Origin of the sequence: Methylobacterium sp. GC_Met_2, assembly GCF_026540795.1 — a bacterium.
GTDB lineage: Bacteria > Pseudomonadota > Alphaproteobacteria > Rhizobiales > Beijerinckiaceae > Methylobacterium.
The window spans coordinates 54438-110136 of record NZ_JALNUM010000001.1; the positions used below are offsets into that span (position 1 = coordinate 54438).

Below are 55699 nucleotides of genomic sequence, written 5' to 3' on the forward strand. Positions count from 1 at the left end.
CCCGCGCCCGCTCGGCCACCGTGGCCCGTGGTGCGTAATCGCTCGCGGTGGCGACGGCCGTGCATTCGGTGTGGAGCGCCGCCATCAGATCCGAGCCGCCCGGCGCCGCCACGATGTCGCCGACCGCGGCGCGCATCAGGGTTGTGGCCCCCGCAAGTGTCGCCAGGAAGACCCACTTCTCCCACATCTCCAGCAGGATCGAATCGCTGAGGCGCGGCTGGAACTTCAGCCCGCGCAAGAGGGCGTCGACCAACTCGATCCGGGCCGAGCGCGACCCGTCCCGCTCGCCATAGGTGATGCTGCACAACTCGCTCATATGGCGGATCGTGCCGTCGGGCGTCAGCGTCGCCGCGATGGCACAGGATCCGCCAAGCACACGCTCGGCCCCGAACCGGGCATCGAGCGCGTCCAGATGGGCGAGGCCATTCAGCAGGGGCAGGATCGCCGTCTCCGCGCCGACCGCGGGCGCAAGGTCAGCGATGGCGCTGTCGAGGTCGTAGGCCTTGCACGACAGAAGGATCAGGTCGAACCCACCGGCCTCGGCCAGCCGGTCGGCCGTGACGGTCGGCGGGCTCGGGATGTGCAGGTCGCCGAGCGGTGAGCGAAGGTTCAGCCCGTCCGCGGCGAGCTTTTCCGCCCGGCCGGGCCTCACGAGGAACGTCACTTCGGCACCGGATTCGGCGAGCCGCGCGCCGTAATAGCCGCCGGTCGCGCCGGCTCCGACGATCAGCGTACGCATCAAAGCCTCAAGTCCGCGACGGATAGTTCGGGCTCTCCCGCGTGATCGTCACGTCGTGGACGTGGCTCTCGCGCAGGCCGGCATTGGTGATGCGGATGAAGCGCGCCCGCTCCTGGAAGTCCGGAATGGTCGCGCCGCCGACATAGCCCATGGCGGCGCGCAGGCCGCCGGCCAGCTGGTGCAGGACGTTCCCCACCGGCCCCTTGTAGGGCACCTGACCCTCGATGCCCTCCGGCACGAGCTTGTGGGTGTCGTTGACCTCGGCCTGGAAGTAGCGGTCGGCCGAGCCACGCGCCATGGCGCCGACCGAGCCCATACCCCGGTACGACTTGTACGAGCGGCCTTGATACAAAAAGACCTCGCCGGGGGCCTCGTCGGTGCCGGCGAGCAGCGACCCGAGCATCGCCACGGAGGCGCCCGCCGCGATCGCCTTGGCGAGGTCGCCGGAATACTTGATGCCGCCATCGGCGATCACCGGGATGTCGGCCTCGCCCGCGGCTTCGACGGCCTCGATCAGGGCCGTAAGCTGGGGAACGCCGACGCCCGCCACGATCCGGGTCGTGCAGATCGAGCCCGGGCCGATGCCGACCTTGATGGCGTCCGCCCCGGCATCGATCAGCGCCTGCGCGCCCTCGCGGGTGGCGACGTTGCCGGCCACGACCTGCACAGCGTTGGAGAGTTGCTTCACCCGGGCGACGGCGTCGAGCACCTTGATCGAATGGCCGTGGGCCGTATCGACCACGATCACGTCGCAGCCGGCATCGATCAGGCGTTCGGCCCGCTCGAAACCGCTGTCACCCGTGGTCGTGGCGGCGGCGACCCGGAGGCGGCCCTGCTCGTCCTTGACGGCGAACGGGTAGGTGACGCGCTTCTCGATGTCCTTGACGGTGATCAGGCCGATGCAGCGGTAGTGATCGTCGACGACCAGGAGCTTCTCGATCCGGAATTGGTGCAGCAGGCGCTTCGCCTCGTCCTGGGTCACGCCCTCGCGGACGGTGATCAGGCGGTCCCGGGTCATCAGCTCGGCGACCGGCTGGGCGGAGTTGGTGGCGAAGCGCACGTCCCGGTTGGTCAGGATGCCGACGAGCTTGCCCCGAGAGCCGTTCGGCCCCCGCTCGACCACCGGGATGCCGGAGATGCGGTTGCGCTTCATCACCTCGAAGGCGTCGGCCAGGGTCTCGTCCGGGTGGATGGTGATCGGGTTCATCACCATGCCGGATTCGTACTTCTTGACGAGCCGGACCTGCTCGGCCTGCTCCGCCGGCTCGAGGTTGCGGTGGATGACGCCCATGCCGCCATTGGCCGCCATGGCGATGGCCATGGGCGCCTCGGTCACCGTGTCCATCGCGGAGGCGAGGATCGGCAGGTTGAGCGGGATCGTGCGGGTGAGCCGGGAGGCGACGTTGACCTCGGTTGGCATCACCGAGGAGGCGGCAGGCCGCAGGAGCACGTCGTCGAAGGTCAGACCCTCGATGATCGATGCGGTATCAATACGGGCCATGCCAACTTTCCTCGGACGGCGGCGCTACGGGTCGCGCTGCGGGATCGGGTTGGCAAGTGCCAGTATCACGGGCTCCCCGATGGCGCCAATGCGCGCATGCCGCGGCGCAACGCGAAAACACGCATGGCTCACGGGTATTTTCGGGCCACCGGGAGGATGCGCCGCCGGCTCAGCGTAGCGCGGGGGCGCGGGGTCCCTTGTCGGTGTATTCGGGCGGCAGGCCGATGTAATCGCCGAGGATGCCGTCGATCCCGGGCGCCCGGCCGAAGGCCTCGCAGTCCGGATCGAGGGGAGCCTCGCCGAGCGTCGTGATGCGGATGCGGTCCCAGGTCGGCAAGGTGTTGGGCGCCGTGAACGGATCATCGCCGGTCGCCAGCATGTAGCCGAAATCCTGCCCGAACTCGCCCGCCAGATCGTAGGCGTCGCTCGCACGGGAGAAGCGCGGCTGGCTGGTGAAGGAATTCGCGGCCCCGCCCCAAACCATGGCGGCTCGCTGCTCGCGGCGCCGGTCGAGCGCCTCGGCCTCCACGGTGAGGCTGCCGAGCCCGATCGGGATCCGCGGGATCGGGATGCGCCCGATACCCTCGGCGACGCTTAAGCCGAACTGCGAAGCGACCGTGACGCCGGCCGAGCCCGCAATGGTCGCGCCGGCCCCGAGGAGGTCCGTCGGATCGACCCGCGTCACCTGCGCCCGGACGGTGAGGTCCGCGTCGCGGCCCGACACGATGTCGTACTTCAAGGACAGGTCGTAGCAGAGCGCACGATCGGCCGCGTTGGCGATCAGGCGCCGCTCGGCTGGCGTGAGCGGGCCTGCACCGGCCACGTCGGCGTGGAACGCTGTCGGGATGATGCGCACCGTGCGCACCCGGGTGAGCGCTGGCTGGTCCACGTAGATTCGCGACGCGGAGGCGACCTGATCGCTTGCCTTCAGACGGTCGTAGCGCGTCAGCGAGCCGCGATCGTTCAGCAGAACGGTGCCGCAGGCCGCCACCATCGAGAACAGGGCGACGGCAACGGTGATCCGCGGCAGGAAGCGGGCCTTGCTGGGGCTGGACGACATCGAACTCCTCGCGGCCCGTCCCGGGGACGAAACCTCTTCACAGACCGATCTCACGGCCGCGTGAAACAAACGTAGCCATTGGGCCTCGCTTGCAAAAGGTGCCGTTGCTCACCGACACAACTTCTGTGGCAAGATAGATACATTCGCGAAACACGCGGATGCGAGTTCGGCGGCGCCGTCGTGCAACCGGCACGGCGCGATGCGCGTCTGCCCTCCAATGTCCTCCCCCGCTCAAAGACCGTTCTGGATCGTCCCCCTGACGGTCGCCACCGCCCTGTTCATGGAGAACACCGATTCGACGGTGATCGCCACAGCGCTGCCCAGTATCGCGGCGAGCCTGAACGAGGATCCGATCGCCCTCAAGCTCGCCCTGACGTCCTATCTGGTCAGTCTCGCGATCTTCATCCCGGTGAGCGGCTGGATGGCCGACCGCTACGGCGCACGCACCGTCTTTCGCGCGGCTCTGGTCGTGTTCATGGCCGGCTCCCTCGCCTGTGCAGCCGCCAACGGGCTGGCGTGGTTCGTCGCCGCGCGGTTTCTTCAGGGCATGGGCGGCGCCATGATGGTGCCTGTCGGGCGCCTCGTCGTGTTACGCAGCGTGCCGAAATCGCAGCTCGTCACGGCGCTGGCCTACCTGACCTTCCCCGCCCTCGTGGGCCCCGTGCTCGGGCCGCCGGTCGGGGGCCTGATCACCACGTGGTTCGACTGGCGCTGGATCTTCTTCATCAACCTGCCGATCGGCTGCGCCGGCATCGTGCTGGCGACCCTTTACTTCGAGGATGTCCGCGAGGCTGAGCGGCCGCCCCTCGACATCCTGGGCTTCCTGCTGCTCGGCTCGGGGCTCGCCGCGCTGATGCTCGGCCTCGCCGCGATGGGTCGCCACCTGCTGCCCGCCACGGTCTCGTGGGGCTGCCTCGCGGGCGGCGCGATCCTGCTGCCGCTCTACTGGGCCCATGCAAGGCGGGTCGCCCACCCGATCGTGCGGCTCGACCTGATGGAGCGGCCGACCTTTCGGGTCGCCATACTCGGCGGCAGCCTGTTCCGGATCGGGACCGGGGCGATCCCGTTTCTGCTCCCGCTGATGTTGCAGGTCGGGTTCGGGCTCGACGCCCTGCATTCGGGGCTGATCACCTTCGCGGCGGCGGCCGGCGCGATGTTCGTGAAGACGCTGGCGCCGAAGATCCTGCGCCGCACGGGTTTTCGGACTTTGATGACATGGAACGCGCTGGTGGCGTCGACCTTCCTGGCGGTGAACGGATTCTACACGGCGCAGACGTCGCACTGGATCATGGTGGCCCTGCTGTTCGTCGGCGGCTGCTCGCGCTCGATCCAGTTCACCTGCGTCAACGCCATCGCGTATGCCGATCTCGAATCGCGAGAGATGAGCGCGGCGACGAGTTTTGCGAGCGTCTGCCAGCAGCTCTCCCTGAGCCTCGGCGTGACGCTGGGCGCCCTGGCCCTTGAGGGGACTGCCGGCCTGCATGGCCGGACCCAGATCGAGGCGGGCGATTTCGGGCCCGCCTTCTTCGCGGTGGCGGTGATCTCGGCGGCCTCCGTCTTGGCCTTCCGCAACCTGTCGCCCGATGCGGGAGCCGAAATCTCCGGACGCCGGATGGTCGCCCAGACGCCGCCGGCCGCGACCGAGATGCAGCCGCGGCACGGTTGAGGCGCGTTCCGGCGATCAGGCCGCCGCGCGGGCGGGTGTCCTGCCGGCGGGGCGCTTCCCGCCGCTCCGCGCCGCCGACGCCTTGGGGGCGGCCTTTCCGGCGGCGGGCTTGGCTTTCGGCGCTTCCGCCCCCACCCCGGCACGCCAACCCTGCCAGCTCCAGCCACCGGGGCCCGCAAGGGCATACATGAGGAACCCGCCCGCGAGGCCGAGATCGGCCAGCAGCAACGTGCGTTCGGCGACCGCCGCCGGGCCGACATAGTGCCAGAAGGCATGGAGCACGAAGGCGGTCAGCGTCGCGAAGATGGCCAGCGCCAGCCCGGTGAGCCGGGGCAGCACGCCGAGGATCAGGGCCAGCGGCCCGAAGACCTGAACCACCACCGCGCCCGTCGCGACGGCGTTGGGGAACGGCACCCCGCCGCCCGCGAGCGTCAGCGCGAAGCCCGAGACGTTGAGCGCCCGCGCGATCCCCGTGGGCAGGAGCGCGGCGGCGAGCAGCAGCCGCGCGGCGAGAAGCGTTCCGTTCTGGGCGCGGTCGAGCATCGGGGATCCGGTCGGTTGGGAGACCCCGGAAGCTTGGCCCGAGCCGCTGAAGACCCGGTTAAGCCAGACGCTCAGCCGGACACGCCGCCCCGGAACAATCGACCGCGCTCGGTCCAGACGACGACGAGGAGCGCCAGCCCGCCAAGCGCGGCATAGCCGATTCCCACCGGCAGCACAGTTCCGTCGAACGCCTGGCCGATCAGGAAGCCGCACAGGGCGCCGAGGATGGTCGTGTAGAACCCGAGAAACGAGGAGGCCGTACCGGCGATCGCGCCGAGAGGCTCCAGCGCCAGCGCGTTGAAGTTCGGCATCGCGAAGCTGATCAGGAACTGGTTGAGCGCCAGGATCGCCAGGAACAGACCCAGCGGCGGATGCCCGTCATAGGCGAGCCCGACGCCGACCTGCATCAGACCGACCAGCGTGAAGGCGATCACGCCGGCATGCGACAGGGTCCGCATGCCGAGCCGCCGCACGGCCCGGGCGTTGATCAGCGTCGCCGTGCCCATCGCGCCGGCCACCAGCCCGAAGGCCAGGGGGAAGAGCGGGCCGAGATGGTACAGGCCGGTATCGAAGACCTGCTGGGCCGAGCCGACATAGCCCATGATGCAGCCGGTCAGCAGTCCGAGCGCGGTGGTGTAGCCGATCGCGACCCGGGTCCTCAGCGTCAGGCGGATCGCCGCCCAGGTCGCGGCCGGCGAGAGCGGGCGCCGGTATTCCGGATGCAGGGTCTCGGGCATCCGCCAGGAGAACCAGACGGTCAGCCAGAAGGCCAGGACCAGCATCGAGACGAAGACGTAGATCCAGGATCCCAGCGCCAGCATCATGCCGCCGATCGCCGGGGCGATCATTGGCACGATGAGGAATACCATCATGGTGAACGACATCACGCTCGCCATCTCGCGGCCGGCGAAACGGTCGCGCACGATCGCCACCGACAGCACCCGGCCGCCGGCCGCGCCGATGCCCTGGATGATCCGCGCGGCGAGCAGCCAGCCGTAGCTCGGCGCGACCATGGCGAGCCCGCAGCCGATTACGTAGATGGCGAGGCTCACCAGCAGCACCGGCCGGCGCCCCACCGCATCGGAGACCGGCCCGTACACGATCTGCGCGACGCCGAATCCGATCATGTAGACGTAGACGAGCAACTGCAGCCGGTTCGGATCTGCGACCGCGAAGCGCGCCTCGATCGCCGGGAAGGCCGGCAGCAGGTTATCGATCGAGATCGCCGTGACCGCCATCATCAAGGCGATGATGGCGACGAACTCGGCGAAGCCCGGACCCGACCAGGGGCGCGACGGGCGCACCTCCGGGTCTGGTGACGGCACGGGCCGGACTGCGATGGTCAAGGCGGGCCTCGGGCTGCGCGGGAACGGCTCGTTCAGGGCGCCCCCATCGCGGCACGCTCATGGCAACCAAGCCCGCCCGGCGCAGTTCAGGCCGGCAGCGGGCGCAGGGCCGGCTCCTGCGGCCTGCGTCCCACGAAGGTCGCCATCAGCGCCGCCACGAGGCACAGCAGGCCGGCCGAGACGAAGGCACCGAAGTACGTGCCAGTGTCGGTCCGGACCATGCCGGCGAGCCAGGCCGCCGAGGCGGCGCCGATCTGGTGCGCGGCCGCGATCCAGCCGAACATCAGCGCGGCGTTCTCCTCACCGAACGACTTCCCGGCGAGTTGCACAGTCGGCGGTACGGTGGCGATCCAGTCGAGCCCGTAGAACACCGCGAACAGCGACAGGCCATAGAAGCTGAGATCGAATGAATACGGCAGGAAGATCAGCGAAAGCCCGCGCAGTCCGTAATACCACGCCAGCAGTTTGCGGGAATCGAACCTGTCGGTGAGCCAGCCCGAAGCCGTCGTGCCGATCAGGTCGCAGATGCCCATCAGAGCCAACAGGCCTGCGGCCGTGACCTCGGCGATACCGTGGTCGATGCAGGCGGGGATCAGGTGGGTGCCGACGAGTCCGTTCGTGGAGGCGCCGCAGATGAAGAAGGTGCCGGCGAGCAGCCAGAAATCCTTCGAGCGCAGACCGATCCGCAGGCCGCGGAGCGCCCGCACAGCCGGATTCTCAGTCAGCACCGGTGTCGGCGTCACGACGGTCTCGCCGTAGCGGGGCAGGCCGAGATCGGCCGGCCGATCGCGCAGGAAGAACGCCGCCAGCGGGATCAGCGCCAGCGTCACGGCCGCGACCACCAGGGAGACCGAGCGCCAGCCCTGCCCCACCGCGAGGGAGGCGAGCACCGGCAGGAAGACCAGCTGCCCCGTGGCGCTGCTCGCCGTGAGCATTCCGATGACCAGCCCGCGCCGCTTGGCGAACCAGCGTCCGGCGACCGTCGCGCCGAGCACGTTGGCGACCATGCCTGAGCCTGAGCCGACCACGATGCCCCAGAGCAGAACCATCTGCCAGGGCGCGGTCATCAGGCTGGTGGCCGCCGTGCCGATCGCCAGGATCAGAAGCGCCGTACAGACGGCGCGCCGCAGGCCGAACCGCTCGATGATGGCCACCGCGAACGGGCCGATCATGCCGTACAAAAAGATGTTGAGCGCGATCCCGACCCCGATCGTCGCCGCGGTCCAGCCGAACTCACGCTCCCAGGGCACGATCAGCACGCTCGGCGTGGCGCGCACACCGGCACCGATGAGCAGGACCAGGAATGTCACCGCGGCGACGACCCAGGCATAGTGCAGACGTGGCGCAGGATTCTTCGCGGCAAGGGCTGACATGGTCGGGCTCCGGGGGCGAAAACGGGTCGATCAGGAAGCAGAGGCCAGGGCCTCGGCCAGGGCGGCGACGGCCCCGGGCTCGACCCGGGCGTTGATACGGGCCTGCGCGGCGCGCCAATGGGGGATCGCATCCGCGATGGCACCTTCGCCCGCCTCGGTGAGCGCGACCACGCGCTCGCGGCCATCCGCTTCGCCGGCCGTGATTCGCACGAGGCCGCGCCGTTCCAGCGGATCGAGGTTGCGGCCCATCGTAGTCCGTTCGAGCGCGGCTTCTGCGGCGAGACGTGTCACCGAAGTCGGCCCCAGGCGCTGTAGGAGGCGCAGGATCGCGAACTGCGTCACCCGCAGCCCGACCGGTTTCAGCGCGCTGTCGTACGCCGTCGTGACGGCGCGGGTCGCACGCCGCAGGGCGGAGCAGGTGCAGGGCTCGAGCGGAGCGGCCTCGGTCATAATGCGTGCATATACACGTATTTGCCCGGGTGCAAGCCAACCCTGACGGTTCGGGCCGATCGACACCCGGTGCCCCCAAACCTGCGCGGCCTGTCATCGACACGGCGGGTCACCCTGCTATCGCTAGGGCGCGCCGCTCGGGACATCGGTCCCGCTGTTGTGCGAATCAGATCCACGGCCGTGCGCCGCTCCCGCGTCCAACGCGATCGGGGGGCCTGGGGCCGGCAGACCCGGTTCTGGAGAAGCGCGATGACACTCGAAACCGCGACGGCACTGTCCTCCTCGGAGCAGAAATCCGCCCGCACGGGGTTGATCGAGGCGGCCGCCGAGATCGTCGGGCAGCAGGGCGGGCCCGGTGGCTTCGTGCGCGACCTGCTCGGCCGCGTGACGCCGGAGGATCTGGCGCCTTATCCGGCCGGTACGCTTGCCGACCTCGCCGCCAGGGCCCGGGCATTCCTCGCCGATCCCCGTCGGTCGGGCGACCCCGCCCGGATACGCCTGAGCGATGTCGAGCTCGTGAGGGACGGCAGACGGCGCGAGGCGACCATCCTCGAAGTCATCAACGACAACCGCCCGTTCCTGCTCGATTCGACCCTGGCCGAACTCGCCGAGCGCGGCCTGTCGCCCGACCTCGTCGCGCACCCGATCCTGGGTGTCGAGCGCGATGCCGGGGGCGCCCTCGTCCGCGTCGTCGGCGAGACCACCGCGGATGACCAGGGCAGCCTCGCGCGCGAGAGCTTCATCCATATCCACCTCGACCGGATCGAGGCCGAGGCCGGCGCGCGGCTTCAGGAGGCCCTGGTGGCCGTCTACCGCGACGTGGCGCTGGCGAGCGACGACCACGACGCCATGCTGGCCCGTCTCACCGACCTCGCCGGGCAGCTCGGCCGTTCGCCCTCACCGATGCCCGAGCGCGAGACCGAGGAGGCGCGCGCATTCCTGGAATGGCTGATCGACGGCCAGTTCCTGCTGCTCGGGATGCAGCAGCACGGGATCGACGGCGAGGCCCATCCCCTGGTTCCGGGATCCAGCCTCGGCGTGCTGCGCGATCCCGGCGCCACCCCGCTGCGCCGGGGCCGGACGCCGGTCGACTACACCCCGGAGATCCTCGCCTTCCTGGACGAGCCGCAACCGCTCATCATCACCAAGGCGAGCGTGAAGTCCCGCGTCCACCGCTCGGCCTATCTCGACTATCTCGGCATCAAGCTGTTCTCCGGTGCGGGCAAGCTCTCGGGCGAGGTGCGGATCGTCGGCCTGTTCACCGCCACCGCCTACACGAGCCCCACCCGCGAGGTGCCGGTGCTGCGCCGGAAGGTCGAAGCCGTCGTCGCCCGCGCCGGGCTCGACCCGACCAGCCATGCCGGCCGCAGCCTGCTGGCGGTGCTGGAGAGCTATCCACGCGACGAGCTGTTTCAGATCGATATCGAGCGGCTGTATCGATTCACCCTGGCCATCGCCAACCTCGCCGACCGGCCGCGGATCCGCGTGCTGTCGCGACCGGATCGCTTCGGCCGCTTCGTGTCGCTCCTCGTCTACGTCCCGAAGGACCGTTACGATTCCACGGTGCGCGCGCGGATCGGCGCTTACCTCGCCGAGGCCTATGGCGGACGGCTCAGCGCCGCCTACCCGGATTTCCCCGAAGGTCCCCTCGCCCGCACCCATTACATTATCGGCCTGCCCGATCAGGGTGCGCCCGAAATCGATCCGGCGAGCCTCGAAGCCGGTATCGGCGCCCTGGTCCGGACCTGGGGCGACGCCCTGCGGGCCGCCCTCGCAGAACGCCAGGGCGGCGACCGGGCACGCCTGCTCGCCGCGCGGTACGCGGATGCGTTCTCGGCGGCCTATCGGGACAATTTCCAGCCGGATGTCGCCGTCGACGACGTCGCGATCCTGGAGAACCTGGGCGAGGCCCAGCCGCGGGCGGTGCATCTGGGCCGTCGTAGCTCGGACGCGGACGCACAGGTGCGCCTGAAGGTTTTTTCGCGCGGGACCGCGATCGCGCTGTCTGACCGCGTGCCAGTTCTGGAGAATCTCGGCTTTCGCGTCATCAACGAGCGTACCTATCGGGTCGTGCCGACGGGCGCTGGCGAAACGGATCGGGTCTGGCTGCACGACATGCTGCTCGAGCGCGCCAGCGGCGCGCCGATCGCGCTGGCCGATCTGGAACACCCCCTCGAAGCCGCGCTGCTCGCCATCGCGGACGGAGCGGCCGAATCCGACGGCTACAACCGGCTGATCCTGGAGGCCGGCCTGGACTGGCGGGAAGCGGCACTCCTGCGCGCGTTCGGCCGCTACCTCCGTCAGCTGCGCATCCGCTACGGTCAGGACTACCTCGCCGGCACCCTGAGCCGGCATCCCGGCATCGCCCGGTCCGTCGCTAACCTGTTCCGTGTCCGGTTCGACCCCGCCACCGACGGCGACCGGACGGCGCGGACCGCGGAGGTCCGCGCCAGCATCGAGGATGCCCTCGCCGACGTCACCAGCCTCGACGACGACCGGATCCTGCGCCGCTTCGTCAACGTCGTCGACGCGGCGTTGCGGACCAACTTCTTCCAGAAAGGCGCGGACGGGAAGCCGCGGGAGACGATCAGCTTCAAGTTCGCCTGCGCGAAGGTGGCGGCGATGCCGCTGCCGCGACCGCTGTTCGAGATCTTCGTGTATTCACCGCGGGTCGAGGGCGTGCATCTGCGCTTCGGTTACGTGGCGCGGGGCGGCCTGCGCTGGTCCGACCGGCCGGAGGATTTCCGCACCGAGATCCTGGGCCTCGTGAAGGCCCAGCAGGTGAAGAACGCCGTGATCGTGCCGGTCGGCGCCAAGGGCGGCTTCTTCCCGAAGCGCCTGCCGCCGCCCACGGACCGCGCCGCCTGGATGCAGGAGGGCACCGAGAGCTACCGGATCTTCATCCGCACGCTGCTCGAACTCACCGACAACATCGTCGACAACGCGATCGTGCCCCCGCCCGACACGGTGCGGCACGACCCGGACGACGCCTATCTCGTGGTCGCCGCCGACAAGGGCACCGCGACCTTCTCGGATATCGCCAACGCGCTCTCCCTGGAGAAGGGCCATTGGCTGGGCGACGCCTTCGCGTCCGGCGGCAGCCAGGGATACGACCACAAGGGCATGGGCATCACGGCCCGGGGCGCCTGGGAGGCGGTGCGCCGCCATTTCCGCGAGATCGACGTGGACGTGCAGACCGACCCGATCAAAGTGGTCGGCGTCGGCGACATGTCGGGCGACGTGTTCGGCAACGGCATGCTGCTGTCGCAGAGCCTCCGGCTGATCGCGGCCTTCGACCACCGGGACATCTTCCTCGATCCAAACCCGGACGCCGCGGCGAGTTTTGCCGAGCGGCGGCGTCTGTTCGATCTCGGCCGCTCCTCCTGGGCGGATTACGACCGGGCACTGATCTCGCAGGGCGGCGGCGTGTTCCCGCGCAGCCTGAAGACCATCCCGCTCTCGGGGGAAATCCGGACGGCCCTGGGCTTCGACCGTCCCGAGGCGACGCCCGCCGAGTTGATGCAGGCGATCCTGAAGGCGCCGGCCGACCTGCTGTGGTTCGGCGGCATCGGCACCTATGTCCGCGCGACCACCGAGACCGACGAGGATGCCGGCGACCGGGCCAACGACGCCGTGCGCATCACCGGGCCGGAGCTGCGCGCCAAGGTCGTCGGCGAGGGTGCCAATCTCGGCCTGACCCAGCGCGGGCGCATCGAGGCGGGCCGCGCGGGCGTCCGGCTCAACACCGATGCGATCGACAACTCCGCCGGCGTGAACACCTCGGATGTCGAGGTGAACATCAAGATCGCCCTGATGACGCCCGAGCGTGACGGGCGCCTCAGCTACGAGGCCCGCAACACCCTGCTGGCCACGATGACCGAGGAGGTCGGCCACCTGGTTCTGCGCAACAACGAGTTGCAGACGCTGGCGCTCTCGCTCGCCCAACGCGGCGGCCTCGGCGAGACGGGCTTCGCCATGCGGACCATGCAGGCGCTGGAGGCGGAGGGGCGCCTCGACCGGGGCGTGGAGTTCCTGCCGGACGACGCGGCGCTGACCGAGCGCCTGCGCCGGAACGAGGGGCTGACCCGGCCGGAATACGCGGTGCTGCTCGCCTACGCCAAGCTGTCGCTGCACGACGCGATCCTCGACAGCGCCGTGCCGAACGACCCGTATTTCGAGCGGGAATTGCAGCGCTATTTCCCGAAGGCTCTGCGCGAGCAGTTTCCGGACGCCGTGAAGGGGCATCGGCTGCGCCGCGAGATCATCGCCACGGCGCTCGCCAACATCATCGTCAACCGGGGCGGCCCATCCCTCGTGACCCGGCTCGTCGACGGCACCGGCGCCGACGCCGCCACCATCGCCAAGGCGTATGCGGTGACGCGGGACGCGTTCGGCCTGATGGAGCTGAACCTCGCGATCGACGGCGTGGCGGGCCGGATCTCCGGCCAGGGCCAGCTCGGCCTCTACGCAGAGGTGCAGGAACTGCTGATGAACCGGATCGTCTGGTTCATCCGCAACCTCGATCTCGCCGGCGGCCTCGCCCCGGTGGTGGCGCGCTACCGGGACGGCATCGCGGCGGTCGAGGCGGCGTTACCGAAGGCCCTCGACGCGACCGCGCGGGCGGCGATCGACGCGCGGGCCACGGAACTCGGCGGTCTCGGCATGGCGCCAGCCCAAGCCCGGCGGCTCGCCTCCCTCACGGCGCTCATCGCGGCGCCGGACATCGTACGGGTCGCCGAGACGAGCGGCCGGCCGGTCGACGAGGTGGCGGCCACGCATTTTGCCCTGGAACATGCCTTCCGCCTCGACGACCTCGCCGCGGCGGCGCGCACGGTCCCGGTGGCCGACACGTTCGACCGCGTCGCCCTGGAGCGCGCCGTGGCCGGCATCGCCACCGCCCATCGCAAGCTGACCGCCGAAGTCGTGGCCGATCTGGGCGCGGGACCCAACGCGGTCGAGGCCTGGGCGAAGGCCCGGGGCGCGTCGCTCGCGCGGATCCGCGACGCGGTGGACGCCATCCGCACCTCCGGCCTGACGGTCTCCAAGGCGACGGTGGCGGCAAGTCTGCTCGGCGATCTCGTCCGGGCGGAGTGAGCGGCGAAGAGGCCGGATGGTCGGCAGGTTGAAAGTAAGGCCACCCGGTTGGGCGATGCGCGGGGAGAGGAAACCGTTCGCCGTTCGCGGGCCGTTCCCCCGCAGGCTCAAGCCCCCTTCGTGGAGGATGAGAGGATCCGCCGGCCGGAGCGGCTCACGGCCGACACCGTGAGCCCGAGGCCGATCAGCGAGACTGCGGCCGCGATCAGCGGCAGCTCGCCGTAACCGATCCCGAGCGTCAACGCCGTGCCGCCGATCCAGGCGCCGGTGGCGTTGCCCAGGTTGAAGGCCCCCTGATTCAACGTCGAAGCGAGATTGGGCGCATCACTGGCGGCCTCGACCACCCAGATCTGCAGCGGCGAAACCAGAGCGAAGACCAGCCCGGACCACAGCACCAGCACCGCGATGGTCGCGATGGGATGGTGTGCGACGACCGTGAGGATCAGTAGCACCGTGACGATGCCGAGGAAGCTGCCGATGATCGTGGCCATCTGGCCCCGGTCGGCGAAATGGCCGCCCGCGAGGTTGCCGATGGTCAAGCCGATCCCGGCGGCGAACAGCACGAGGGTGACCCCGTGCGGCGTGAATCCGCTGACATTGGTGAGGAATGGCGTGATGTAGGTGAATACCGTGAAGAAGCTGACCGACGACAGGGTCGAGATCAGCATCGGCCGCAGCACCGGCCAGCGGCCGAGGGCCCGGAACTCGCTGACCAGGCGCCCGCGCGTGCCGGGCAGCCCGGCGGGCATGCAGAGCTGGATCGCGAGGGCTGCCGCGAGTCCGATCCCGACCACCGCCCAGAAGGTCGAACGCCATCCCGCTGCCTGCCCGAGGGCCGTGCCGAGGGGAACGCCGAGGACGTTGGCGAGCGTGAGCCCGGTGAACATCAGCGCGACCGCCTGCGTGCGCTTTTCGCGCGGCACGAGATCCCGTGCCACCACGGCGCCGATGCCGAAGAACGCCCCGTGGGCGAACGCCGTGAGGATCCGCGCCGCCATGAGCAGACCGTAAGTCGGCGCCACCGCGCAGCCGAGGTTGCCGACCAGGAAGACGCCGATCAGGGCAAGCAGCGCGGTCTTGCGCGGGAGGCGGGCGGTTGCGATCGCCACGACCGGAGCGCCCACGACCACCCCCATCGCATAACCGGACACAAGGTAGCCCGCCTGCGGAATGGTGACGCCGAAGCTTTGCGCCACCTCCGGCAGCAGGCCCATGATCACGAATTCCGTGGTGCCGATCCCGAAGGACGCGACGGCGAGGGCGAGGATCGGCAACGGCGGCACGGCAACTCTCTCCGGCGCAGGGTGATCGCGATTGTGCGAAGCAACATGCGCAGGATGGCAGCATCGCGCCGCCTGCCTAGCCGCGATGACGCGGCGCACGGTTGCGCGCTGCGCAACCGGACTTGGACATAGAAGCGCGTCCGCGGAGGCCGCGTGCTTTCGGGTACGGAGCTCCGGGAGCGCGAAGCGCCTGAGCGGCTCTCGAACGCGCACCCGCCGGTCGAACCCGCTCACGCCGGAGTCTTCTTGCGACCCCGCGCCTTCGCTGTGTGCACAGCCGGCGCTTCCTTCGCCGCCACTTGCGCCAACTCCTTCACCGCGGCTCCACCCGCACCGTTGTACTTGCGGCGCTGCTGTCCCAGCCCGAGTGCACGCGCCAGTTCGGACCGTTGCTCGGAATAGCTTGCCGCCGTCATCGGATAGTCCCGCGGCAATCCCCACTTCGCGCGGTAGGCCTCGGGCGACAGCCCGCGAAGCGTGAGATGCCGGCGGAGCGTCTTGTAGGGCTTCCCGTCTTCGAAGCTGACGATGTGATCTCGGGTAATCGATTTGCGGATCTGCGCCGGCGTCAGCTTCTCGGCCGGTCCATTCGAGCCCTGCCCAGTGGTGACAAGATGGCTCAGGGCCGTGTGGACGACGTCGATCAACCCGGGAAGTTCGGTGGAAGGCACCGAATTGTTCGACACATAAGCCGCGACGATATCGACCGCGAGCTCGATGTGCCCCGAATGTTCGCTTTCTACATTGCCAATCATGATCGACCCCTGTTCTGCCGAATATCCAGATCGTCCGAACCGAACTAGACACGATCGAAGTCTGTCAGATCCTAGCGGATTGAAATGCAAATCTCAATCGGACTGTCGTTACGCGTGTCACAGACCACGGCGGCGTTCGAATGCTGGCCGGGGCCGCCGTTGACGGCACATTAACCACGCTCCGCTAGCCTGAATTAACCATGTCGATGGCCCATTCGGCTGCCATCTGGACGATGAATTTCGGCGCTGAATAGCCGAGATATTTGTGGAGACCGGGATCAAGTGCGGACGGCGCGGCCTGATCGACGGGAACGGCACGAGAAACGGCTCGCTTACGCGGCCCTGACGCTGGCGCTTGCCGCGTCGCCGACGGCGGCCCAACGCTTCGATGCGGCGAGCCCCGTGACCGGGCAGCCCGACAATCCAGGTGTTGGTCTCGAAGCGGGACCGAACGGGCTGCCGGCCTTGCAACAACGCTTGTCGAACGGGCTGTCGCGGGACGATGGCCGCGGCTCGCCGACTGGAGACGCACTGGGCGGCGATCAGACCGGCGGCGACAGCCTGCGCTCTCCCCTCTCGCCCCCGGTTCCGGCGCAGGGGCAGACCCAGCCGGGCGCATCGCAGCTCGATACCCGCGTCACGAGTGGCGGCCGGCGTACGGGGGGCTCCTCGACGGCACCGAGCAACCTGGCACCCTCGGCCCTGCTCCGATCGCGGGCCGCACCGCCGCGCCGGCTCGGTTCCGCGACCCGGAGGATCACCCAGGACATTACCCAGGTGCCGAGCCCGGCGATCAAGCTCACACCGATCATCCAGCAGCCGGTGGTCGGCGTGCCGCTGCCGCCGGCGCCGACCCAGCTTCGACCGATCCTCCCACTGCTCGCCAACACGTCCGCCCTGGGCCTGCTGACGCCGGGCTTCATCCTGGGAACCGACCTCGCGCGGCCGATCCCCACGGATCCCGCCTACGCACCGATTGGCTACCAAGTCGGCACCTTCACGGTGCTGCCGAGCTTCGCCCAGAGCCTCGGCTACGATTCGAATCCCGACCAGACCTCCCGGCAATTCGCGCGGGGATCGGTGGCGCTGCGCACCGACGCCGCCGTCGATTTCCAGAGCAACTGGGCCTCCAGTTCGTTGCAGGGCTCCCTGCGCGGCGCCTATCTCGAAACGCCCCAGAACGAGGCCGCCAGCCGGCCAGCCGCGGACGGCGTCGTGCGCTGGCGCCTCGACGCGAATCGCGATCTGCACATCGACGCGGAGGGCCGCTTCCTGGTCGACACGCAACGGACCGGAAACCCGAACCTGCAGCTGGGTACCGCCAATCTTCAAGCCGCGTCGGCCACCACGCGTCCGCTGCTGGCGGTCTACGGCGCGTCCCTCGGTGCCACCGAGACGTTCAACCGTCTTTCCTTCACCCTGCGCGGCTCGATCGACCGCTCGGAGTTCGACAATGCCCGCCTGTCGGACGGGACGATCATCAATCAGGCCGATCGCAATCTCAACCAGTACAGCCTGCAGTTACGCACGGCGTACGAGGTCAATCCGGATTTCAGCCCGTTCGTGGATATTCTGGGCGATACGCGCGTCTACGATCTACAGCGGGACCAGAACGGGATCCGGCGCGACTCGAATGGCATCTCGTTCCTGGTCGGCGCCAGCTTCGGCCTGTTGCGCTCGCTGACCGGCGAGATCTCGGCGGGCATCCAGCATCGTGAATACGTCGATCCGACCCTGCGCGCCATCGATGCACCGCTGGTCAACGCCGCCCTCGTCTGGTCGATGAGCCCGCTGACCACGGTCCGCCTCACCGCCGCCACCGGCATTACCGAGACGACGATTCCGGGCTCGAGCGGCATCCTCACGGATGTGGCGACGCTCGAAGTCCAGCACGACCTGTTCCGCAACCTGTCGATCGTGGTCGGTGGCTCGTTCCTGAAGAACACCTACCAGGGCAGCACGATCCGCGAGAATGGCGTCTCGGCAACCGCGCGGCTCGATTACCACCTGACCCGCTGGCTCACCCTGCGCGGCACGTACATCTACCAGCAGATCAACAGCACGGCGGCGGGGGCGAGCTTCAGCGACAACACCTTCCTGCTCGGCCTGCGGGTGAACCCGTAAACCTGTTCAAAACCGCTCCGTCCAGGGGCGAAGTTCCAGCTCCGTCGTCCACGCGCTCCGATCCTGACGCAGCAGATCCCGATAGGCGCGCGCGATGGCATCGGGATCGAGATGGCTGTCGGGCGCGTCCGCCGGCTCGCCGCCGCGGGCCGGATTGCGGATGGCACCGTCGATGACGATGTGCGCCACATGGATGCCCTGCGGTTGCAACTCGCGGGCGAGGCTCTGACCGAGGCCGCGCAGGGCGAACTTACCCATGGCGAAAGGCGCCGAACCGGCGAAGCCCTTCACGCTCGCCGAGGCGCCAGTCAGGAGGATCGCCCCGTGGTGATGGGGCAGCATGCGTCGCGCGGCAGCCTGCGCCACGAGGAACCCGCCATACGCGCTGACCATCAGCGCCTCGGCGACCGCGGCCGGATCCAGCTCCGCCACGGGGCCACGCAAGCGTCCACTCGCGTTGTAGACCACCACGTCGGGCGCGCCCCCGTGGGCGGCCTCCATTTGAGCGAACAATCCTTCGACCTGCTCCGGCCGGCTCGCGTCGCAGGCGTGGAATGCGGCACCTGTCTCCGCAGCCAGACCGGCGAGCGTCTCGACGTTGCGCGCGGCGAGGCCGATCCGCAGCCCATCCGCCGCGAGGAGCCGGGCCAGGGACGCGCTGAGGCCGGAGCCGGCGCCGACGATCAGGGCACGGGAATAGGCTGGAACCATGGCGGTGTCCTCCGGCTCGGAATGCGGCCTTGGGCGGTTATTTCGCCGATCATACCCGTTTCGACACGAAGAAGTCCCGCAGGAGCATTCCGGCCTCGCGCTCGCGAAAACCACTATAGACTTCCGGCGCGTGGTGGCAGGTCGGCTGGTTGAAGACACGCGGGCCGTGCTCGACGCCGCCGCCCTTGGGGTCCGACGCCCCGTAGTAGAGCCGCCGGATCCGCGCGAACGAGATCGCGCCGGCACACATCGGGCATGGTTCCAGGGTCACGTAGAGGTCGCAGCCAATCAGCCGCTCATCGCCGATCGCCGCGCAGGCCGCCCGGATCGCCAGGATCTCCGCATGGGCGGTGGGATCCCGCAGGGCGCGGGGGCGATTGTGGGCGACGGCGAGCACGGTCCCGTCCCGGACAACGACGGCGCCCACCGGCACTTCCCCGTCCGCCGCAGCCTGCCGGGCCGCCGCGAAAGCCTGATCGAACGCCGTGGCGATGCCCCCAGGGACCGTCGTGTCAGCCGTCATGACACCGCCCCGCCGCGCCCCGAACGAATGCGCCGGATGTCTTGATCCAGAGCAATGTTAAGCCTTGGAACATTCGCCCGACCCTGGCCGTTCTTAGCGTCTCGTGCGGCGCCGCCGCCGGCCTTTGTGAAGGACACTCCCATGAGCAGCACCACGGACAAGATCAAGGGCGCCGCCAACGAGGCTCTCGGCAAGGCCAAGCAGGGCATCGGCGACGTCACCGGAAGCGACAAGCTGAAGGCCGAGGGTGCGGCTCAGGAGCTGAAGGGCAAGACCCAGAGCACGGTCGGCGACGCCAAGGACACCGTGAAGTCGGCGACCGACAAGCTCTGATCGTCATGCGCTGATCGGAACGGGACCCGCCGCGGGCGGGTTCCCACTCTGGATCGGCCTGAACAACGCGAGGATGCCATGATCGGTTGGGCTGTCACGTTTCTCGTCGTCGCGCTCGTTGCGGCTTTGCTCGGTTTCGGCGGGATCGCCGGCACGGCCATAGAGGCCGCAAAAATCGTGTTCTTCGTCGCGATCGCCCTATTTCTGATCTCCGCCGTATTCGGCGTGATGCGCGGTCGTTCACCCCGACTTTGATCCGCGATCGTCCAGCGGCGTACGCCGCTTTCGCGCCCGGCATCCATCACCATACGGAAAGGGCGTTCCTTCGGGGACGCCCTTTCGCGTTGGCCATCCGGCCAAGCGGTTTGAAAGACTGTCTCGCCTGCCGGTACGGGCTCTGGTAAGGCCCGGGCATGAGCGACTTGCCGAACGACGACACAGCCGGGGGTTCCGACCGCCCGGACCCCGAGCGCGCACGAGCCGAGGCTTGGAGCCCGACAACGGATGCCAATCGCGACGCCGATCCGGCTGGCGTGGTTCCGAAGCCGAGTCCGGCGAAGCCGCGCGCTGATAAGTCCGTCCCTGCACCGGCGGCCGAAGAACCACCCGCCGAAGAGCCAGCCGCCCCTGAGGTCGCCGAGCAGACGCCCCCCGGGGAGCGCATCGCGAAGGCCATGGCGCGCGCCGGGATCGCGTCCCGGCGCGAGGCCGAGACGATCATCCTGGCGGGTCGGGTGAGCGTCAACGGCGAGACGCTGACCTCGCCGGCGCGCAACGTCACCGACGACGATACGATCTTGATCGACGGCGAGCCCATGCCGTCGCGCGAACGCAGCCGCCTGTGGATCTTCCACAAGCCGCGCGGCGTCGTGACCACGGCCCGCGATCCCGAAGGGCGGCAGACGGTCTTCGAAATCCTGCCCGAGGAGCTGCCCCGGGTCGTCTCGATTGGACGCCTGGACATCAACACCGAGGGGTTGCTGCTCCTCACCAACGATGGCGGCCTCGCCAAGGTCATCGCCCATCCCGAGACCGGCTGGCTCCGCCGCTACCGCGTCCGCGCCCATGGCGAGATCGATCAGGCGCAGCTCGACCGGCTCTCGAAAGGCGTCACCATCGACGAGATGGAATACGGCCCCGTCGAGGCCACGCTGGACCGGGTCCAGGGCGACAACGTGTGGCTGACGCTGGGTTTGCGGGAAGGCAAGAACCGCGAGGTCAAGCGTATCCTCGAGTATCTCGGTCTGTCGGTGAACCGATTGATTCGCCTGTCGTTCGGGCCGTTCCAGCTCGGTGATCTCGAGGTCGGCCTCGTGGAAGAGATCCGGACCCGCGTGCTGAAGGACCAACTGGGCAAGTCGTTGGCCGAACAGGCGGGCGTGGATTTCGACAGTCCGGTGCGGGAACCGATCACGCCGTTCGGTGAGTCGAAGGCCGCCGATCGCGGCGCGAAATCGGCACAGGGGCAGGGAGGCGGCGACGGCGCGCCCCGGCGCAATGCCGCCCGTCCTGCGCCCGCACCGCGCGTCGCGACGGGCGGATCCGGATCGGCTCCGCGCAAGGCCGCGTGGCGGGACGAGGACGAGTCCAAGCCGCGGGGCACGCGCATTCCCCGCCGCGGCGCCGATCCGCGCGCCGCACAGGCCGCCGCGGCCGAGCGCGGGCGCGAGAGGGTCGGCTCGATCCGGACGGGGGACCGCCGGGTCGTGGTGGAGCGTCTCGCAGCCAGCCCGGCCGAGGCCGAGCAGCCGGCAAAGGCTCGCCGTCGCTATGCCGATGACGGTCCGCCCGGTGCGCAGCGCGGGGCGGGCGCGCGCGCGCCCAGCCGGAGTGGCGGCTTCGGGCAGGAACGCGGGTCCGCCGCACCGCGCGGCGAACGGAATGGGGCATCGCGGGGCGCTGACGCACAGGGCGAACGGCCGCGCCGGCCGCCCGCGCGCGGTGCCGAGTCGGGTTGGGGCGAGGGACGGTCGGATGCGCGTCCGCCAAACAAGGCGGGCGGGCGGCAGGACCGGCCCTTCGACCGGGATGCGGCTCCGGGTGCGCCGCGCGGGAAAGCCGGCTTCGGGAGCCAGGACCGCAGGCCGGGTGGCGGCAAGCCTGCCTTCGGCGATGGAAAGCCAGCCTTTGGTGGTGGAAAGCCAGCCTTCGGCGGCGCGAAAGCCGGCGGTGCCCGGCCGGGCGGCAAGGCCGGCGGCTTTTCGGGCAAGGGCTTTGGTGGCGGCGGTGGCGGCGCCGGAGGAGGCGGTGGCCGACCCGGTGGACGTCCTGGCGGGCGGCCGGGTGGCCGCCCCGGCGGCGCACCGGGCGGCGGCAAGCCCGGAGGCGGGCGCCCACCCCGCGGCACGCGATGAGGATCGTCGGCGGCGCCTGGCGCGGCCGACGTCTCGCAGCTCCGAGCACCGAGGCCATCCGGCCGACCTCGGATCGCCTGCGGGAGGCGCTCTTCAATGTCCTGACGCATGCCTACGACGAGGCTGTCACGGGTGCCCGGGTGCTCGATCTGTTCGCCGGAACCGGCGCGCTCGCCTTCGAGGCGTTGTCACGCGGCGCGGCCTACGCGCTCCTCGTCGATGACGGGACGGAGGCGCGCGGCGTGATTCGATCGAACATCGAGGCCCTCGGCGCCGAGGGCGTGACGCGTCTCTTCCGACGCGACGCGACCAAGCTCGGCCCCGCCGGGACAGCAGGACTGTTCTCGCTCGTCTTCTGCGACCCGCCCTATGGCCGCGATCTCGCGCCCCGGGCCCTGGTGAGCGCGGCGACCGGCAGCTGGCTGGCGCCAGGCGCCCTCGTGGTGGTGGAGGAAGCCGAGACCGTGCGGCTCGCCTGGCCGGACGGATTCACCGAGCACGAGCGGCGCGTCTACGGCGACACGGCGGTCACGCTCGCGCAGTACGAACCCTGACGCCTTAAACTGTGAGCTGGGGGCCGAGATGGATCGCCAGCCACACGGTCGGCGAATCCGTCCGATCGATCCGATGGCGCCGGCGCGGCGCGATCAGTACCGCATCGCCAGCATCAAGCCGCCTGGATGCGGCCTCGTCGGCAAACCGCAGGTCGGCCGAACCGGCCAGCACGACAACCCATTCGGCGTGGGGCTGATCGTAGTGAAAGCCAGGCGGATTCGCCTGCCTGGTCGATACGATGCGCTCCACCCGCAATCCAGGGGCCGTCAGCAGCACGGACACGTCTTCGTCCGTCCCGCTGGACGGCAGGTCGGCGAGCAGATGGACGATGTCTGCCGGCAGCACGCGAGATCGCCCCGTTGCGGTTCCTGCCTCGGGCATTGCCCGTTGCAGTCGCGCCGTCAACAGATGGCGACCGGTTTCAGGCGCTCGGCAGCGCGTCGCAAACCGCCACCTGCTCCGCCGCGGGAGCCGTGCGGCCCTGGCCGATACGCGCAGCCGACTTCACGAGGCTGAGAACATCGCGGCGCATCTGATCGTCGGCGATCTGGTTGTAGGCGCGGAGAAGTTCGACGGCCCCGCTGACACGCAGCAGCGACGGTCCATTCCCAGTTGCGCTCTCTGGCTCAGGCTCGAAGAAGCTCGAAACCGGGACGCCGAGCCGCTCGGCGATCGCTTGCAGACGGCCCGCCCCGACGCGATTCTTGCCGGTCTCGTACTTCTGGACCTGCTGGAAGCTCACCCCAAGGGCGCTGGCCAGCGCCGATTGGCTCAGGCCGTTCGCCGCACGCAGGAACGCGATGCGGCTGCCGACACCATGATCGATCGCCGTGGTCTGCTTCGGCTTGGGGCTGGGCTTGGGCATCTTGGGTGTCCGAACGTCGTCTCTAGTTGGCGGGTGTGCGCAACCGCAACCCGAGCCGCCGACTACAACTCAGTGCTGCGTGATCGCAGACCACAGATTCTAGCCTGCGCGCAGTAGATGCCATAGCCAAGCCCGGTGTGCAACGAAAGGTCACGCTCGCGACATCTAAGATACCAAAAATGATCTCCCGACCTCAGCGCCGACCGCGCGCGATCCTGCAGACATGAGCAGTTCGACTTATTGAACACCGATGAAACTACGTGGAACCTGCGTATGAAATATTTGCGCGGATGCGGGATACGGGCGCTCTTAATCGGCACGTGTAGAACAGCGACTATCGAATCGCGCGACTCGGCGGCATCCGCGGCAACTTAGCTGCGCGGCCTCTCCCCGCGCGGCGGTGGCCCCAGCCAGCGTATTACAATCGAGAGTTGTTGGTCGTCCAGGAGCGCGGGGGCATGGCCGCAATCCGGTATCTCGACGCGCTCCGTCGGCGGTCCGCGCCGCGTCATCTCGTCAGCCGTGGAGGCGAGGAGTAGTTCCGAGTGCTCGCCGCGCAGCAGCAGGACCGGGCACCGGATCGCGTCCCAGTCGCGCCACATGCTGACGCTGTAGACACGCCCCGGCCGGAAGGCGTCGCCGATGCCGGGGTCGTAATGCGGTCGCCAGCCGCCGTTCGGTTCTGGGAAGAAGCTGTGCTTGGCGATGTGCCGCCATTGCTCGTCGGTCAGCGGCCCGAATGCCGCGAGCACGGTGCGCAAGCGCGACTCCCCCGAAGCAAGGTTGTGATGCAGGCGCGGCGCATCGCGCAGGCGAGAGCCGATATGGCGGATCGGTGCCCAGGGCAAAAATGGGCCGATGTCGTTGATCACCATCCGGCGGATCGGCGTGTTGGCCGCGGCGGCCAGGACCATGCCGGTCAGCCCACCCAGCGACGTGCCGACCCAATCGATCTTACCCGGGATCCGCAGATGCGCGATGAGCGACGCCATGTCGGCGGCGTATTGCGGCAGGCCGTAGAGTTCCGGGTCCTTGAGCCATCCGCTCAGGCCGCGCCCCGGGAGGTCCGGGCAGATCACGCGGTAGCCCATCTTGGCCAGGAGATAGCCCAGCGGATCGAAATCCCGGCCCTGGCGGCTCAGGCCGTGCACGCAGACGACCACGTGCGGAGAGTCCGGATCGCCCCACTCGACGTAGGCGATGCGGTGGAAGTCGTGCGGCGCGTAGGCGAGGAAGTCGCCGGTCCGGAACGGGACGTCGGCGCGGCTGAGATCGTCGAGCCGCGGCATCGAGGCCGTCAGGGCGGCCATGTCGACGGTCACGGCGTTTCGGTGCGCACGGCCGCCTCGCGGGCGAGCCGGCTCGTGGTCTGATGCAGATCGACCATCTGGTCGGTGAGCCGGCGCGCCTGTTCCTGCAGGAAGGTGACGTTGAGGGAAGCGACCTCCCGGGCATCGGCGGCCTGTGCGATGCGCTCGGCGAAATCCAGGTTGGCGCGGATGTTCGTGTCCGAGGCGACCAAGACACGGTGCCCGATCTCGCGCATCGCCGCCAGCGTATGGGCGGCGTTGTCCTCGAACGCATTGTAGAGCCGCGCCCCCGCGGCCTCCCATTGCTCGCGCATCCTGCGGGCTCCGGCCACGTTGCTCTCGCTCAACTGGTGGGCGGTCTCGCGGCTGGACCCCATCACGGAGCGCCAGCCCTGGAAGGTTTCGGACATCGACGTCTCGAAGGCGTTGAGCGCCATCTCGCCGGCTTCGGCAAAGCGCTCATAGGCCTCGCGCGCCCGCGCAACGCTGCCCTCGGCCATAGCCCGTCCCGCCTGAACGGGCACCATCGGCAGGTTGTCGTTCCCCACGGTCACCGTCCCTCCGCCGGCCCGGATCGGCCGAGTCCAGAATATGGGCATCCGCCACGGCCGACGCGCCGTCAACCATGCGTCGTGACAGAAGCCGGCTGCGGCACCGGCCCAGTGCGGATCAGCGATTGACAGCAGGAACCGGCGGGAAATCATCCCATCGCGGAGCGAACGCCACGCCCGCCGCCCGGTCAGAAGGCAAAATCATGACGGAGATCGATCCGCACCCTGCGCCGTCCGGCGGTTCCGGCCGCCATCCGTTCGAGATCGATCTCGACCGGAATCCGGCCAATCACGTGCCGCTTACGCCGGTGAGCCTCCTGGCGCGCGCAGCCTCGGCCGCCGGGACCCGGATCGCGGTGATCGATGGCGACCGGCACCTCACCTACAGCGATCTCTATACACGCTGCCGCCGCCTCGCCTCCGGTCTCGCGGCCCATGGCGTCGCGCGCCTCGACACCGTGGCGATCCTGGCCCCGAACGTCCCGGAGATGATCGAGGCCCATTTCGCCGTCCCGATGCTCGGTGCCGTCCTCAATCCGTTGAACACGCGCCTCGACCCCGCGACCATCGCGTTCTCCCTAGCGCATGGCGGCGCCCGCGCGCTGATCGTCGAAGCCGAATTTGCAGCCCTGGCCACGCGCGCCCTCGCGGAACTTGGGCGGCCCGTGCTGGTGGTGACGATCGGCAAGGCCGATATCGTCGGCGCCCTTCCCTACGAAGCGCTGCTCGATGAAGGCGATCCGGATTACGCCTGGGCGGGCCCAGCCGACGAGTGGCAGTCGCTCTGCCTGCTCTACACCTCCGGTACGACCGGGGATCCGAAGGGCGCGGTCTACAGCCATCGCGGCGCTTATCTTCAGGCGCTCGGCAACGCCGTCACCTTCGGGCTCACCGCCGAGAGTGTGTATCTCTGGACGCTGCCGATGTTCCATTGCAGCGGCTGGTCTTACCCCTGGGCGAGCGTCGCCGCCTGCGCGACCCAGATCTGCCTGCGCAAGGTCGAGCCGGCGGCGATCTTCCAGCTGATCGCGGCGCATGGCGTCACGCATCTCTGCGGCGCGCCGATCGTGCTCTCCATGATCGCCCATGCGCCGGCCTCGGAGCGCATCGCCTTCCCGCAGCGGGTACGGTGCGCGGTGGGCGGTGCGGCCCCGTCCTCGACGATCATCCGCACCATGGAGGAACTGGGCTTCCAGGTGCTGCACCTGTATGGCGCGACCGAAAGCTACGGCCCCGCCACCGTCTGCCTCGCGCAGCCCGACTGGGCGGACCTGACCGATGCCGAACGCTACGGCCGCATGGCGCGGCAGGGCGTGCCACTCGCGACCCTTGAAGCCGCCGCGGTGGTGGATCCCGCGACCGACCGGCTGGTGCCGCAAGACGGCACGACCGTCGGCGAGATCCGGCTCCGCGGAAACACCGTGATGAAGGGCTATCTCGGCAATCCCAACGCCAACGCGCAGGCGCTGGCCGGAGGCTGGTACCGGACCGGCGACCTCGCGGTCTGGCATCCGGACGGGTCGGTCGAGATCAAGGACCGAGCCAAGGACATCATCATCTCGGGCGGCGAGAACATTTCCAGCCTTGAAATAGAGGAGGTGCTGATGCGCCATCCCGCGGTGATGCTGGCCGCCGTGGTGGCGCGGCCCGATCCGACCTGGGGCGAGAGCCCTTGCGCGTTCCTGGAGGTGAAGCCCGGCGCGGAGCCGCCATCGGATCAGGAGCTGATTGCTTTCTGCCGGGAGCGGATGGCGCGCTTCAAGGTGCCGAAGACCGTGCTGTTCGGCCCGCTGCCGAAGACCTCCACGGGGAAGATCCAGAAGTTCGTGCTACGGGACCGCGCGCGTGAATTGTAGGAACCCGCGAAAGAGCCGCCCCTCCAGGTGAGGCTCACCCGCCCGACGCACCGGGCTTCCAGACCTGCGCTGACACCGCCGCAACTGCCTCAAGAGCCGCATGCAGGTCCGGATCGGCATCGCGCGCGCCAGCCCGGATCGCGGCGACCAGCGTCTCGACCGGCTCGCCGGCCAGGAGATCCGCGCCGGTCGCCGACAGGCGGTCGGCCACGGCGATCTCGCGGGACGCGATGCCGATCGCGTTGGCCACCATCAGGGCGACGTAACGGGGGCGGCCGGTGAGGCCGGGCACCACCTCCTCGGTCAGGGCCCGACGCGCGGCGTCGAGGAGGGCAGCGCCGGAGGGATCATCCCGCATGCTCATTGCCACGCCGCCGGGGCCGTCGCCCGCAGGATCGCCCGTTCGAGCTCGGGCACCATCCGGCCGGTCAGGGCCAGTTCGAGGGAAAACTCGCGGCCGGAGACGTGGCGGGCGCCCTGCTCCAGGGCGATCACCGCCCAGCGCAGATGCGCCAGCACCTCCCAATAGGCCACGCTCGCGGGGTCGATCGCCCGTCCGCCCGCCTCCGCGTAACCCCGGTAGAACGCTGCGCGGGAGCCGATGCCGCCGGCTTCCAATTCGGGTCGGCCAAAGCGCCAGCAGCCGGCGCAGAACCAGCCGAGATCCTGTGCCGGATCGCCCCAACCGGCAAATTCCCAATCCAGCACGGCCGTGAGACCGTCGGCGTCGACCATGTAGTTGCCGGTTCGGAAATCCCGATGCACGAGGGTCGGCGCCGGGCACGCGGGCGCGCGAAGCTCGCCCCAACGCAGACCCCACTCGATCGCCGGGCGGCGGGCACCGATCCCGTCGAGGCTGGCGCGCAGCCGCGCGATCTCGGCCCGCGCCGGGTCCGGGTCCGGCGCACCCAGAAAGGCCAGCGATGCGGGCAGCGCCCCGGGATTGACGGCTGCGTGGATCCGCGCGAGTTCACGGCCCAGGGCTTCCGTCAGATGCTCACGGTCGCCACCGAGGGTCAGGTCCTTGGCGATACGCGGCCCGAGCCCGACGCCCTCGACGAGCCCCATCAGCGCGAACGGCCCACCGATCACCGCCGGGTCGTCGCAGAAGCCGACAGGCTCGGGCACGCGCACGCCGGCAGCCCAGACCGTCTCCAGAACACGGAACTCCTCGGCGCGGGATCGGCTCGACGCGATCGTGGCGGGCGCATCCATGCGCAGCACGAAGGCCCGCGTCTCCCCGGAGAGTTGGCAGCGGACGAGGCGATTCTCCTGGATCGAACCGCCGCCGAGCGGCCGTGTCTCCTCGATGACGAGATCCGGGCAGCCGAGATGCCCGGCGATCCAGGCGCGCAGTCGGTCCTGATTCATCCGCTACAGGCCCGAGACCAGATGGCCGCCGTCGACCGCGAGGACGCTGCCGGTCATGTAGGCGCCGGCCTCGGAGGCCAGCAGCAGGAGCGGCCCATCGAGCTCGGCCGGCTCGCCGAGCCGGCGCTGCGGCACACGCTTGATCAGCGCCTTTCCGGGCTCGGAGTCGAAGAAGGCATCGTTGAGTTCGGTCTTGATGTAGCCGGGCGCCAGGGCGTTGACCCGGATCCCATGGCGCGCCCATTCGAGGGCGAGGCTCTTGGTGAGCTGGACGACACCGGCTTTCGAGGCGGCATAGGGCGCGAGGCCGCCGGTCACGCGCAGGCCCAAGATCGACGCGATATTGACGATGCTGCCGCCGCCGTGCCGGACCATGCGCTTTCCCGTGGCTTGAGCCACCAGCCAGACGCCCTTCAGGTTCGTGTCGAGCACCGCGTCCCACTCCGCCTCGTCGAGGTCGAGGGCGGGCTTGGTCGCAGTGACGCCGGCATTGTTGATCAGCACCCGGATCGGCCCGAACCGATCCTCGGCCTCGTCCAGCGCCTGCTCGACGCTGGCGCGATCGGTCACGTCCATGACGACGGCATGGGCGTCCCCGCCCGCCGCCGTCACGGCGGCGACCGTGTCCGCAAGGGCATCGGCCCGGCGCGCGCACAGCGTCAGCCGCGCTCCGGCGCCGGCCGACGTCCCGGCGAAGTGACGGCCGAGCCCGCTGGAGGCCCCGGTCACCAGCACGTGCTGGCCGGTCAGGTCGAACAGATCCGCCATGTCAGTGCAGCCGCTCGAAGGCCACCGCGATGCCCTGCCCGCCGCCGATGCACATGGTCGCCAGCCCGTAGCGTCCGCCGGTGCGCGCCAGCTCGTAGAGGGTCTTCACGGCGATGATCGCACCGGAGGCGCCGATCGGGTGGCCGAGCGCGATGGCGCCGCCATTCGGGTTCACCCGGGCGGGGTCGAGGTCGAGGGCCCGGGAGACCGCGCAGGCCTGGGCCGCGAAGGCCTCGTTCGATTCGATCACGTCGAAATCCGCGGGCCGCAGACCTGTCCGGTCGAGCAGCCGGCGCACTGCGGGGACCGGCCCCATGCCCATCTCGGACGGGTCGACGCCCGCATGGGCGTAGCCGACGATCCGGGCCAGGGGCTTCGCGCCCGAGCGCTCGGCCTCCGCCGCACTCGACAGGACGAGGGCGGCGGCGCCGTCGTTCAGACCCGAGGCATTGCCGGCGGTGACGCTGCCGGTCTTGGAGAATGCGGGGCGCAGCTTGGCGAGGTCCGCGACGCTGGTCGGCGTGGGATGCTCGTCCGTGTCGAACGCCACCGTCTCGCGCTTGCGCTGGACCGCGACGGGCAGGATCTGATCGCGGAACCGCCCCTCTTCGATCGCCCGGGCGGCGCGGGCCTGACTCTCGGCCGCGAAGGCATCCTGCTGGTCACGGGCGATGCCGTAGCGTTCGGCGATGTTCTCCGCGGTCACGCCCATATGGCCGGCGCCGAAGGGGTCGGTCAGCACGCCGATCATGTAGTCGACCAGGGTCGCATCGCCCATGCGCTGGCCGGTGCGGCCGCTCGTCAGGATGTGCGGCGAACGGCTCATACTCTCGGCGCCGCCCGCCACCGCGATCTCGGCGTCGCCGAGCAGGATCGATTGCGCCGCCGACACGATCGCCTGCAGGCCGCTGCCACAGAGCCGGTTGACGGTGAGCGCCGGCACCTCCTGCGGGACACCGCCTTCGAGGGCGGCGACACGGGCGATGTAGGCATCCCGCGGCTCGGTCGGGATCACGTGGCCGAACACCACGTGGCCGACCCGCTCGGGCGCCGTGCCGGACCGCTTGAGCGCCTCCGCCACGCACAGCGCCCCAAGCGCGGAAGGCGGCGTGCCCGCAAGCGCGCCGCCGAAGGTGCCGATCGCGGTCCGCACCGCACCTGTGATCACGACCTCGGTCATCGTCATACGCTCTACCTCACGCGCCCACCGGCCACGACCAGAAGGCATCGCCCTCGGCTTCGAGGTTGCGGTTGAGCACCATCTTGTGGACCTCGTCGGCTCCGTCCACCAGCCGCGCCTGCCGGGCGTAGCGGTAAATCCATTCGAGCGGCGTGTCGGTGGAATAGCCCCGGGCGCCGTTGATCTGGATCGCGACGTCGGCGGCCGCGTGGATCAGATTGGCCACGTGCACCTTGGCCATCGAGACTTCCTTGCGGGCGAAGCTCCCCTGGTCGAGCGCCCAGGCGGCCTTCATCACCAGCAGGCGGCCGATCTCGATCCGCATGGCGAGATCGCCCAGCATCAGCTGGATGCTCTCGCGGTCGGCCAGCCGGATGCCGAAGCCGTGGCGCTCGCCCGCGTAGGCCCGGGCGATCTCGACGCAGCGCTTCGACAGGCCGAGCCAGCGCATGCAATGGGTCAGGCGCGCGGGGCCAAGGCGGATCTGCGTCAGCTTCAGGCCGTCGCCCTCGTTCATCAGGACGTTCTCGGCCGGGATCTCCAGCCCGTCGAACAGGAGCTCGCAATGCCCGCCATGCTCCTCCGGCCCCATGATCGGGATGCGCCGCAGGATCTCCCAGCCGGGCTGGTCCCTATGGAACAGGAACGCGGTCAGCCCTTTTCGCGCGTCGTCCGAGGTGCGGGCCATCAGGATGAAGTGGGCGGCCTCCTCGGCACCGGTGATGTACCATTTGCGACCGGTGATCACGTAGGTGTCGCCGCGCCGCTCGGCCCGGGTCTGGATCATGCCGGGATCGGAGCCACCGCCGGGATGGGGCTCGGTCATGGCGAAGGCAGACCGCACGTCGCCCGCCACGATCGGTGCGAGCCAGCGCGCTTTCTGCTCCGGGGTGGCGACCTTCTCCAGCACCATCATGTTGCCGTCGTCCGGCGCCGCCGAATTGAACACGACCGGACCGAAGATCGAGCGGTTCATCGCCTCGTAGCAGACCGCCATGCCGACCTTGTCGAGGCCGGCGCCCCCGGTCTCCGGCTTCAGCTGAAGGCACCACAGCCCCTGCTCCCGCGCCAGACCGCGCAGCCGCGCGAGTTCCGCCAGCGCGATGTTGCCGTGGCCGTCATAGGCGGACGGCTCGGATTCGAGCGGCACGATATGGGAATCCACGAAGGCCGCGATCCGCGCGCGGTATTCCTCGACGCGGGGCGAGATGGTGAAATCCATGGGTCGCGGCCTCTTGCGAATGCCTGTGCTGAGCGCGGGACGTCAATTTGATAACACTGACCAGCATTATTGCTGGGGTCATCGTCACGAAAGCGGCGCGATGAAACATCATCGTGCCCGTCTTCGGCGGTTCATGAAGCCCCAAGCGGCTTCTCAAGAACTCGGCTTACCTGATCGGGCAGATGATCGATCACGCGCAGATACCCTGACGCCGCGGGATCCGGTTTACGTCGGCCGGTTTCCCAATTTCGAATCGCCGCAACATCAAGCCCATAGCGCCAGGCGAACTGCTCCTGTGTAAGGCCCAGGCGCTCCCGAACCGCGCGGACATCAACAGCGTCCCGGGTCACGCTTGCTGCCGCGCATCCTGCCTCGGCGAGGTCAACGGCGAGTTGGCCGGGATCTTCGACCGTGGGGAGTTCCACGACAGCCCGGCCCTTCGCAAGCATCTCCTCCAAGACCCGCTTGGCCTTAAGAAGGCTCAGGCCCCGGGCGGCGAGGACCAGCGCCGCAGTGACGACCTGGACCGGCTCATGACGTGAGGCTGTTGTCAGGGAGATCACTGCGGGCGAACCGGAGCTGACCCGGGATACGTCCTGGACGGGACCCAAACGTTCGAATCGCTCCTTCAAGGACGAGTTTATCAAAGCCGGTCTCCTCGATTGCCCAGCGCGCCAAGCGCCTCAGATTTGCAGGTCCGCAAGCCTCAGCGCCACCCTCCGCGTGCATGTGAACGCCGAACAGTCTCAACGTCCGTCCCGCATCCTCGACGGCAACCTCGGCCATCAGGTGCAGCAATCCGACCGGGGTGGTGACCGTCACCGTGATGACGTCGCCGCCGGAAAGACCGTCCTCCCGAAACGCAAAGGTGACGTCCGAGCGCGACCATAGTTTTTGGTATGCCATTGGCATAGAAGATTCAAGCTCGCTCCGCGCGAACGTTCGGCGTCACCGCCGGCCGAACAGCCGCTCGATGTCCGACAGCTTCAGCGCGATCGAAGTCGGGCGGCCGTGGTTGCACTGGCCGGAATTCGGCGTCGCCTCCATTTCGCGCAGGAGCGCGTTCATCTCCTCCGGCCTCAGGCGGCGGCCGGCGCGGACCGAGCCGTGGCAGCTCATGCGCGAGAGCACCGCGTCGAGCCGCCGGCCCAGCGCACCGCCCTCCACGGCGGCTGCGCCGCCCTCCTCGTCCCCGCTCGCTTCGAGGGCGTCCAGAATGTCGGTGACGAGATCGCGCACCGACGCCCGGATCAGTGCGGCCGGCACCTCCCGGACCAGAACGGCCCCGGGCCCGAACGCCTCAATGGTCAGCCCGAGCCTGTCGAGGTCCGGCGCGGCGGCGACCAGACGGTCGGCTTCTTCGGGGCTCATCTCCACAACATCGGGGATCAGCAGCCCCTGCCGGGCGATGCCGCCCGCTGCCCGCTCGGCCTTCATCCGCTCGTAGACGAGGCGCTCGTGGGCCGCGTGCTGATCGACGATGACGAGCCCATCGCGGGTCTGGGCGAAAATGTAGGTCTCGTGAATCTGCGCCCGCGCCGCCCCGAGGGGATGGTCGATCGCCTCCGGCGCCTCTTCGAGCGTCCGGACATCCGCCTGGGGCGGGGCCGCCAAATCCGGCCCAGCGAAGGCGGCTTGGGGCTCTTCCGCGAAACCACCCGCCTCGGACAGGGTGTAGGCCGGCTCCGCGGAGCTTGGGGCCGGCGCCGGTCGCCACGCCTGTGAGCCGCGGTAGCCCGCGGGCGCTGCCACCGAGGGCGCTCCGGCCGCGAACGGGCCGGGCCGCGTGGGCTGGAACAGGCTCGGCGCGGCGAGTCCGGTATGGATCGCGAGCGCTGGCCCGGCGGGACGCAGGGCGTCGAGGGTCCGCGCCGCACCCGTGGTGGCCGAGCGGGCGCCGCCGCGGCGCAGGGCGTCGTGGATGGCGCTGACGATCAGCGCCCGTACCAGTCCCGGTTCGCGGAAGCGCACCTCGGTCTTGGCCGGATGGACGTTCACATCGACCCGTTCGGGATCGCACGTGATCACGAGACCGAGCACCGGGTGACGGTCCGAGGCCAGGGTGTCGGCATAAGCGCCCCGCACCGCCCCGAGGAGCAGCCGGTCGCGCACCGGCCGGCCGTTGACCGCGAGATGGATGTGGGTCCCAGCGCCCCGGTGGTAGGTCGGCAGGCCGATCTGGCCGGTGACCGCGAAGCCCTCGCGGGCCAGCGAGACCGGCAGGGCGTTGGCGGCGAAGTCCGGTCCCAGCACCGCGGAGAGCCGGCGCAGATCCGCCTCGGGGCCGGTCTCGGCCGGCAGGACCAGGGGCTGGGCGGCATCGGCCCGCAGGCTGAAGCGGATCCCGGGCTGCGTGACGGCGAGCCGCCGCAGGGTCTCGGCGATCGCGGCGTTCTCGGCCCGGTCGGATTTGAGGAACTTCAGCCGGGCGGGGGTTGCGGCGAACAGCTCGGTCACCTCGATCCGGGTGCCGCGCTGCGCCGGCGCCGGGCGGACCGGACCCTTCAGGCCCGCTTCGACAATCAGGCTCGCCCCCGCTTCGGCCTCCGGCGTTCGGCTGACGATGGCGAGCCGCGAGACTGCCCCGATCGAGGGCAGCGCCTCGCCGCGGAAGCCCAGCGTGTCGATCGCCGTCAGATCGCCCCCGGGGAGCTTCGATGTGGCGTGGCGTTCGACCGCGAGATCGAGGTCGTCCGGATTCATGCCGCGCCCGTCGTCGACCACGCGGATCAGCCGGCGGCCACCCGCTTCGACGGTTACCTCGATGGACCGGGCGCCGGCATCGATGGCGTTCTCGACCAGCTCCTTCACGGCCGAGGCCGGGCGCTCCACCACCTCACCCGCGGCGATGCGGTCGACGAGCACGGGGTCGAGGCGGCGGACGGAGTGGACTTGGGTGGACATCGCCGCCGACGATAGACCCTCGCCGGCTTCGATCCAATCGTCGGCGTCGCTCAGGCGCGGTGCCGCGTCCCGCCGAGGGAGATCCGGCTGGCGCCGGCGCGCGTGCCGTGGCTCGGCGCCGCGTAGGGGCGCCGGGACAGGTCGTACAGGGCATTGCCGACGACCCCGGCCGCCCGGCGCAGGGTCGCGCCCTCGCACGTCGCCGCCACCCGGACACCGACCTCATGCGTGTGGCTGCGGCCGTAGAGCCATACGGCGAGCCGGGCGCGGGTCGCCTCCGGGATCCCGTCAAGCAGGAAGGCGGTGTCTTCGTGGTCGGCTTTGATCAGGCGTCCGACGGTCTCCGGTGGGACCGGGCAGTCGTGCGCAGGATCGTCGATGCTGAGGGGACGGACCTTCGTCATGGCGGACCTGACTGCTTTGATGCGTCAGGTTCACCGGTCTTGGTTAACGAAGACTGACCAGAACCAGAAACCGACCGGCGCGCGCCGGGCCAATTTACAACGGCCGGCGCACCACACGGGCGATCAGACCTACGATCCCCTCCCGGAACAGCAGCACGCACAGCACGAAGACGCAGCCCTGGATGATCGTCACCCAGGCGCCGAACTGGGCGAGGTAGGTCTCCATGGTGACGATCACCAAAGCACCCACGATCGGCCCGAACACGGTGCCCATGCCACCGACCAGCGTCATCAGCACCACCTCGCCCGACATCGACCAGTGCACGTCTGTGAGCGAGGCGAGCTGAAACACGATCGCCTTGGTGGAGCCGGCCAAACCAGCGAGCGTGGCTGAGAGCACGAACACCGCGAGCTTGTACTGGCTCGCCCGGTAGCCCAGCGAGATCGCCCTCGGCTCGTTGTCGCGGATCGCCTTCAGCACCTGCCCGAACGGCGAATGGATGATGCGGTAGATCAGCAGCATCCCGGCCATGAAGATCACGCAGACGAGGCCGTACATCGCCCGGTCGTCCGCGAGGCTGATCACGCCGAACAGATTGCCGCGGGGCACCGCCTGGATGCCGTCCTCGCCGCCGGTGAACTTCGCCTGCAGCGAGAAGAAGAACGCCATCTGGGCGAGCGCCAGGGTGATCATCGAGAAGTAGATGCCCTGCCGTCGGATCGCCAGCGCGCCGAAGACGAGCCCGAACAGAGCCGCCGTGGCGGTCCCGCTGAGGATCGCGAGTTCGGGCGTGAAGCCGAGCTGCTTGGCCGTGTAGGCGCAGAGGTAGCTCGCCATGCCGAAATAGGCGGCGTGTCCGAAGGAGAGCAGGCCGCCGTAGCCGAGCAGCAGGTTGAAGGCGAGCGCGAACAGCGCGAAGCACAGCACCTTCATCAGGTAGACGGGGTAGAGCACCAGCGGCGCCAGGATCAGCAGCACGGCGATGCCGACGAAGATCAGGCGGTGGAGCGCCTTGTCGTCGCGGCCGGTCGCCGGCGCGGCGGCGATCGGGACGGCGTCGATGGCGGCGGTGTCGGCCATGGGTGTCGAGCCTCTTCGCGGGTCAGGCCGTGCGCCCGAACAGGCCGGCGGGTTTGACGAGCAGCACCAGCACCATGATCACGAAGATCACGGTCGCCGACGCTTCCGGGTAGAACACCTTGGTGAGCCCCTCGACGAGGCCGAGGGCGAAGCCCGTGATCACCGAGCCGATGATCGAGCCCATGCCGCCGATCACCACCACGGCGAAGACCACGATGATGATGTCGGCGCCCATATTCGGGTTCACCGAGTAGATCGGCGCGGCGAGTACGCCCGCGAAGCCCGCGAGCGCGACGCCGAATCCATAGGTCAGCGTCAGGAACAGCGGCACGTTGACTCCGAAGGCCTGGACCAGCGTCGGGTTCTCGGTGGCGGCTCGCAGATAGGCGCCGAGCTTTGTCTTCTCGATCACGAGCCACGTGGCGATGCAGACGGTGAGCGACGCCACCACCACCCAGGCCCGATAGTTCGGCAGGAACATGAACGGCAGGCGCTGGCCGCCCGACAGTTCGGGCGGGATCGCGTAGGGCAGGCCCGAGACGCCGTACTGGTTGCGGAACAGGCCCTGAATGATCAGCGCCAAGCCGAAGGTGAGCAGCAGGCCGTAGAGGTGGTCGAGCTTGTACAGCCGGGCGATCAGCAGCCGCTCCAGCACGATCCCGAAGGCACCAACCACGAGCGGCGCCAGCCCCAGCGCCCACCAATAGCCGAGCCCGACATAGGTGAGCAGCATCCAGGCCACGAACGCGCCCATCATGTAGAGCGCGCCGTGGGCGAAGTTGATGATGTTGAGGAGCCCGAAGATGATCGCGAGCCCGAGCGACAGGATCGCGTAGAACGAGCCGTTGATCAGGCCGAGCAGCAATTGCCCGAACAGGGCCTGCATCGGCACACCGAAGATCGTGGTCATGGCCGGTCTCCGCGCCCCGCTACCATGCTCAGCCCTTCACGAGGGGGCAATTGCCCTCGTTCAGCGGGCGGAAAACCTGATCGCCCGGGATGGTCTCGAGCGTCTTGTAGAGGTCCCACTCGCCTTTCGACTCGGCGGGCTTCTTGACCTCGAACAGGTACATGTCGTGGATCTTGCGCCCGTCGGCGCGGATCACGCCCTTGCCGAACAGCGGATCGTCTGTCGGCATCGCCTTCATCTTGGCGACCGTGGCCGCACCGTCGGCAGTCGATTTCGTCTCCGCCACCGCCTTCAGGTAGTGCAGCACGTCCGAGTAGACGCCGGCATGATTGGCCGTGGGCTTCGAGCCGCCCTTCATCTGTTTGGCGAAGCGGTCCGAGAAGGCACGGGTCTTGTCGTTCAGGTCCCAGTAGAACGGCTCGGTCAGCACCAGCCCCTGGGCGACCTTGGTGCCCAGCGAGTGCACGTCCGATGAGAAGACCAGCAAGCCGGCCAAAGCCTGCCCGCCCTCGGTGATGCCGAACTCGCCCGCCTGCTTGATCGAATTGATCGTGTCGGTGCCGGCATTGGCCAGCCCGATCACCTTGGCGCCCGACCCTTGCGCCTGCAGCAAGAAGGACGAGAAGTCCGAGGTCGGGAACGGCGTCTTCACCGAGCCGAGAACCTTGCCGCCGTTCTTGGTGATGACCGCGCTGGTGTCGCGCTGGAGCGTCTGGCCGAACACGTAATCGGCGGTGAGGAAGAACCACGTGGTGCCGCCGCGCTTGACCATGGCGCCGCCGGTGCCGTTGGCGAGCGCTACGGTGTCGTAGACCCAGTGGATCGTGTTCGGCGTGCATTGCGGGCCGGTGAGGTCGGCGGTGCCGGCGCCGGTGTCGATGAAGACCTTGTTCTTCTCCTTGGTGACCTGGCTGATCGCCAAAGCGACCGAGGACGTCACCCCGTCGGTGATCATGTCGACATTGTCGCGATCGTACCATTGCCGGGCGATGGCGGCGCCGACATCCGGCTTGTTCTGGTGGTCGGCCGAGACGATCTCGACCTTCAGCCCGTGCTGCTCCGGCTTGAAATCCTCGACCGCGAGCTTGGCCGCCACCACCGAGCCCTCGCCGCTGATGTCCGAATAGGCGCCCGAGCGGTCACCGAGGATGCCGATCTTCACGTTAGTCTGCGCCGCGGCGGTGCCCATCATCAGGGCGCCCGCGAGGGCGGCGAGGGTCACGGGCCGGGCGATACGTCCGAACATACGCGTTTCCATCCTCTTTCGGCGCGGCTCTATTCCGCCGGCCGGAACTCGGGGCACCGGTTCTGGCGCTTCGACAGTATTCTTGGACAGGCTTAGACGCCCAGATAGGCGTGAAGCTTGTCGATATTGGCGTCTAGCTCGGCATTGGGGATCATGTCGACCACCCGCCCCTGCTCGATCACGAAATGTCGGTCCGCCAAGGTCTGTGCGAAGCGGAAGTTCTGTTCGACCAGGATGATAGTGTATCCCTGCCCCTTCAACTGCTGGATGGTTCGGCCGATCTGCTGGACGATGACCGGCGCGAGACCTTCGGTCGGCTCGTCGAGCAGGATCAGCTTGGCGCCGGTGCGCAGGATCCGGCCGATCGCCAGCATCTGCTGCTCGCCGCCCGAGAGCTTGGTGCCCTGGCTGCCGGCCCGCTCCTTCAGGTTCGGGAACAGCGTATGGATCTCGGCCACCGTCATGCCGCCGGGCTTCACCCGCGGCGGCAGCATCAGGTTCTCGTGGACGGTCAGGCTCGCGAAGATGCCGCGCTCCTCAGGCACGTAGCCGATGCCGAGGCGGGCGATGTTGCGCGACGCCATCCGGACCGTCTCGACACCGTCGTAGACGATCGAGCCGGCGCGCTTGCCGAGGATGCCGATGATCGCCCGGAGCGTCGTGGTCTTGCCGGCGCCGTTGCGGCCGAGCAGCGTGATCACCTCTCCGGTCCGCACGTCGATGTCGATGCCGTGGAGCACGTGACTCTCGCCGTACCAGCCCTCCAGGCCGCGGACGGTGAGGAGTGCGCCGGCTGCCGCGGCGGGCGTGTATGCCTTCGCGGTCGCCTCAAGCATGTCCGGCCCCGATATAAGCCTCGATCACGCGGGAATCCTTGGAGACGGTGGCGTAATCGCCCTCGGCAAGAACCTGCCCGCGGGCCAGCACGGTGATGCGATCCGACAGGGACGCGACCACCGACAGGTTGTGCTCCACCATCAGAATGGTCCGGTCCTTCGAGACCCGACGGATGAGCTGCGCCGTGCGCTCCACGTCCTCATGGCCCATACCGGCCATCGGCTCGTCGAGGAGCAGCATCTCGGGATCGAGGGCGAGCGTGGTGGCGATCTCCAGCGCGCGTTTGCGGCCGTAGGACAGCTCGACGGCCTGCACATCCGCGAAGTCCGACAGGCCCACGGCCTCGACCAGAGCGAGCGCCTCACCGTTCAGCGCGCGCAACACCCGCTCGGCCCGCCAGAAATCGAAGGAATCGCCGCGCCGCCGCCGTTGCAGGGCGATGCGGACGTTTTCCATCACGGTCAGGTGGGGAAAGACGGCCGAGATCTGAAACGAGCGCACGAGGCCCAGCCGAGCCACGTCGGCGGCCTTCAGGCCGGTGATGTCGCGATCCTTGTAGCGGATCGTGCCGGCGGTTGGGATCAGGAACTTGGTCAGCAGGTTGAAGCAGGTGGTCTTGCCGGCCCCGTTCGGCCCGATGAGCGCGTGGATCGTCCCGCGCTCCACCTGCAACGCCACGCCGTTCACGGCGCGGAAGCCGCGGAATTCCATCGTCAGGCCGTCAGTCGCCAGGATCACGTCCCGTGCCAAGCACGTTCCTCCCAAGTTTTAATTCTTGTTTTGAATCTTGCCGCCATATCGCCGAAGCGCAGCGGGTCCGTCCATCGCAAACGCGCGGCGCAACGCGACAATCCCCGGCTGGTATATCGGTGTCTCGTGTCGGCGGCCGGACCGGCCGAAGCTTGACCAAGCCGACGAGCGCTAATAACTCAGACAAATCTGCTGCTGCAGCGTGAGGAGAACGCATGGCCCGTCACGCGGCCTACATCGCGGTCGATTGGGGCACCACCAACCGGCGCGCCTACGCGGTGGCGCCGGATGGTACGGTGCTCCATTCCCTCCGGGACGATCGCGGCGTGCTGAGCCTCGCGCGGGACGCGTACCCGGCCGAGATCGCGGCGTTGCGCGCGCGCCTGGGCGCGGAATCGGTCATCGCGGTCGGCATGGTGGGATCCAGCCGCGGTTGGTGCGAGGCGCCTTACGTCGATGCGCCCGCCACGCTGGACCGGCTAGCCGAATCCTGTCGGGAGGCCGCGCCGGGCGTGCGCATCGTTCCCGGCGTCGCCCTGCGCGACGGCCGGCGACCCGACGTGATGCGGGGCGAAGAGATCCAGGTGCTGGGCGCGATCCACGCAGGCGCCGCACCGGCGACCGCCCTGTTCTGCCAGCCCGGCACACACAACAAATGGATCGAGACGATCGACGGTGCCATCACGAATTTCACCACGGTGATGACCGGCGAACTCTTCGCCCTGCTGCGAACCCACGGGATCCTCGCCGGCATGCTCGATGGGGTCGTCTCGGACGGGGCCCCGTTCCGGCGCGGCCTTCGCCGGGGGATCGCGTCCGGCAATCTCGCTGCGACCCTGTTCGAGGTCCGGGCTGGGCTGCTACTCGACCGGCTCGAGCCGTCCGAGGCGGCGGCCTATGCCAGCGGCGTGCTGATCGGCGCAGATGTCGCGATCCGGGACGACCTGAGCCGCCGACCGGTCCATCTGCTGGGCGGTGGAGCCCTAACCGAACTCTATCGTGTCGCCATCGCGGAGTTCGGCGGGACGTCCGTCACCGTGCCGGACGGATCGACCACGGCCGGTATCCACGCCCTCTGGAGCCTGAACGCATGACGGTCCCCGAACGATTCGAAGCGGCCTTCGCCGCCTGCCCGCTGGTCGCGATCCTGCGAGGTTTGACGCCGGAGGAGGCGCCCGCGGTGGGCGATGCCCTCGTGGATGCGGGCTTCACGCTGATCGAGGTGCCGCTCAACTCGCCCGATCCGCTGCGCAGCATCGCGATTCTGGCGGAGCGCTTGGCCGGGCGCGCCCTTGTCGGCGCCGGCACCGTCCTCGAACCCGCGCAGGTCGAGGCGGTCCAGGCGGCGGGCGGCAGCCTGATCGTCTCGCCCAACGTGGATGCGGCGGTGATCCGCGCGACCCGTGCTCTCGGCCTCGTCTCCCTGCCCGGATACCAGACGCCGAGCGAAGCCTTCACGGCGCTCGCGGCCGGCGCGACCGCGCTGAAACTGTTTCCGGCGGATGTCGCCTCGTCGGCGGCTTTGCGGGCCCACCGGGCCGTGCTTCCCCCGGGGACACGTGTCCTCGCCGTCGGCGGCGTGACGCCCGAGGGCATCGCCGCATGGCGCGCGGCGAGCGCCGATGGCTTTGGCCTTGGCTCGTACCTTTACCGTCCCGGTAAGGCGGCGGCCGATGTCGCGCGCGATGCGGCGGCCTTCGTGGCGGCGGTGCGGACATCCGCCTGACGCGTTCTGCCCGGAGCGAGGTCTGCGGCCAGTCCATCTTGGACCCGCGCCGGCAAACGCCTATCAGACAGCCGTCCCTGGGCAATTGGGAGCGGCGTGATGGCGGATGAGATCGCGGTATCGGTCGAGGATGACGGGCTCGACCTCATCGAGACGCCCTGCCTCCTCCTCGACGCCGATCGGCTGAAAGCCAACGTCGCCACCCTGCGTGCGCGGCTCGATGGGCTCGGCGTGGCCCTGCGCCCGCATCTCAAGACCACCAAGTCCCGCGACGTCGCCCGGATCGCCATGGCGAGTGAGGCCGGTCCTGCGACCGTCTCCACACTTCGCGAGGCCGAGTACTTCGCCGAGGGCGGCGTCCGGGACATGATCTACGCGGTCGGGATCGCGCCGCAGAAGCTCGAACGGGTCGGCTGGATCCGGCGGCATTGGCAGACCGATCTCGCGATCATCCTCGACTCGCGCGATCAGGCGGAGGCCGTGGCGGCCTGGAGCCGTCGCACCGGCGACCGCCTCCCGGTGCTGATCGAGGTCGACGCGGATGGTCACCGCTCCGGTGTGAAACCGCAGGATTCGGAAACGCTCGTCGCGATCGGTCGCGTCCTCGCCGGGGAGGCCAGCCTGCGCGGCGTTCTGCTGCACGCCGGCGACAGCTATGGGCTGAGCGAGCCGGACGCGCTCCGGGCCGCCGCCGAGGCCGAGCGCGTAGCCGCGGTGATGGCGGCGGCATCGCTCCGGGACGCAGGCCTGCCCTGCCCGGTGGTCAGCGTCGGCTCCACCCCGACAGCGCGGTACGCCGAGACCCTGGAGGGCATCACCGAGGTTCGCGCCGGCGTCTTCATGATCGGAGACTTGTTCCAGGCCGGCGTCGGCTCCTGCACGGTGTCGGACATCGCGCTCACCGTCCTGGCTACGGTGATCGGCCACCAGCGGGAGAAGGGCTGGATCATCACCGATGCCGGCTGGATGGCGTTGTCACGCGATCGGGGTACGGCCCGGCAGGCGGTCGACCAGGGCTATGGCCTTGCATGCGATCGCACCGGCCAGCCCTATCCAGACCTGATCGTCGCCGACGCCAATCAGGAGCACGGAATCGTGGCCCTGCGGAAAGGCTCGACGGCCGTCCTGCCCGATCTTCCGGTCGGTGCGCGCCTGCGCATCCTGCCCAATCACGCCTGCGCCACGGGGGCGCAGCATGACCGCTATCACGCCATGGCGGGCGGCCGTCTCACCGGCGCGATCTGGCCGCGGATCAACGGCTGGTAGGGCTGAACGACCCGCAAATCCGCGCGACGACTCTTGTTCAGGGACGCGCGCCGGGGGCGATGGCGCCGGTAATCACCGGTTCGCCGGCCACGACGGCGATCGCCGGTTGCGCCCGTTGCCGGTCGAGCTTGTCGGCCGATACGAGGGCGGCAGCGATCAGGGCTGCCACAGCCAGCGTCGCCTTCAGCACGTCCCAGACCCGCGCAAGCATGGACCCAACCTCAACGGCGACCGATTGCGGAGTGCGGATGTGTGGCGCAGCCCATCCGCAGTTCTGGCAACTTGTGCTGCGAGGCTTGCGCAAACCTTACCACGTCACCGGATCAGCCCGCTTCGTCCAACACTGATGCGGCAGTGCATCATCGGCCGTGCGACGCGCCTGAGGCCTCTGCGGCCAGGGCTTCGAAGACGAGGGCGTGGCGCTTGGCCAGGGCCTCGACATCCGTCGCGTAGCCGCCACCGATCACCGCGACGATGGGAATTCTCCGGGCTCGGGCCTGAGCCACGACAAACCGGTCCCGGGCCAGCAGGCCATCGTCGGTCAGGCAGAGCCGGCCCAGCCGGTCATCCTCATGCGGGTCGACGCCGGCATTGTAGAAGACGAGATCCGGCTGGAACGCATCGAGCAATTGCGGCAGGCGGGCGCGCAGCACGGCGAGGTACGCTTCGTCACCGAGCCGGTCCGGCAGGCCGATATCCAGGTCGCCGGCGATCTTCTGGGACGGGTAGTTGTTCTCACAGTGAATGGAGAGCGTGAACAGGTCGGGGCACAGGGCTAGGCAATCGGCCGTGCCGTCCCCCTGATGGACGTCGAGGTCGACCACCAGGGCGCGCCGCACCTGCCCCTCGGCCTGAAGCGTCCGGGCCGCCACCGCCACGTCGTTGAGCACGCAGAAGCCGGCCCCCTGCTGCCGGCGGGCGTGGTGGCTACCGCCCGCGGCGCTGCCCGCGAGCCCCTCCGCAAGCGCCAGCCGTGCGGCCAGCAAGGTCCCGCCCACGGAGCTGCGCGAGCGCCGGACGATTGCGGCATCAACCGGAAGCCCGATCGCCTTCTCGATGTCCCGGGACACGGAGCAGGTAAGGACCGCCTCCACGTAAGCCGGATCGTGGGCCCGGAGCAGGATCTCCGCGCTGGCCGGCTCGGGCGTCACGAAGCCCAACGGCGCGAGCCCCCTGGCGATCAGCGTCTCGGCCAGCAATCCGTATTTCCGCATCGGGAAGCGGTGACCGGCGGGCAGGCTGGCCTCGTAGGCAGGATGGAAGGCAATCGGCGGAATCATGCCCCGGCGCCGAGATCGGCCAGGATGGCCCCGGCCAGCGCCGATCCGCTGTCATAGGCCGCCTCGATCCGCGCCCCGAGGCACCAGTCGCCGGCCGCGCCGAGCCGCAGGACCGGATCGTAAAGGTTGCGCATTCCCAGCCGGCGCTCGACCTGGGCGTAGCGCCAGCGGTGGGCCTCAACATAAGTCGAACGCAAGGCCGTGCCGAGATGGCGCTCGGCCGCCTGGAGCAGCGTGGCGATGATCGCCTCCTTCGGCTCCTCGAGATGATCGCGCGACCAATCCGCCGTCGCGTGGATCGTCAGCCGGTCGCCGATGGCGCGGTTAGGCTTCGACCCGTCCGCCGCGATCAACCCGATCGGATCCGCCCGCGGTTCGATCAGAGCCTCGATCATCGCACCCTCTGCGGCGACCATCAGCGACCAGCACGGGGCGTAGGCCGCGCGCTCGACGCCCGGAAGGGCGTATCCGGATGCGTCCAGCAGGCCTTTCACCTGCGGTGCTGGGAAGGTGATCGCCACAGCGTCGAACGGACCATGGATCGCGTCCGCGGCGGCCTCGACCTGCCATGTCGTTCCGCTCCGGCGGATCCGCGCGACCGTCGTCTCGCTCGCGACGGGAATCTCGGCCAGGAGATCCCTCACCGGCGCGGTCATATCGGGCACGCCCACGTGACGCCCGCCACCCGCCCAGGGCGCCGCGATGCCACGTCGCTCCCAATCTTCGAGTTGTGCTTCGAAGGCGGGCCCGTGCGCCCGCATGAACTGGGCACCGTGGTCGAATTGCATCGACCCGTGCCGACGGGTCGCCATTCGTCCGCCGATGGCGCGTCCCTTGTCGAACACTTGCACGCTCAGTCCGGCCTCCGCCAGCCTGCATGCCGCCGCGGCTCCGGCCATGCCGGCCCCTAGGATCGCCACGCTTCGACGGTCGCTCACGGCCCTGCCCTGTCTGCGGAGCGGCTTGGCTGGCCGCGTCTCAATCCAGATAGGGCAGCCCCGATCGGGGACATCGCGACGCGGCGTCCCTGACAGACTGACCGGGCCGGACCCGATCCATCGCACCTGCCAGTTGGGGCGTCCCAGCGACAGAATGCGCGAAGAGGAGCGGACGCTCGGCCGACTGGTGCGGGTAGAGGGAATCGAACCCCCACGCCTTGCGGCTGGCGATTTTGAGTCGCCCGCGTCTACCAATTCCGCCATACCCGCGTGCACGGCGCTCTTCGCACAGGTCCCCTGTGCCGGCCAAGCGTATTTTTCGCGCGCGCCGGCGATCTGGCCAAGGCGTGGCACCTATGCTCAAAGGGCAGCCGTTTACTCAGTTCGGGAGATCGAATGCTCCGCCGGCTCTATGCGTGGATCCTGGCCCTCAGCGTCAGGCCCTCCGCGCCCTACGCGCTCGGCGCCGTGGCTTTCGCCGAAAGTTCGTTCTTCCCCGTGCCGCCGGACGCGATGCTGGTACCGATGGCGGTCAGCCGACCTGACCGGGTCTGGCTCTACGCCACCATCGCGACCGTCGCGTCGGTCCTGGGCGGCCTCGTCGGCTACGCGATCGGCGCCCTACTGTTCGATTCCGTCGGGGAATGGCTGATCCGCCTCTACGGCCTGCAGAATTCGGCCGCGACCTTCCAGGATTCCTACGCCCGGTACGGGCATTGGGTGATCCTGCTGAAGGGACTGACGCCGATCCCCTACAAGCTCGTCACGATCACGTCGGGCTTCGCCCATTACTCTCTGTTCTGGTTTTTCGTCCTGTCGGTCATCACCCGTGGCGCCCGGTTCTTCATCCTGGCCGGGCTGCTCGGTCGCTACGGTGTCCAGATCCGCGGCGTCCTCGATCGGCATCTCAACGCGGTCGTGGCGATCTCGGTCGCGCTGATCGTCCTCGGGTTCCTGCTGTTCAAGGTGATCCTGTAGCCATGAATACGGCGGCCGCGCTTCGTCTTAAAACCGCCGGCCTGTGGCTGGCGATCCTGTCCGCCGCGACCCTCGCGGCCGTGCTGTTGATGCAGTACGGATACGGTTATGCGCCCTGCAAGCTGTGCCTGACCGAGCGCCTGCCGTATTACGCGGCCTTGCCGCTCGGTCTCATCGCGCTGTTCGCCCCGGAACGCCTCGCGCGGATCGCCCTCGGGCTCGCCGCCCTCGGCCTGCTCTACAGTGCCGGCATCGGCGTCTACCACGCGGGCGCCGAATGGGGCTTCTGGCCGGGGCCGACCGATTGCGGCGGGGGAACGGGTGCCAACCCGGGCCAGGTCGGCGACTTCCTGAACGCCCTGCAGACCACCAAGGTGGTGGATTGCTCGGTGGCGGCTTTGCGGGTGCTCGGGGTTTCGCTGGCGGGCTGGAATGCTCTTGTGGCGTTCCTGCTGGCCTCCCTGGCGGGAACCGCCGCGGTGCGGCGCTGAACGGATCGAAGTCGCGGTCGTCGATCCGGCTCTTGTCCGTCGGGCCGATGTCCTAGTTGCGATCGTCCGGCAGGATCGGAATCGCGGCGACTTCGATCCCCTCATCGATCAGGGCACGCGCCTCGGCGGGACTGGCCTCACCGTAGATCGAGCGGCCCTCCGCCTCGCCGTAATGGATCCTGCGCGCCTCCTCGGGGAAGCGAGGGCCGACATGCTCGGAATTCGACACGACGTGTTCGCGCAGGGCCTTCAACATCGCCCGGACCTGCCGCTCAGGCTCGGCGATCAGGGCCACGGGAGCCTCGGCCTGCGCCGGACGCACGACCGGTCCCCGGTCGGTACGCGCGATACTCGGCACCATCAGGGCCTTGCCGACCGCGCTGCTGTCGCAGACCGGGCAGGCCACGAGGCCGCGCGCCACTTGGGTGTCAAAGGAATCGGAGGACGGGAACCAGCTCTCGAAGCCGTGTCCGGCCTCGCAGACGAGACTGTACCGGATCATTCTTTTTCTTTGGGTGTCTATTGTACCGCTTCGACCGGCCGGCCGACCCGCTCGACGGTGAACGCGCGCCCGTGCTTCAGCGACGGGATTCGCGCCCGGGCATCGGCGACCTGCGCAAGGTCGATCTCCGCCAGGATAAGGCCGGGCTCGTCCCCGCCCGCGTCGGCGAGGATGCGTCCCCAGGGATCGACGATAAGCGAATGGCCGAAGGTCTCGCGCCCATCCTCGTGGACGCCGCCCTGCGCCGCCGAGATCACGAAGGCACCGGTCTCGATCGCCCGCGCCCGCTGCAAGACGTGCCAGTGCGCCGCACCCGTCTGACGGGTGAAACAGGCCGGCGCGGTCAGCACCTCGGCCCCCGCCTCCGCGAGGGCACGGTACAGGCCAGGGAAGCGGATGTCGTAGCAGATCGTCAGGCCGATCGTGGCCAGCGACGTTTCGGCGACCACCGCACAGGCGCCGCCCGTATACGTCGCTGATTCGCGCCAGCGCTCACCGCTGGGCAGATCGACATCGAACAGATGCAGCTTGTCGTAGGCTGCGACGATCGCGCCCTCCGCGTCGATCAGGTAGGCGCGGTTGGCGATCCTGTCGCCGGACCGCACCGCGATGGAGCCGACCTGCACCACCGTACCGGTCTCCCGCGCGGCCTGACGCAAGGCTGCCAGCGTCGGATCCCGATCCTCGGTGGTGACGTTCGCGAACAGGCGCTCGCGGCTCCGCTCCACCAGGGACGTCATCTCCGGCGTCTGCACGTAGGCCGCGCCCCGGGCGGCCGCATCGCGCACGCCCGCGACAGCCGCGTCGCGGTTCGTGCCCGGGTCGCGGCCCGAGCGCATCTGGACGCAGGCCACCGTGAATCGGGCCTCACGCATCGGCGGTGTCTTTCAGGAGCGGATCGAGCTTGCCGGCCCGGTCGAGGGCATAGAGGTCATCGCAACCGCCGACATGCGTGGCGCCCACGAAGATCTGGGGCACGCTGGTCCGGCCGCCGGACTTGCCGACCATGGTGGCGCGGGCGCCCTGAATGCGCTCGACATCGATCTCCTGAAAGGAGACGCCTTTCTGCTTCAGCAGGCTCTTGGCCGCCGAACAATAGGGACACCACGCCGTGGTGTAGATGGTGACCGGCTGCATGGCGTTCGAAGTCCCGCGCGTGACCACCCGACATATAGGTGAGCGCGGGCCGAATTGCCTATGTCCGCTCGGTCACAGGCTTAATCCGTCTCGACCGGACATCCGGCCGATCCGGATATCCGTCAGGCCGCCAGAAGCTTCTCGACCTCGTTGACGAGGTCGCGCAGATGGAACGGCTTCGACAGGACCTTCGCATCCTTCGGCGCCTTGGAATCGGGGTTCAGCGCCACGGCCGCGAAGCCGGTGATGAACATGACCTTGATGTCGGGATCGAGTTCGGTGGCGCGCCGCGCCAGCTCGATGCCGTCCATCTCGGGCATCACGATATCGGTCAGCAGCAGCTCGAACGGCTCCTCGCGCAGCCGGTTGTAGGCCGAGAGCCCGTTGTCGAAGGACAGGACGTCGTAGCCCGCATTCTGCAACGCCTTGGCCAGAAACCGGCGCATGTCGTTGTCGTCTTCCGCCAGCAGGATTTTCATCGGCCGGATCCGAGCCTTCGTATCGTGGTGTTGATCCCATAAAGGGACGGGATGGTAAACAAGGTGTTAGGATTGTCGGCGAACGACACGCCGCCCGTGTCGCCGATTGCAAGTGCGACCGACGGCGCGGAGTGGACAGGCGAGCGAACGCGCACCACAGTGCGGATCTGCCGTGCTCCTTCCACCGCCGGGTTGTCCACGCATCGATGAGCGCTTCCGAATCGGTCAAGCCAGACGCCTTCGGATTTGCGCCGCCCTATGCAGTGGACGAACCCGCGGCGCATACCCTGCCCTTCGTCTTCAATACCGGTCATTCCGGGGCCGTCTACCCCCCGCATTTCATCGCAGCGTCGCGCCTCGACGCCCTGGCCCTGCGCCGGTCGGAGGACGCACATGTCGAGCGCCTGTTCGCGCCCGTGGTCGAACTCGGTGCGCCGCTGCTGCGGGCCAATTTTCCGCGCGCCTTCCTGGATGTGAATCGCGAGCCGTTCGAGCTCGACCCGCGGATGTTCGACGGGCGGCTGCCGCCCTTCGCCAACACCCGCTCGATGCGCGTTGCGGGCGGGCTGGGGACGGTTCCGCGCGTCGTCGCCGACGGTCAGGAGATCTACGCCCGGCGGCTCCCGGTCGAGGAGGCGACGGCGCGGATCGAGGGGCTGTACAAGCCGTATCACCGGCTTCTGCGCAGCCTGCTCCAGCGCACCGCCAAGCACCACGGTCATTGCGTGCTGATCGACTGCCATTCCATGCCGTCATCGAGCCTGGGGCGCGACGCGGAGATGAAGGCCGACGTCGTGCTCGGAGACCGCTTCGGCACGGCCTGCGCGCCCGCGCTCATCGACCGGTTCGAAGCTGCCTTCCGCGCCCGGGGCTTTCGCGTGGTGCGCAACAAGCCCTACGCGGGCGGCTTCATCACCGAGCATTACGGCGAGCCGAACCTCGGACGTCATGCACTGCAGATCGAGCTCAATCGCGCGCTCTACATGAACGAGAACAGCCTCGCGACGCATGCAGGGTTTCAAGGGCTGTCGGATTCACTGCGGGCCATCATCACGGTTGTCGCGTCCGATCTCGGTGATCTGACGCCCCGCCGGATGGCAGCCGAATAACGCGCTCCCTCGGCAGTGCGAGGATCCATCAGCACGACGGCCAGCGTAAAACAAAAAAGGCCACTCCCGAAGGAGCGGCCCGAAGTCTAGGGAGGAAACGCCCAAGAAGGGCTGCGAGACCGCGACGCCATCGCGATTTCGCAACGCACAAAATAAAGTGCGGCGCACAAGACGCAAGGATTAAATCGCGGAGTGGGCCGCATCCGGCGCATACCTGCCTCCCGCGATGGACCAGGAACCGGATCGCGGGAGAGCTGGTACTGGGCTCGGTCAGCCGTGTTCCTTGAGGAGCTTGGCGATCTCGGCCTTGAGCGGATCCGCCAAGTCCTTACGCTCCAGGGCATAGGCGAGGTTCGCAACCAAGAAGCCGAGCTTGGATCCGGTGTCGTAGGTCCGGCCCTCGTAACGCATGCCGAAGAAATCCTGCGTCCCCATCAGGTCGATCATGGCATCCGTGAGCTGGATCTCGCCGCCCGCGCCCTTCTTGCCGTGCTCAAGAATGCCGAAGATCTCAGGCTGCAGGATGTAGCGCCCGGAGATGATGTAATTCGATGGCGCGGTGCCCTGCTTGGGCTTCTCGACCATGCCGGTGATCCGGAAGGACTGGCCGAAGGTCTCGCCGACGCTGACGATCCCGTACTGATGCGTCTCCTCAGGGGGGACTTCCTCGACCGCGATGACGTTGCCGCCGTGGCGCTCGTAGGTCGCCAGCATCTGTTGCATGCAGCCCCGGCTCAGCATGTCCGGCAGCAGCACCGCGAAGGGTTCGTCGCCAATGATCTCGCGGGCGCACCACACCGCGTGGCCCAACCCGAGGGGCGCCTGCTGGCGGGTGAAGCTCGTTTGCCCCGCCTTCAGCAGATCCTTCTTGAGATCCTCGTAGGCGGCCGTCTTGCCGCGCTCCTGAAGGGTGCGATCGAGTTCGTAGGCAATATCGAAATGGTCTTCGATGACCGCCTTGCCGCGTCCGGTCACGAAGACGAAATGTTCGATGCCGGCTTCCCGGGCCTCATCGACGACGTGCTGAACGACCGGCCGGTCGACGACCGTAAGCATTTCCTTCGGGACCGCCTTGGTCGCTGGCAGGAAGCGCGTGCCCAGGCCTGCGACGGGCAGGACGGCCTTGCGGATCGGTTTCATCGATCGGTAACCCCAAGGACTGAATGAAACGACGTGAACAACGATAAAGAACGTCTGGCTGGACGCGCCCCAGGCCGGAGCGGGCCCACGGTTCCGGCGGGCGCCGCAGTGAGACAGGCTAATGCGGCGCGTCGCAAGACCCCAATGTGGATAGTATGGGGCAGTGTGCCGTAAATATAGCGTCTGCAACCACGTAAGCAGGCTTAAAGGGCTCTCCGCCAAAGAGGACCGAGGTTCGGCGCAAGAGCGCGTCAAAATAGAGGTTTAGAGCCGCTCGTGATTGCAATGCGATCGGGCACGGCCCTAATGGCGGCGGCATCGAGGGGGTGACATGGCGGTCCTAGTAACGGGCGGTGCCGGATATATCGGCAGCCACATGGTTTTGGCGCTGCTCGACGCCGGCCACGAGGAGGTCGTGGTTCTCGACGATCTCTCGACCGGCTTCGACTGGGCCGTGCCGGAAGGCGTCAAGCTCGTGGTGGGCGACGTGGCGGACCAAGCTCTCGTCACGCAGACCATCCTGCAGCATCGGATCGACGCGCTGGCCCATTTCGCGGCCAAGATCGTGGTCCCGGAATCCGTGTCGGACCCGCTCGGCTACTACCTCGCCAACACCGTGAAGACCCGTTCGCTGATCGAGGCCGCGGTCCGCGCCGGCGTACGCCATGTGATCTTCTCCTCGACGGCGGCAGTCTACGGCGAACCGGAGGTCGTGCCGGTCCCCGAGGATCTGCCGCTGAAGCCGATCAACCCCTATGGCCGCTCGAAGCTGATGAGCGAGTGGATGATCGCTGACGCGGCGGCGGCCCACGACTTCACCTACGTGATCCTGCGCTACTTCAACGTCGCGGGCGCCGACCCCCAGGGCCGGTCCGGGCAGTCGACGCCGAACGCCACCCATCTGATTAAAGTCGCCACGCAGGCGGCGCTCGGTCAGCGCGAGCGGCTCGACGTCTACGGCGCCGACTACCCGACGCCGGACGGCTCGTGCCTGCGCGACTACATCCAGGTCTCGGACCTCGCCGAGGCGCACCGGGTTGCGCTCGATCATCTGCGCTCGGGCGGCGATAGCCTGACGCTGAATTGCGGTTACGGGCGTGGCTACTCCGTGCTCGACGTCATCGAGGTGGTGAAGCGGATTTCCGGTCGCGACTTCACGGTGCGGCTGTGTCCCCGGCGGCCCGGCGATCCGGCCCAGATCGTGGCCGAGGCGGGGCTGATCCGGGACCGGCTGGGCTGGCGTCCGCAGCACGACGATCTCGACGCCATCGTGGGTCAGGCGCTCGCCTGGGAGGATCGCCTCGCCAAGCGCAATCGGATCTGACCGGGGTGCTGTCACGCAGGGCGTTACTCGCGGCCGGCCTCTGCGCTCCCGGAGTAGCGCGGGCGAAGGACAAGGCGGGCGCCGACAGTGCGTTCCATTCCTTCGTCGACGCCCTGCGCCCCGACGCGGCCGCGAGGGGCGTGACAGCCCAGACCTTCGACGCGGCCTTTCGCGGAATCGTGGCTCCGGATGCCGCGATCCTGGCGCGGACGCGTCGCCAAAGCGAGTTCGTCCGGCCGGTCTGGGACTATCTGGTCGGTGCGGCCTCGGCCGGACGGATCGCCCGGGGCCGTGCGCGGGCCGCCGCGCTGGCTTCGACCCTCCGAGGAATCGAAGCGCGGTACGGCGTGCCGGGCCCGGCGGTGCTGTCGATCTGGGGCATTGAATCGGATTTCGGCGCCAGTGCGGGGGATGTCCCGACCATCCGTGCCCTCGCGACCCTGGCGCAGGCAGGCCACCGGGGCACATTGTTCCGCGATGAGCTGCTGGCGGCACTCACCATCCTGCAGCGGGGAGACATCACCCCGGCGCGGATGAGCGGAAGCTGGGCGGGGGCCATGGGTCAGGTCCAGTTCCTGCCCTCCACCTATCTGGCGCACGCGGTCGATTTCGATGGCGACGGCCATCGCGACATCTGGACCAGCGCGCCCGACGCGCTCGCCTCCATCGCGGCCTATCTCAAGGATCTCGGCTGGGATCCGGCCCTGTCCTGGGGATACGAGGTGCGCCTGCCGGAGGGCTTCGATCTGGCGCGCTACACCGACGACCTCTCGGTCTTCGCGGAGCGGGGCGTCCGACGCACGGATGGCAGTCCGCTGCCGGCACGGGGGCGTGCCAGCCTGTTCCTGCCGGGCGGGCTGGGAGCGCCGGTTTTTCTGATCACCGACAATTTCGAGGTGATCCGGGGCTACAACACCTCTGATTCCTACGCGCTGGCGGTGGGCCATCTCGCTGATCGCCTCGGGGGCGGTCCGCCGCTGGCCGTGTCCTGGCCTGCGGCGCCGGGCCTCGACGGGTCGGGATTGCGCGCGCTTCAGGCCGGCCTCGCCTCAGCGGGCTTCTATGATGGTCCGGCGGATGGCCGCGCCGGGCCCAAGCTCCGCGAGGCGGTGCGGCGCTATCAGATCAGCGTGGGCCTGCCCGCGGACGGCTACGCGACCGGTGCCCTTCTCGCCCGCGTCGCCGGTCGATGAACACGCCGGCTCCGCTTGCGGAGCACATTTAGACCCGGCAAGCACTTCGCCCTATAGTGCGCCTGTTTCGGACGGCTCCGTTCGTTGTGAAGAGTGCGGGATGCGCATGAACGTCGCTGGTCGCTGCGGCTCAAGACGGCCGGTGCATCTGGGTCTGGCTACAGCGCTCTGGCTCGGTGCCCTTCCGCTGCTCGGCGGGGCGGCCGCCTTCGCGCAATGGGGCGATGGCTATCAGCAGCCCGGCAATGGCACCTACTATGAGGCGCCCCCACGCCGTCGCCCCCGGGAAGCCTATTACCGGGATGACGGAGGCTATGGTCGCCAGCCCCGCGCCGCGCCGCCGCAGGAGGCGCCGCGCCAGTTCTACTGGCCCTGGGAGGACCGGCCGCAACCCGTCGCGCCCCCGCCCGAGCGGACCTACCGGGCCCCGCGTCCCCGGAACAGCTACAGTCCCGCCGAGGCCCAGCGGCCAATGCCCGCGATCAAACGCCGGGTACGCCCCGCCCGGGCTCCGACGCCATCGAAGCCCGCCATCGCCAAGACCGAGCCTCATGTGCAGATCGCCGTGTTCGGTGATTCCCTGGCGGATCATCTCGCGAAAGGCCTCGACGACGTCTTCGAGGACAACGCCGATGTCGCGGTGATCGACCGCGCCAAGGGCGACAGCGGGCTCGTGCGCCAGGACGTGGTCGACTGGCCGAAGGTGGCCCAGGACTACCTTCAGACGAACCCGAAGGTCCGCTACGCCGTGGTGATGCTGGGCGCCAACGACAGGCAGCCGATCCGAGACGGCGAAGAGACCGTCGATCCCCTGACCGACCGCTGGCGTACCCTGTATCGGGCGCGGGTCGACGCGCTCATCAAGGTGTTCACCGACCGGAAGCTGCCGCTGGTCTGGGTCGGGCTGCCGCCTGTGCAGAGCGAGTCGCTGAGCCGCGATTTGGCCGCGATCAACGACATCGTGCGCGACAGCGTGACCAAGGCCGGCGCGACCTATGTCGATATCTGGCCGGGCTTCGTGGACGACCGGGACCGTTACGCCGCCTCCGGGCCTGACCCCGAAGGGCAGATCGCCAAGCTCCGCACCGCCGACGGCGTTCATTTCACGAAGGCCGGCGGCCGCAAGCTCGCGCATTTCGCCGATGTCGAACTCAAGCGCCTGATGGGAACGACGCCCGCGCCGGCCGATCAACCGTCCGCATCCGTGGCCCCGAGCGGCGCACCGGCGGTCGCCGCCCCGAGCCTCGACGGGACCGGGCCGTCGACCGACACAGCGGCGATCGATCGGCAGATCACCGCGATGCTGCCGAGCCTACCGGAACCCCCCGGTGTCCCGGCGCTGCCGGTGAAGCCCGCGGCCGGGCCCGTCATCCCGCTAAGCCGGACGGAAGTGTCGCCCGGCGGCTCGCTGCTGAGCGGGCGCCCGCGGGATACGGACAATCTCGGGACCGTCGAGCGGACGCTGCTGCGCGGGAACGCCCCGATGCCGCAGCCCGGTCGGGCCGACGATTTTCGCTGGCCCCCAGGCTGAAGCCGTCACCGGCCTAAGATACTTCGCACTCACATCAGCGGCCTCGACGAACAGCGCTCCTCCCCTGTCGGAAAGGGGGAGGAGCGGCGCGGTCCTACCGTGGCAGGACGCTCGAGCCCATCAGCATCTCGTCAATGGCGCGGGCCGCCTGTCGACCCTCTCGGATCGCCCAGACCACGAGCGACTGACCCCGGCGCATGTCGCCGGCCGCCCAGATCTTCGCGTCGGAGGTACGATAATCCTCCTCGTTCGCCTCGACGTTGCCGCGCTTGTCGACACCGATGCCGGACTGCTCCAGCAGTCCCTTCTGGACCGAGCCCGCAAAGCCGATCGCCATGAAGACGAGGTCGGCCGGCAGAACGAATTCCGAGCCTTCGATCGGCTGGCGCTTGGCATCGACCCGTGCGCACACGACGCCCGTGAGCCGGCCCTTCTTGTTGCCTTCAAGCCGGAGCGTCGCCGCCTGGAACTCGCGCTCCGCGCCCTCGGCCTGGCTGGAGGAGGTGCGCATCTTGGTCGGCCAGTAGGGCCACACGGTCAGCTTGTCCTCGCGCTCGGGTGGCCGAGGGCGGATGTCGAGCTGGGTGACCGAGAGGGCGCCCTGGCGGAACGCCGTGCCGACGCAGTCGGAGGCCGTGTCGCCGCCGCCGATCACCACCACGTTCTTGCCGCTGGCCAAGATCGGCTGCTCGCCGTTGCCGCGCATCGGCTCGTTGTTCACCCGCCGATTGGACTGGACGAGGAAGGGCATCGCGTAGTGCACGCCCTCCAGCTCCTGGCCGGGCAGCTGCGGATTGCGCGGATCCTCGGCACCACCGCAGAACATCACGGCATCGAACTCGGCCTTCAACTCGTCCACCGGCTTCGTCACGCCGATGTTCTGGTTGTAGTGGAAGACGACGCCTTCGGCCTCCATCTGGCGCACGCGCCGGTCGATGTG

At 68.9% G+C, this 55699-nt stretch carries 54 protein-coding genes and 1 tRNA gene (2 of these 55 only partly in view); 17 read left to right on the top strand and 38 right to left on the bottom strand.

The window, feature by feature from the left end:
* The 3 genes from panE to OXS49_RS00310 form a co-directional block, all read right to left on the bottom strand.
* On the bottom strand, positions 1-739 hold the 5' portion of the coding sequence (panE, locus tag OXS49_RS00300; RefSeq protein ID WP_267420792.1) for a 2-dehydropantoate 2-reductase. It extends 206 nt beyond the left edge of the window; 739 of the gene's 945 nt are visible here — the first part of the coding sequence; its start codon is at positions 737-739; its stop codon lies beyond the left edge, outside the window.
* 7 nt (positions 740-746) lie between these two features.
* Positions 747-2240, bottom strand: coding sequence for an IMP dehydrogenase (guaB, locus tag OXS49_RS00305; RefSeq protein ID WP_244002970.1), 1494 nt, complete (start codon positions 2238-2240; stop codon positions 747-749).
* Between the two features lie 169 nt (positions 2241-2409).
* Positions 2410-3300, bottom strand: a complete 891-nt coding sequence (locus tag OXS49_RS00310; protein WP_267420793.1) for a DUF3313 domain-containing protein — start codon at positions 3298-3300, stop codon at positions 2410-2412.
* Between the two features lie 217 nt (positions 3301-3517).
* Between OXS49_RS00310 and OXS49_RS00315 the strand changes: the two genes are divergently transcribed.
* On the top strand, positions 3518-4966 hold the full coding sequence (locus OXS49_RS00315; protein ID WP_267420794.1) for an MDR family MFS transporter: 1449 nt from the start codon (positions 3518-3520) through the stop codon (positions 4964-4966).
* A 15-nt stretch (positions 4967-4981) separates the two neighbouring features.
* On the opposite strand, the gene OXS49_RS00320 is transcribed toward OXS49_RS00315, so the two are convergent.
* The 4 genes from OXS49_RS00320 to OXS49_RS00335 form a co-directional block, all read right to left on the bottom strand.
* Entirely contained in the window at positions 4982-5509 is a 528-nt protein-coding gene (locus OXS49_RS00320; RefSeq protein WP_267420795.1) for a DoxX family protein, read from the bottom strand.
* 71 nt (positions 5510-5580) lie between these two features.
* Positions 5581-6747 (bottom strand): multidrug effflux MFS transporter, encoded by a 1167-nt coding sequence (locus tag OXS49_RS00325; protein WP_346016918.1) that lies wholly within the window; start codon positions 6745-6747, stop codon positions 5581-5583.
* Positions 6748-6941: 194 nt separating this feature from the next.
* Positions 6942-8228, bottom strand: a complete 1287-nt coding sequence (locus OXS49_RS00330) for an MFS transporter (protein ID WP_244002960.1) — start codon at positions 8226-8228, stop codon at positions 6942-6944.
* Positions 8229-8258: 30 nt separating this feature from the next.
* Positions 8259-8678: a MarR family winged helix-turn-helix transcriptional regulator gene (locus OXS49_RS00335; RefSeq protein WP_244002957.1), complete on the bottom strand. Its 420-nt coding sequence runs from the start codon at positions 8676-8678 to the stop codon at positions 8259-8261.
* A 249-nt stretch (positions 8679-8927) separates the two neighbouring features.
* On the opposite strand from OXS49_RS00335, the gene OXS49_RS00340 reads away from it, so the two are divergent.
* On the top strand, positions 8928-13772 hold the full coding sequence (locus tag OXS49_RS00340; protein WP_267420799.1) for an NAD-glutamate dehydrogenase: 4845 nt from the start codon (positions 8928-8930) through the stop codon (positions 13770-13772).
* Positions 13773-13879: 107 nt separating this feature from the next.
* Here OXS49_RS00340 and OXS49_RS00345 read toward each other — a convergent pair whose 3' ends face one another.
* Together OXS49_RS00345 and OXS49_RS00350 are read right to left on the bottom strand one after the other, a co-directional pair.
* On the bottom strand, positions 13880-15055 hold the full coding sequence (locus tag OXS49_RS00345) for an MFS transporter (RefSeq protein WP_267420801.1): 1176 nt from the start codon (positions 15053-15055) through the stop codon (positions 13880-13882).
* 230 nt (positions 15056-15285) lie between these two features.
* Positions 15286-15810: a MucR family transcriptional regulator gene (locus OXS49_RS00350; RefSeq protein ID WP_267420802.1), complete on the bottom strand. Its 525-nt coding sequence runs from the start codon at positions 15808-15810 to the stop codon at positions 15286-15288.
* A 282-nt stretch (positions 15811-16092) separates the two neighbouring features.
* Here OXS49_RS00350 and OXS49_RS00355 point away from each other — a divergent pair, with 282 nt between their 5' ends.
* Positions 16093-17934: an outer membrane beta-barrel protein gene (locus OXS49_RS00355; protein WP_267420803.1), complete on the top strand. Its 1842-nt coding sequence runs from the start codon at positions 16093-16095 to the stop codon at positions 17932-17934.
* Between the two features lie 6 nt (positions 17935-17940).
* Here the strand turns inward: OXS49_RS00355 and OXS49_RS00360 are convergent, their stop codons facing one another.
* Positions 17941-18645, bottom strand: a complete 705-nt coding sequence (locus OXS49_RS00360; RefSeq protein WP_267420804.1) for an SDR family NAD(P)-dependent oxidoreductase — start codon at positions 18643-18645, stop codon at positions 17941-17943.
* 49 nt (positions 18646-18694) lie between these two features.
* Positions 18695-19168, bottom strand: coding sequence for a nucleoside deaminase (locus tag OXS49_RS00365; RefSeq protein ID WP_244002920.1), 474 nt, complete (start codon positions 19166-19168; stop codon positions 18695-18697).
* A gap of 141 nt (positions 19169-19309) precedes the next feature.
* Here OXS49_RS00365 and OXS49_RS00370 point away from each other — a divergent pair, with 141 nt between their 5' ends.
* From OXS49_RS00370 to rsmD, 4 genes are all read left to right on the top strand, one after another.
* Entirely contained in the window at positions 19310-19501 is a 192-nt protein-coding gene (locus OXS49_RS00370) for a CsbD family protein (RefSeq protein WP_243921169.1), read from the top strand.
* Positions 19502-19579: 78 nt separating this feature from the next.
* Positions 19580-19756 (top strand): DUF1328 domain-containing protein, encoded by a 177-nt coding sequence (locus tag OXS49_RS00375; RefSeq protein WP_244002918.1) that lies wholly within the window; start codon positions 19580-19582, stop codon positions 19754-19756.
* A gap of 158 nt (positions 19757-19914) precedes the next feature.
* On the top strand, positions 19915-21855 hold the full coding sequence (locus tag OXS49_RS00380) for a pseudouridine synthase (protein ID WP_267420806.1): 1941 nt from the start codon (positions 19915-19917) through the stop codon (positions 21853-21855).
* Positions 21852-22409 carry a 16S rRNA (guanine(966)-N(2))-methyltransferase RsmD gene (gene rsmD, locus OXS49_RS00385; protein WP_267420807.1) on the top strand — a complete coding sequence of 186 codons (558 nt, stop codon included), beginning with the start codon at positions 21852-21854 and terminating at the stop codon, positions 22407-22409. The genes OXS49_RS00380 and rsmD overlap by 4 nt, the downstream gene beginning before the upstream one ends.
* Positions 22410-22413: 4 nt before the next feature.
* Here the strand turns inward: rsmD and OXS49_RS00390 are convergent, their stop codons facing one another.
* The 4 genes from OXS49_RS00390 to OXS49_RS00405 all read right to left on the bottom strand — a co-directional run bounded on the left by OXS49_RS00390 (position 22414) and on the right by OXS49_RS00405 (position 25139).
* The gene (locus OXS49_RS00390) at positions 22414-22755 is read right to left on the bottom strand and encodes a cupin domain-containing protein (RefSeq protein WP_267420808.1); all 342 of its coding nucleotides are present in this window, start codon (positions 22753-22755) and stop codon (positions 22414-22416) included.
* Between the two features lie 76 nt (positions 22756-22831).
* Complete coding sequence (locus OXS49_RS00395; RefSeq protein ID WP_244002910.1) at positions 22832-23275, bottom strand: helix-turn-helix transcriptional regulator; 444 nt, start codon at positions 23273-23275, stop codon at positions 22832-22834.
* Between the two features lie 371 nt (positions 23276-23646).
* A complete protein-coding gene (locus OXS49_RS00400) occupies positions 23647-24597 on the bottom strand; it encodes an alpha/beta hydrolase (protein ID WP_267420811.1) in 951 nt (316 codons plus the stop codon).
* Positions 24594-25139, bottom strand: a complete 546-nt coding sequence (locus OXS49_RS00405; protein ID WP_267420813.1) for a phasin family protein — start codon at positions 25137-25139, stop codon at positions 24594-24596. The genes OXS49_RS00400 and OXS49_RS00405 overlap by 4 nt, the downstream gene beginning before the upstream one ends.
* 200 nt (positions 25140-25339) lie before the next feature.
* Here OXS49_RS00405 and OXS49_RS00410 point away from each other — a divergent pair, with 200 nt between their 5' ends.
* Positions 25340-26992: an AMP-binding protein gene (locus OXS49_RS00410; RefSeq protein WP_267420815.1), complete on the top strand. Its 1653-nt coding sequence runs from the start codon at positions 25340-25342 to the stop codon at positions 26990-26992.
* 34 nt (positions 26993-27026) lie between these two features.
* On the opposite strand, the gene OXS49_RS00415 is transcribed toward OXS49_RS00410, so the two are convergent.
* The 13 genes from OXS49_RS00415 to OXS49_RS00475 form a co-directional block, all read right to left on the bottom strand.
* Positions 27027-27350 (bottom strand): DUF6285 domain-containing protein, encoded by a 324-nt coding sequence (locus tag OXS49_RS00415; RefSeq protein ID WP_267420817.1) that lies wholly within the window; start codon positions 27348-27350, stop codon positions 27027-27029.
* 2 nt (positions 27351-27352) lie between these two features.
* Positions 27353-28363: a phosphotransferase family protein gene (locus OXS49_RS00420; protein ID WP_267420819.1), complete on the bottom strand. Its 1011-nt coding sequence runs from the start codon at positions 28361-28363 to the stop codon at positions 27353-27355.
* 3 nt (positions 28364-28366) lie between these two features.
* Positions 28367-29131 (bottom strand): SDR family NAD(P)-dependent oxidoreductase, encoded by a 765-nt coding sequence (locus OXS49_RS00425; RefSeq protein WP_267420821.1) that lies wholly within the window; start codon positions 29129-29131, stop codon positions 28367-28369.
* 1 nt (position 29132) lies between these two features.
* A complete protein-coding gene (gene bktB, locus OXS49_RS00430) occupies positions 29133-30311 on the bottom strand; it encodes a beta-ketothiolase BktB (protein ID WP_267420824.1) in 1179 nt (392 codons plus the stop codon).
* Between the two features lie 16 nt (positions 30312-30327).
* Complete coding sequence (locus OXS49_RS00435) at positions 30328-31533, bottom strand: acyl-CoA dehydrogenase family protein (protein ID WP_267420825.1); 1206 nt, start codon at positions 31531-31533, stop codon at positions 30328-30330.
* 131 nt (positions 31534-31664) lie between these two features.
* A complete protein-coding gene (locus tag OXS49_RS00440) occupies positions 31665-32165 on the bottom strand; it encodes a helix-turn-helix domain-containing protein (protein ID WP_267420826.1) in 501 nt (166 codons plus the stop codon).
* 316 nt (positions 32166-32481) lie between these two features.
* On the bottom strand, positions 32482-34437 hold the full coding sequence (gene mutL / locus OXS49_RS00445) for a DNA mismatch repair endonuclease MutL (protein ID WP_267420828.1): 1956 nt from the start codon (positions 34435-34437) through the stop codon (positions 32482-32484).
* Between the two features lie 50 nt (positions 34438-34487).
* Positions 34488-34841 (bottom strand): hypothetical protein, encoded by a 354-nt coding sequence (locus OXS49_RS00450; RefSeq protein WP_243921194.1) that lies wholly within the window; start codon positions 34839-34841, stop codon positions 34488-34490.
* Between the two features lie 94 nt (positions 34842-34935).
* Positions 34936-35922 (bottom strand): branched-chain amino acid ABC transporter permease, encoded by a 987-nt coding sequence (locus OXS49_RS00455; protein WP_267420829.1) that lies wholly within the window; start codon positions 35920-35922, stop codon positions 34936-34938.
* A gap of 22 nt (positions 35923-35944) precedes the next feature.
* A complete protein-coding gene (locus OXS49_RS00460) occupies positions 35945-36832 on the bottom strand; it encodes a branched-chain amino acid ABC transporter permease (RefSeq protein WP_243921198.1) in 888 nt (295 codons plus the stop codon).
* A 28-nt stretch (positions 36833-36860) separates the two neighbouring features.
* Positions 36861-38078: an ABC transporter substrate-binding protein gene (locus OXS49_RS00465; RefSeq protein ID WP_267420830.1), complete on the bottom strand. Its 1218-nt coding sequence runs from the start codon at positions 38076-38078 to the stop codon at positions 36861-36863.
* Positions 38079-38170: 92 nt separating this feature from the next.
* The gene (locus OXS49_RS00470; protein WP_244002883.1) at positions 38171-38914 is read right to left on the bottom strand and encodes an ABC transporter ATP-binding protein; all 744 of its coding nucleotides are present in this window, start codon (positions 38912-38914) and stop codon (positions 38171-38173) included.
* Positions 38907-39665: an ABC transporter ATP-binding protein gene (locus OXS49_RS00475; RefSeq protein WP_267420832.1), complete on the bottom strand. Its 759-nt coding sequence runs from the start codon at positions 39663-39665 to the stop codon at positions 38907-38909. Before OXS49_RS00475 ends, OXS49_RS00470 begins: the two co-directional genes overlap by 8 nt.
* 215 nt (positions 39666-39880) lie before the next feature.
* Between OXS49_RS00475 and OXS49_RS00480 the strand changes: the two genes are divergently transcribed.
* From OXS49_RS00480 to OXS49_RS00490, 3 genes are all read left to right on the top strand, one after another.
* Positions 39881-40759: a 2-dehydro-3-deoxygalactonokinase gene (locus OXS49_RS00480; RefSeq protein ID WP_267420834.1), complete on the top strand. Its 879-nt coding sequence runs from the start codon at positions 39881-39883 to the stop codon at positions 40757-40759.
* Positions 40756-41391 (top strand): 2-dehydro-3-deoxy-6-phosphogalactonate aldolase, encoded by a 636-nt coding sequence (locus OXS49_RS00485; protein WP_267420836.1) that lies wholly within the window; start codon positions 40756-40758, stop codon positions 41389-41391. Before OXS49_RS00480 ends, OXS49_RS00485 begins: the two co-directional genes overlap by 4 nt.
* Before the next feature lie 99 nt (positions 41392-41490).
* Positions 41491-42657, top strand: coding sequence for an alanine racemase (locus OXS49_RS00490; RefSeq protein ID WP_244002875.1), 1167 nt, complete (start codon positions 41491-41493; stop codon positions 42655-42657).
* Positions 42658-42694: 37 nt separating this feature from the next.
* On the opposite strand, the gene OXS49_RS00495 is transcribed toward OXS49_RS00490, so the two are convergent.
* The 4 genes from OXS49_RS00495 to OXS49_RS00510 form a co-directional block, all read right to left on the bottom strand.
* Entirely contained in the window at positions 42695-42868 is a 174-nt protein-coding gene (locus tag OXS49_RS00495; RefSeq protein WP_244002873.1) for a hypothetical protein, read from the bottom strand.
* Between the two features lie 148 nt (positions 42869-43016).
* On the bottom strand, positions 43017-43937 hold the full coding sequence (locus OXS49_RS00500) for a histone deacetylase (protein WP_267420839.1): 921 nt from the start codon (positions 43935-43937) through the stop codon (positions 43017-43019).
* The gene (locus OXS49_RS00505) at positions 43934-44875 is read right to left on the bottom strand and encodes an NAD(P)-binding protein (RefSeq protein WP_267420840.1); all 942 of its coding nucleotides are present in this window, start codon (positions 44873-44875) and stop codon (positions 43934-43936) included. The genes OXS49_RS00500 and OXS49_RS00505 overlap by 4 nt, the downstream gene beginning before the upstream one ends.
* A 185-nt stretch (positions 44876-45060) precedes the next feature.
* Positions 45061-45145 (bottom strand) — tRNA-Leu (locus OXS49_RS00510).
* A 126-nt stretch (positions 45146-45271) separates the two neighbouring features.
* Between OXS49_RS00510 and OXS49_RS00515 the strand changes: the two genes are divergently transcribed.
* Positions 45272-45853 (top strand): YqaA family protein, encoded by a 582-nt coding sequence (locus OXS49_RS00515; RefSeq protein WP_243921218.1) that lies wholly within the window; start codon positions 45272-45274, stop codon positions 45851-45853.
* A gap of 2 nt (positions 45854-45855) precedes the next feature.
* Positions 45856-46344, top strand: coding sequence for a disulfide bond formation protein B (locus OXS49_RS00520; RefSeq protein ID WP_267420841.1), 489 nt, complete (start codon positions 45856-45858; stop codon positions 46342-46344).
* 52 nt (positions 46345-46396) lie between these two features.
* Here OXS49_RS00520 and OXS49_RS00525 read toward each other — a convergent pair whose 3' ends face one another.
* The 4 genes from OXS49_RS00525 to OXS49_RS00540 all read right to left on the bottom strand — a co-directional run bounded on the left by OXS49_RS00525 (position 46397) and on the right by OXS49_RS00540 (position 48462).
* Positions 46397-46846, bottom strand: coding sequence for a DUF1178 family protein (locus OXS49_RS00525; protein ID WP_267420842.1), 450 nt, complete (start codon positions 46844-46846; stop codon positions 46397-46399).
* 17 nt (positions 46847-46863) lie between these two features.
* Entirely contained in the window at positions 46864-47721 is an 858-nt protein-coding gene (locus OXS49_RS00530) for a carbon-nitrogen hydrolase family protein (RefSeq protein WP_267420843.1), read from the bottom strand.
* Positions 47714-47983 carry a glutaredoxin 3 gene (gene grxC, locus OXS49_RS00535; protein WP_267420844.1) on the bottom strand — a complete coding sequence of 90 codons (270 nt, stop codon included), beginning with the start codon at positions 47981-47983 and terminating at the stop codon, positions 47714-47716. The genes OXS49_RS00530 and grxC overlap by 8 nt, the downstream gene beginning before the upstream one ends.
* A gap of 122 nt (positions 47984-48105) precedes the next feature.
* Positions 48106-48462, bottom strand: coding sequence for a response regulator (locus OXS49_RS00540; protein WP_003603128.1), 357 nt, complete (start codon positions 48460-48462; stop codon positions 48106-48108).
* 206 nt (positions 48463-48668) lie between these two features.
* On the opposite strand from OXS49_RS00540, the gene OXS49_RS00545 reads away from it, so the two are divergent.
* Complete coding sequence (locus tag OXS49_RS00545; RefSeq protein WP_244002857.1) at positions 48669-49571, top strand: N-formylglutamate amidohydrolase; 903 nt, start codon at positions 48669-48671, stop codon at positions 49569-49571.
* Between the two features lie 270 nt (positions 49572-49841).
* Here the strand turns inward: OXS49_RS00545 and OXS49_RS00550 are convergent, their stop codons facing one another.
* Entirely contained in the window at positions 49842-50711 is an 870-nt protein-coding gene (locus OXS49_RS00550; protein ID WP_267420845.1) for a UTP--glucose-1-phosphate uridylyltransferase, read from the bottom strand.
* Between the two features lie 331 nt (positions 50712-51042).
* On the opposite strand from OXS49_RS00550, the gene galE reads away from it, so the two are divergent.
* From galE to OXS49_RS00565, 3 genes are all read left to right on the top strand, one after another.
* On the top strand, positions 51043-52035 hold the full coding sequence (galE, locus tag OXS49_RS00555) for a UDP-glucose 4-epimerase GalE (RefSeq protein WP_267420846.1): 993 nt from the start codon (positions 51043-51045) through the stop codon (positions 52033-52035).
* A gap of 5 nt (positions 52036-52040) precedes the next feature.
* Positions 52041-53228, top strand: a complete 1188-nt coding sequence (locus tag OXS49_RS00560) for a lytic murein transglycosylase (RefSeq protein ID WP_267420847.1) — start codon at positions 52041-52043, stop codon at positions 53226-53228.
* Positions 53229-53328: 100 nt separating this feature from the next.
* Positions 53329-54759, top strand: coding sequence for a DUF459 domain-containing protein (locus OXS49_RS00565; protein WP_267420848.1), 1431 nt, complete (start codon positions 53329-53331; stop codon positions 54757-54759).
* Positions 54760-54853: 94 nt separating this feature from the next.
* Here OXS49_RS00565 and OXS49_RS00570 read toward each other — a convergent pair whose 3' ends face one another.
* Positions 54854-55699 carry the 3' portion of a glutamate synthase subunit beta gene (locus OXS49_RS00570; protein ID WP_244002847.1) on the bottom strand. Its footprint extends 588 nt past the window's final position, so only the last 846 of its 1434 coding nucleotides appear in the window; its start codon lies beyond the right edge, outside the window — the gene reads right to left on this strand; its stop codon occupies positions 54854-54856.

Excerpts from the sequence above, each read along its gene's own strand:
- guaB (WP_244002970.1), bottom strand. The coding sequence starts at position 2,240 with ATGGCCCGTATTGATACCGCATCGATCATCGAGGGTCTGACCTTCGAC.
- OXS49_RS00310 (WP_267420793.1), bottom strand. The coding sequence starts at position 3,300 with ATGTCGTCCAGCCCCAGCAAGGCCCGCTTCCTGCCGCGGATCACCGTT.
- OXS49_RS00315 (WP_267420794.1), top strand. The coding sequence starts at position 3,518 with ATGTCCTCCCCCGCTCAAAGACCGTTCTGGATCGTCCCCCTGACGGTC.
- OXS49_RS00320 (WP_267420795.1), bottom strand. The coding sequence starts at position 5,509 with ATGCTCGACCGCGCCCAGAACGGAACGCTTCTCGCCGCGCGGCTGCTG.
- OXS49_RS00325 (WP_346016918.1), bottom strand. The coding sequence starts at position 6,747 with ATGGCGGTCACGGCGATCTCGATCGATAACCTGCTGCCGGCCTTCCCG.
- OXS49_RS00330 (WP_244002960.1), bottom strand. The coding sequence starts at position 8,228 with ATGTCAGCCCTTGCCGCGAAGAATCCTGCGCCACGTCTGCACTATGCC.
- OXS49_RS00335 (WP_244002957.1), bottom strand. The coding sequence starts at position 8,678 with ATGACCGAGGCCGCTCCGCTCGAGCCCTGCACCTGCTCCGCCCTGCGG.
- OXS49_RS00340 (WP_267420799.1), top strand. The coding sequence starts at position 8,928 with ATGACACTCGAAACCGCGACGGCACTGTCCTCCTCGGAGCAGAAATCC.
- OXS49_RS00350 (WP_267420802.1), bottom strand. The coding sequence starts at position 15,810 with ATGATTGGCAATGTAGAAAGCGAACATTCGGGGCACATCGAGCTCGCG.
- OXS49_RS00360 (WP_267420804.1), bottom strand. The coding sequence starts at position 18,645 with ATGGTTCCAGCCTATTCCCGTGCCCTGATCGTCGGCGCCGGCTCCGGC.
- OXS49_RS00365 (WP_244002920.1), bottom strand. The coding sequence starts at position 19,168 with ATGACGGCTGACACGACGGTCCCTGGGGGCATCGCCACGGCGTTCGAT.
- OXS49_RS00370 (WP_243921169.1), top strand. The coding sequence starts at position 19,310 with ATGAGCAGCACCACGGACAAGATCAAGGGCGCCGCCAACGAGGCTCTC.
- OXS49_RS00375 (WP_244002918.1), top strand. The coding sequence starts at position 19,580 with ATGATCGGTTGGGCTGTCACGTTTCTCGTCGTCGCGCTCGTTGCGGCT.
- OXS49_RS00380 (WP_267420806.1), top strand. The coding sequence starts at position 19,915 with ATGAGCGACTTGCCGAACGACGACACAGCCGGGGGTTCCGACCGCCCG.
- rsmD (WP_267420807.1), top strand. The coding sequence starts at position 21,852 with ATGAGGATCGTCGGCGGCGCCTGGCGCGGCCGACGTCTCGCAGCTCCG.
- OXS49_RS00395 (WP_244002910.1), bottom strand. The coding sequence starts at position 23,275 with ATGCCCAAGCCCAGCCCCAAGCCGAAGCAGACCACGGCGATCGATCAT.
- OXS49_RS00410 (WP_267420815.1), top strand. The coding sequence starts at position 25,340 with ATGACGGAGATCGATCCGCACCCTGCGCCGTCCGGCGGTTCCGGCCGC.
- OXS49_RS00415 (WP_267420817.1), bottom strand. The coding sequence starts at position 27,350 with ATGCGGGATGATCCCTCCGGCGCTGCCCTCCTCGACGCCGCGCGTCGG.
- OXS49_RS00420 (WP_267420819.1), bottom strand. The coding sequence starts at position 28,363 with ATGAATCAGGACCGACTGCGCGCCTGGATCGCCGGGCATCTCGGCTGC.
- OXS49_RS00425 (WP_267420821.1), bottom strand. The coding sequence starts at position 29,131 with ATGGCGGATCTGTTCGACCTGACCGGCCAGCACGTGCTGGTGACCGGG.
- bktB (WP_267420824.1), bottom strand. The coding sequence starts at position 30,311 with ATGACCGAGGTCGTGATCACAGGTGCGGTGCGGACCGCGATCGGCACC.
- OXS49_RS00435 (WP_267420825.1), bottom strand. The coding sequence starts at position 31,533 with ATGGATTTCACCATCTCGCCCCGCGTCGAGGAATACCGCGCGCGGATC.
- mutL (WP_267420828.1), bottom strand. The coding sequence starts at position 34,437 with ATGTCCACCCAAGTCCACTCCGTCCGCCGCCTCGACCCCGTGCTCGTC.
- OXS49_RS00450 (WP_243921194.1), bottom strand. The coding sequence starts at position 34,841 with ATGACGAAGGTCCGTCCCCTCAGCATCGACGATCCTGCGCACGACTGC.
- OXS49_RS00455 (WP_267420829.1), bottom strand. The coding sequence starts at position 35,922 with ATGGCCGACACCGCCGCCATCGACGCCGTCCCGATCGCCGCCGCGCCG.
- OXS49_RS00460 (WP_243921198.1), bottom strand. The coding sequence starts at position 36,832 with ATGACCACGATCTTCGGTGTGCCGATGCAGGCCCTGTTCGGGCAATTG.
- OXS49_RS00465 (WP_267420830.1), bottom strand. The coding sequence starts at position 38,078 with ATGTTCGGACGTATCGCCCGGCCCGTGACCCTCGCCGCCCTCGCGGGC.
- OXS49_RS00470 (WP_244002883.1), bottom strand. The coding sequence starts at position 38,914 with ATGCTTGAGGCGACCGCGAAGGCATACACGCCCGCCGCGGCAGCCGGC.
- OXS49_RS00480 (WP_267420834.1), top strand. The coding sequence starts at position 39,881 with ATGGCCCGTCACGCGGCCTACATCGCGGTCGATTGGGGCACCACCAAC.
- OXS49_RS00485 (WP_267420836.1), top strand. The coding sequence starts at position 40,756 with ATGACGGTCCCCGAACGATTCGAAGCGGCCTTCGCCGCCTGCCCGCTG.
- OXS49_RS00490 (WP_244002875.1), top strand. The coding sequence starts at position 41,491 with ATGGCGGATGAGATCGCGGTATCGGTCGAGGATGACGGGCTCGACCTC.
- OXS49_RS00495 (WP_244002873.1), bottom strand. The coding sequence starts at position 42,868 with ATGCTTGCGCGGGTCTGGGACGTGCTGAAGGCGACGCTGGCTGTGGCA.
- OXS49_RS00500 (WP_267420839.1), bottom strand. The coding sequence starts at position 43,937 with ATGATTCCGCCGATTGCCTTCCATCCTGCCTACGAGGCCAGCCTGCCC.
- OXS49_RS00515 (WP_243921218.1), top strand. The coding sequence starts at position 45,272 with ATGCTCCGCCGGCTCTATGCGTGGATCCTGGCCCTCAGCGTCAGGCCC.
- OXS49_RS00520 (WP_267420841.1), top strand. The coding sequence starts at position 45,856 with ATGAATACGGCGGCCGCGCTTCGTCTTAAAACCGCCGGCCTGTGGCTG.
- OXS49_RS00525 (WP_267420842.1), bottom strand. The coding sequence starts at position 46,846 with ATGATCCGGTACAGTCTCGTCTGCGAGGCCGGACACGGCTTCGAGAGC.
- OXS49_RS00530 (WP_267420843.1), bottom strand. The coding sequence starts at position 47,721 with ATGCGTGAGGCCCGATTCACGGTGGCCTGCGTCCAGATGCGCTCGGGC.
- grxC (WP_267420844.1), bottom strand. The coding sequence starts at position 47,983 with ATGCAGCCGGTCACCATCTACACCACGGCGTGGTGTCCCTATTGTTCG.
- OXS49_RS00540 (WP_003603128.1), bottom strand. The coding sequence starts at position 48,462 with ATGAAAATCCTGCTGGCGGAAGACGACAACGACATGCGCCGGTTTCTG.
- OXS49_RS00545 (WP_244002857.1), top strand. The coding sequence starts at position 48,669 with ATGAGCGCTTCCGAATCGGTCAAGCCAGACGCCTTCGGATTTGCGCCG.
- OXS49_RS00550 (WP_267420845.1), bottom strand. The coding sequence starts at position 50,711 with ATGAAACCGATCCGCAAGGCCGTCCTGCCCGTCGCAGGCCTGGGCACG.
- galE (WP_267420846.1), top strand. The coding sequence starts at position 51,043 with ATGGCGGTCCTAGTAACGGGCGGTGCCGGATATATCGGCAGCCACATG.
- OXS49_RS00565 (WP_267420848.1), top strand. The coding sequence starts at position 53,329 with ATGCGCATGAACGTCGCTGGTCGCTGCGGCTCAAGACGGCCGGTGCAT.